Source organism: Lysobacter auxotrophicus (assembly GCF_027924565.1).
Taxonomy (GTDB): Bacteria; Pseudomonadota; Gammaproteobacteria; order Xanthomonadales; family Xanthomonadaceae; genus Lysobacter_J; species Lysobacter_J auxotrophicus.
This window is the reverse complement of the sequence record NZ_AP027041.1, coordinates 1-55,322: the sequence shown is the minus strand read 5'-3', so window position 1 is coordinate 55,322 and position 55,322 is coordinate 1. Positions and strand designations below refer to the sequence as shown.

At 68.3% G+C, this 55,322-nt stretch carries 54 protein-coding genes (1 of these 54 running past the window's edge); 27 read left to right on the top strand and 27 right to left on the bottom strand.

Features of this window, described 5'->3' with window-relative positions:
- Window positions 1–17, bottom strand: partial view of an exodeoxyribonuclease V subunit gamma gene (gene recC / locus LA521A_RS00270; RefSeq protein ID WP_281780420.1) — the beginning only. The gene continues 3,301 nt to the left of window position 1, outside the view; only the first 17 of its 3,318 coding nucleotides appear in the window; the start codon lies at window positions 15–17; its stop codon lies beyond the left edge, outside the window.
- Window positions 18–252: 235 nt separating this feature from the next.
- Here recC and LA521A_RS00265 point away from each other — a divergent pair, with 235 nt between their 5' ends.
- The 6 genes from LA521A_RS00265 to LA521A_RS00240 all read left to right on the top strand — a co-directional run bounded on the left by LA521A_RS00265 (window position 253) and on the right by LA521A_RS00240 (window position 4,741).
- Entirely contained in the window at window positions 253–1,041 is a 789-nt protein-coding gene (locus LA521A_RS00265; protein WP_281780419.1) for an ABC transporter ATP-binding protein, read from the top strand.
- Entirely contained in the window at window positions 1,041–1,790 is a 750-nt protein-coding gene (locus LA521A_RS00260) for an MlaE family lipid ABC transporter permease subunit (protein ID WP_281780418.1), read from the top strand. The genes LA521A_RS00265 and LA521A_RS00260 overlap by 1 nt, the downstream gene beginning before the upstream one ends.
- An 86-nt stretch (window positions 1,791–1,876) precedes the next feature.
- Window positions 1,877–2,434 carry an outer membrane lipid asymmetry maintenance protein MlaD gene (mlaD, locus tag LA521A_RS00255; protein WP_281780417.1) on the top strand — a complete coding sequence of 186 codons (558 nt, stop codon included), beginning with the start codon at window positions 1,877–1,879 and terminating at the stop codon, window positions 2,432–2,434.
- A gap of 5 nt (window positions 2,435–2,439) precedes the next feature.
- The gene (locus LA521A_RS00250) at window positions 2,440–3,099 is read left to right on the top strand and encodes an MlaC/ttg2D family ABC transporter substrate-binding protein (protein WP_425494614.1); all 660 of its coding nucleotides are present in this window, start codon (window positions 2,440–2,442) and stop codon (window positions 3,097–3,099) included.
- Window position 3,100: 1 nt separating this feature from the next.
- Window positions 3,101–3,376 carry an STAS domain-containing protein gene (locus LA521A_RS00245; RefSeq protein WP_281780415.1) on the top strand — a complete coding sequence of 92 codons (276 nt, stop codon included), beginning with the start codon at window positions 3,101–3,103 and terminating at the stop codon, window positions 3,374–3,376.
- Between the two features lie 153 nt (window positions 3,377–3,529).
- The gene (locus LA521A_RS00240) at window positions 3,530–4,741 is read left to right on the top strand and encodes an MlaA family lipoprotein (protein ID WP_281780414.1); all 1,212 of its coding nucleotides are present in this window, start codon (window positions 3,530–3,532) and stop codon (window positions 4,739–4,741) included.
- A 110-nt stretch (window positions 4,742–4,851) separates the two neighbouring features.
- On the opposite strand, the gene LA521A_RS00235 is transcribed toward LA521A_RS00240, so the two are convergent.
- Together LA521A_RS00235 and LA521A_RS00230 are read right to left on the bottom strand one after the other, a co-directional pair.
- Complete coding sequence (locus LA521A_RS00235) at window positions 4,852–6,408, bottom strand: DNA recombination protein RmuC (RefSeq protein WP_281780413.1); 1,557 nt, start codon at window positions 6,406–6,408, stop codon at window positions 4,852–4,854.
- A 152-nt stretch (window positions 6,409–6,560) separates the two neighbouring features.
- The gene (locus tag LA521A_RS00230; RefSeq protein ID WP_281780412.1) at window positions 6,561–7,730 is read right to left on the bottom strand and encodes a class I SAM-dependent rRNA methyltransferase; all 1,170 of its coding nucleotides are present in this window, start codon (window positions 7,728–7,730) and stop codon (window positions 6,561–6,563) included.
- A gap of 153 nt (window positions 7,731–7,883) precedes the next feature.
- Between LA521A_RS00230 and LA521A_RS00225 the strand changes: the two genes are divergently transcribed.
- From LA521A_RS00225 to LA521A_RS00200, 6 genes are all read left to right on the top strand, one after another.
- Window positions 7,884–8,651 carry a rhomboid family intramembrane serine protease gene (locus LA521A_RS00225; RefSeq protein WP_281780411.1) on the top strand — a complete coding sequence of 256 codons (768 nt, stop codon included), beginning with the start codon at window positions 7,884–7,886 and terminating at the stop codon, window positions 8,649–8,651.
- A 49-nt stretch (window positions 8,652–8,700) separates the two neighbouring features.
- Entirely contained in the window at window positions 8,701–9,276 is a 576-nt protein-coding gene (locus tag LA521A_RS00220; protein ID WP_281780410.1) for a hypothetical protein, read from the top strand.
- Window positions 9,277–9,348: 72 nt separating this feature from the next.
- Window positions 9,349–11,010, top strand: a complete 1,662-nt coding sequence (locus LA521A_RS00215; protein ID WP_281780409.1) for a M20/M25/M40 family metallo-hydrolase — start codon at window positions 9,349–9,351, stop codon at window positions 11,008–11,010.
- Window positions 11,011–11,081: 71 nt separating this feature from the next.
- A complete protein-coding gene (locus tag LA521A_RS00210) occupies window positions 11,082–11,783 on the top strand; it encodes an aspartate/glutamate racemase family protein (RefSeq protein WP_281780408.1) in 702 nt (233 codons plus the stop codon).
- A gap of 281 nt (window positions 11,784–12,064) precedes the next feature.
- A complete protein-coding gene (locus tag LA521A_RS00205; protein WP_281780407.1) occupies window positions 12,065–13,090 on the top strand; it encodes a TIGR00266 family protein in 1,026 nt (341 codons plus the stop codon).
- Window positions 13,091–13,222: 132 nt separating this feature from the next.
- Complete coding sequence (locus LA521A_RS00200) at window positions 13,223–14,290, top strand: patatin-like phospholipase family protein (RefSeq protein ID WP_281780406.1); 1,068 nt, start codon at window positions 13,223–13,225, stop codon at window positions 14,288–14,290.
- Window positions 14,291–14,471: 181 nt separating this feature from the next.
- On the opposite strand, the gene LA521A_RS00195 is transcribed toward LA521A_RS00200, so the two are convergent.
- Entirely contained in the window at window positions 14,472–15,602 is a 1,131-nt protein-coding gene (locus LA521A_RS00195; RefSeq protein ID WP_281782144.1) for a fatty acid desaturase family protein, read from the bottom strand.
- 16 nt (window positions 15,603–15,618) lie between these two features.
- Window positions 15,619–16,719, bottom strand: a complete 1,101-nt coding sequence (locus tag LA521A_RS00190) for a ferredoxin reductase (RefSeq protein WP_281780405.1) — start codon at window positions 16,717–16,719, stop codon at window positions 15,619–15,621.
- Window positions 16,720–16,833: 114 nt separating this feature from the next.
- Between LA521A_RS00190 and fabR the strand changes: the two genes are divergently transcribed.
- Window positions 16,834–17,484, top strand: a complete 651-nt coding sequence (fabR, locus tag LA521A_RS00185; protein ID WP_281782143.1) for an HTH-type transcriptional repressor FabR — start codon at window positions 16,834–16,836, stop codon at window positions 17,482–17,484.
- A gap of 1 nt (window position 17,485) precedes the next feature.
- Here fabR and LA521A_RS00180 read toward each other — a convergent pair whose 3' ends face one another.
- Complete coding sequence (locus LA521A_RS00180) at window positions 17,486–17,962, bottom strand: Lrp/AsnC family transcriptional regulator (protein WP_281780404.1); 477 nt, start codon at window positions 17,960–17,962, stop codon at window positions 17,486–17,488.
- A 120-nt stretch (window positions 17,963–18,082) separates the two neighbouring features.
- On the opposite strand from LA521A_RS00180, the gene phhA reads away from it, so the two are divergent.
- Window positions 18,083–18,976: a phenylalanine 4-monooxygenase gene (gene phhA / locus LA521A_RS00175; RefSeq protein WP_281780403.1), complete on the top strand. Its 894-nt coding sequence runs from the start codon at window positions 18,083–18,085 to the stop codon at window positions 18,974–18,976.
- Window positions 18,977–19,274: 298 nt separating this feature from the next.
- Here the strand turns inward: phhA and LA521A_RS00170 are convergent, their stop codons facing one another.
- On the bottom strand, window positions 19,275–20,690 hold the full coding sequence (locus LA521A_RS00170) for an FAD/NAD(P)-binding protein (RefSeq protein ID WP_281780402.1): 1,416 nt from the start codon (window positions 20,688–20,690) through the stop codon (window positions 19,275–19,277).
- Between the two features lie 133 nt (window positions 20,691–20,823).
- The gene (locus LA521A_RS00165; RefSeq protein ID WP_281780401.1) at window positions 20,824–21,531 is read right to left on the bottom strand and encodes a DUF2306 domain-containing protein; all 708 of its coding nucleotides are present in this window, start codon (window positions 21,529–21,531) and stop codon (window positions 20,824–20,826) included.
- A 156-nt stretch (window positions 21,532–21,687) separates the two neighbouring features.
- On the opposite strand from LA521A_RS00165, the gene LA521A_RS00160 reads away from it, so the two are divergent.
- Together LA521A_RS00160 and LA521A_RS00155 are read left to right on the top strand one after the other, a co-directional pair.
- On the top strand, window positions 21,688–22,791 hold the full coding sequence (locus tag LA521A_RS00160) for a sensor histidine kinase (RefSeq protein WP_281780400.1): 1,104 nt from the start codon (window positions 21,688–21,690) through the stop codon (window positions 22,789–22,791).
- The gene (locus LA521A_RS00155; RefSeq protein ID WP_281780399.1) at window positions 22,788–23,420 is read left to right on the top strand and encodes a response regulator transcription factor; all 633 of its coding nucleotides are present in this window, start codon (window positions 22,788–22,790) and stop codon (window positions 23,418–23,420) included. Before LA521A_RS00160 ends, LA521A_RS00155 begins: the two co-directional genes overlap by 4 nt.
- Window positions 23,421–23,514: 94 nt before the next feature.
- Here the strand turns inward: LA521A_RS00155 and crcB are convergent, their stop codons facing one another.
- Window positions 23,515–23,895, bottom strand: a complete 381-nt coding sequence (gene crcB / locus LA521A_RS00150) for a fluoride efflux transporter CrcB (protein WP_281780398.1) — start codon at window positions 23,893–23,895, stop codon at window positions 23,515–23,517.
- 145 nt (window positions 23,896–24,040) lie between these two features.
- On the opposite strand from crcB, the gene scpC reads away from it, so the two are divergent.
- Window positions 24,041–25,552 (top strand): succinyl-CoA:acetate CoA-transferase ScpC, encoded by a 1,512-nt coding sequence (scpC, locus tag LA521A_RS00145; RefSeq protein ID WP_281780397.1) that lies wholly within the window; start codon window positions 24,041–24,043, stop codon window positions 25,550–25,552.
- 94 nt (window positions 25,553–25,646) lie between these two features.
- Here the strand turns inward: scpC and LA521A_RS00140 are convergent, their stop codons facing one another.
- The 4 genes from LA521A_RS00140 to LA521A_RS00125 form a co-directional block, all read right to left on the bottom strand.
- Entirely contained in the window at window positions 25,647–26,327 is a 681-nt protein-coding gene (locus LA521A_RS00140) for a helix-turn-helix transcriptional regulator (protein ID WP_281780396.1), read from the bottom strand.
- 73 nt (window positions 26,328–26,400) lie between these two features.
- On the bottom strand, window positions 26,401–27,801 hold the full coding sequence (locus tag LA521A_RS00135; protein WP_281780395.1) for an NIPSNAP family protein: 1,401 nt from the start codon (window positions 27,799–27,801) through the stop codon (window positions 26,401–26,403).
- Window positions 27,802–27,883: 82 nt separating this feature from the next.
- A complete protein-coding gene (locus LA521A_RS00130) occupies window positions 27,884–29,254 on the bottom strand; it encodes a sensor histidine kinase (RefSeq protein ID WP_281780394.1) in 1,371 nt (456 codons plus the stop codon).
- The gene (locus tag LA521A_RS00125; RefSeq protein WP_281780393.1) at window positions 29,251–29,934 is read right to left on the bottom strand and encodes a response regulator transcription factor; all 684 of its coding nucleotides are present in this window, start codon (window positions 29,932–29,934) and stop codon (window positions 29,251–29,253) included. Before LA521A_RS00125 ends, LA521A_RS00130 begins: the two co-directional genes overlap by 4 nt.
- A gap of 150 nt (window positions 29,935–30,084) precedes the next feature.
- Here LA521A_RS00125 and LA521A_RS00120 point away from each other — a divergent pair, with 150 nt between their 5' ends.
- The 5 genes from LA521A_RS00120 (at window position 30,085) to LA521A_RS00100 (ending at window position 35,174) form a co-directional block, all read left to right on the top strand.
- On the top strand, window positions 30,085–30,552 hold the full coding sequence (locus LA521A_RS00120) for a hypothetical protein (protein ID WP_281780392.1): 468 nt from the start codon (window positions 30,085–30,087) through the stop codon (window positions 30,550–30,552).
- 71 nt (window positions 30,553–30,623) lie between these two features.
- Entirely contained in the window at window positions 30,624–31,658 is a 1,035-nt protein-coding gene (locus LA521A_RS00115) for an MBL fold metallo-hydrolase (protein WP_281782142.1), read from the top strand.
- Window positions 31,659–31,702: 44 nt separating this feature from the next.
- A complete protein-coding gene (locus LA521A_RS00110) occupies window positions 31,703–32,743 on the top strand; it encodes a class 1 fructose-bisphosphatase (RefSeq protein WP_281780391.1) in 1,041 nt (346 codons plus the stop codon).
- A gap of 225 nt (window positions 32,744–32,968) precedes the next feature.
- Window positions 32,969–34,378 carry a sigma-54 dependent transcriptional regulator gene (locus tag LA521A_RS00105; protein ID WP_281780390.1) on the top strand — a complete coding sequence of 470 codons (1,410 nt, stop codon included), beginning with the start codon at window positions 32,969–32,971 and terminating at the stop codon, window positions 34,376–34,378.
- A 70-nt stretch (window positions 34,379–34,448) separates the two neighbouring features.
- Window positions 34,449–35,174, top strand: coding sequence for a 2OG-Fe(II) oxygenase (locus LA521A_RS00100; protein WP_281780389.1), 726 nt, complete (start codon window positions 34,449–34,451; stop codon window positions 35,172–35,174).
- Between the two features lie 84 nt (window positions 35,175–35,258).
- On the opposite strand, the gene LA521A_RS00095 is transcribed toward LA521A_RS00100, so the two are convergent.
- The gene (locus LA521A_RS00095) at window positions 35,259–35,693 is read right to left on the bottom strand and encodes a response regulator (protein WP_281780388.1); all 435 of its coding nucleotides are present in this window, start codon (window positions 35,691–35,693) and stop codon (window positions 35,259–35,261) included.
- Window positions 35,693–36,829 (bottom strand): sensor histidine kinase, encoded by a 1,137-nt coding sequence (locus LA521A_RS00090; RefSeq protein WP_281780387.1) that lies wholly within the window; start codon window positions 36,827–36,829, stop codon window positions 35,693–35,695. Before LA521A_RS00090 ends, LA521A_RS00095 begins: the two co-directional genes overlap by 1 nt.
- A 113-nt stretch (window positions 36,830–36,942) precedes the next feature.
- On the opposite strand from LA521A_RS00090, the gene LA521A_RS00085 reads away from it, so the two are divergent.
- Complete coding sequence (locus tag LA521A_RS00085) at window positions 36,943–38,736, top strand: SLC13 family permease (RefSeq protein WP_281780386.1); 1,794 nt, start codon at window positions 36,943–36,945, stop codon at window positions 38,734–38,736.
- A 13-nt stretch (window positions 38,737–38,749) separates the two neighbouring features.
- On the opposite strand, the gene LA521A_RS00080 is transcribed toward LA521A_RS00085, so the two are convergent.
- Window positions 38,750–39,841 (bottom strand): PA0069 family radical SAM protein, encoded by a 1,092-nt coding sequence (locus LA521A_RS00080; protein ID WP_281780385.1) that lies wholly within the window; start codon window positions 39,839–39,841, stop codon window positions 38,750–38,752.
- 107 nt (window positions 39,842–39,948) lie between these two features.
- Here LA521A_RS00080 and cls point away from each other — a divergent pair, with 107 nt between their 5' ends.
- From cls to LA521A_RS00060, 4 genes are all read left to right on the top strand, one after another.
- Window positions 39,949–41,385 carry a cardiolipin synthase gene (gene cls, locus LA521A_RS00075; RefSeq protein WP_281780384.1) on the top strand — a complete coding sequence of 479 codons (1,437 nt, stop codon included), beginning with the start codon at window positions 39,949–39,951 and terminating at the stop codon, window positions 41,383–41,385.
- A 111-nt stretch (window positions 41,386–41,496) separates the two neighbouring features.
- Complete coding sequence (locus LA521A_RS00070; RefSeq protein ID WP_281780383.1) at window positions 41,497–41,760, top strand: hypothetical protein; 264 nt, start codon at window positions 41,497–41,499, stop codon at window positions 41,758–41,760.
- Window positions 41,761–41,862: 102 nt separating this feature from the next.
- A complete protein-coding gene (locus LA521A_RS00065; protein WP_281780382.1) occupies window positions 41,863–42,336 on the top strand; it encodes a hypothetical protein in 474 nt (157 codons plus the stop codon).
- Window positions 42,337–42,379: 43 nt separating this feature from the next.
- Window positions 42,380–43,144, top strand: a complete 765-nt coding sequence (locus tag LA521A_RS00060) for a pyridoxine 5'-phosphate synthase (protein ID WP_281780381.1) — start codon at window positions 42,380–42,382, stop codon at window positions 43,142–43,144.
- Between the two features lie 179 nt (window positions 43,145–43,323).
- Here LA521A_RS00060 and LA521A_RS00055 read toward each other — a convergent pair whose 3' ends face one another.
- From LA521A_RS00055 to dnaA, 11 genes are all read right to left on the bottom strand, one after another.
- Window positions 43,324–43,737: an ExbD/TolR family protein gene (locus LA521A_RS00055; RefSeq protein WP_281780380.1), complete on the bottom strand. Its 414-nt coding sequence runs from the start codon at window positions 43,735–43,737 to the stop codon at window positions 43,324–43,326.
- Between the two features lie 250 nt (window positions 43,738–43,987).
- The gene (locus tag LA521A_RS00050) at window positions 43,988–44,404 is read right to left on the bottom strand and encodes an ExbD/TolR family protein (protein ID WP_281780379.1); all 417 of its coding nucleotides are present in this window, start codon (window positions 44,402–44,404) and stop codon (window positions 43,988–43,990) included.
- A gap of 15 nt (window positions 44,405–44,419) precedes the next feature.
- Window positions 44,420–44,839 (bottom strand): ExbD/TolR family protein, encoded by a 420-nt coding sequence (locus LA521A_RS00045; RefSeq protein WP_281780378.1) that lies wholly within the window; start codon window positions 44,837–44,839, stop codon window positions 44,420–44,422.
- A gap of 49 nt (window positions 44,840–44,888) precedes the next feature.
- Window positions 44,889–45,641 carry a MotA/TolQ/ExbB proton channel family protein gene (locus LA521A_RS00040; RefSeq protein WP_115843164.1) on the bottom strand — a complete coding sequence of 251 codons (753 nt, stop codon included), beginning with the start codon at window positions 45,639–45,641 and terminating at the stop codon, window positions 44,889–44,891.
- 73 nt (window positions 45,642–45,714) lie between these two features.
- Window positions 45,715–46,389, bottom strand: coding sequence for an energy transducer TonB (locus tag LA521A_RS00035; protein ID WP_281780377.1), 675 nt, complete (start codon window positions 46,387–46,389; stop codon window positions 45,715–45,717).
- Window positions 46,390–46,540: 151 nt separating this feature from the next.
- The gene (locus tag LA521A_RS00030; protein ID WP_281780376.1) at window positions 46,541–47,755 is read right to left on the bottom strand and encodes a tetratricopeptide repeat protein; all 1,215 of its coding nucleotides are present in this window, start codon (window positions 47,753–47,755) and stop codon (window positions 46,541–46,543) included.
- Between the two features lie 126 nt (window positions 47,756–47,881).
- Window positions 47,882–48,688: a M48 family metallopeptidase gene (locus LA521A_RS00025; protein WP_281780375.1), complete on the bottom strand. Its 807-nt coding sequence runs from the start codon at window positions 48,686–48,688 to the stop codon at window positions 47,882–47,884.
- A 123-nt stretch (window positions 48,689–48,811) separates the two neighbouring features.
- Complete coding sequence (gyrB, locus tag LA521A_RS00020) at window positions 48,812–51,277, bottom strand: DNA topoisomerase (ATP-hydrolyzing) subunit B (protein ID WP_281780374.1); 2,466 nt, start codon at window positions 51,275–51,277, stop codon at window positions 48,812–48,814.
- 130 nt (window positions 51,278–51,407) lie between these two features.
- Window positions 51,408–52,508 carry a DNA replication/repair protein RecF gene (gene recF, locus LA521A_RS00015; protein ID WP_281780373.1) on the bottom strand — a complete coding sequence of 367 codons (1,101 nt, stop codon included), beginning with the start codon at window positions 52,506–52,508 and terminating at the stop codon, window positions 51,408–51,410.
- A 79-nt stretch (window positions 52,509–52,587) separates the two neighbouring features.
- Window positions 52,588–53,688: a DNA polymerase III subunit beta gene (dnaN, locus tag LA521A_RS00010; RefSeq protein ID WP_281780372.1), complete on the bottom strand. Its 1,101-nt coding sequence runs from the start codon at window positions 53,686–53,688 to the stop codon at window positions 52,588–52,590.
- A 299-nt stretch (window positions 53,689–53,987) separates the two neighbouring features.
- Window positions 53,988–55,322 (bottom strand): chromosomal replication initiator protein DnaA, encoded by a 1,335-nt coding sequence (dnaA, locus tag LA521A_RS00005; RefSeq protein ID WP_281780371.1) that lies wholly within the window; start codon window positions 55,320–55,322, stop codon window positions 53,988–53,990.

Here is a 55,322-nt window from a genome sequence, read left to right as displayed (position 1 = left end):
TCGGAGCGGCCGGGCATCGCGGCTATCTTGCCGGAGCGGCGTCGCGCACGACGAGACGCGCCGCGCCGACGCGCGTATTAAGACCGCCCCAAAAACCCGTCGCGATCATGGCCGTGCCGCGCGATGCACCGTGCCGCAAGGCATGGCGGGCAAAGTGCGACGAACCTGCGACAATGCCCGCCTTCCCGGTTCCGTTCAGCCCTTACCGGCCATCCTGCCCGCTTTCCGGCAGCCGGCCGAACACGCACGCGCATGACGAACGAAGCGCCCATCGTCCGCTTGAACCACCTCCGCCTCGATCGCGGCGGACGCGCCGTGCTGCGCGACATCAGCCTGGACGTCCCGCGCGGCAGCATCGTCGCGGTGCTCGGGCCGTCGGGCAGCGGCAAGTCGACGCTGCTCGCGGCGCTGACCGGCGAGCTCGCACCGGCCGCAGGCTCGGTGGAGGTGTTCGGCCAGCCGGTGCCGCAGGGACGTCGCGCGCTGCTCGAACTTCGCAAGGGCATCGGCGTGCTTCTGCAGGGCAACGGCCTGCTGACCGACCTGACCGCGGCCGAGAACGTCGCCCTGCCCTTGCGCGCGCACACCAACCTGCCCGACGCGGTGATTCGCCAGCTGGTGCTGATGAAGCTGCACGCGGTGGGCCTGCGCGCGGTGGCCGTTTCGTACCCGCGCGAACTGTCCGGCGGCATGGCGCGCCGCGTCGCGCTGGCCCGCGCGCTGGCGCTGGATCCGCCGCTGATGATCTACGACGAGCCGCTGACCGGCCTGGACCCGATCGCCTCGGGCGTCGTGATGGAGCTGGTGAAGCGCCTCAACGACACGCTGGGGCTGACCAGCATCGTCGTCACCCACCACGTGCACGAAACGCTGCCGGTGGCCGACCACGCCATCGTCATCGCGAACGGCGGGATCGTCTTCTCCGGCACGCCGGCCCAGCTGGAAGCCAGCGAGGACCCGTTCGTGCGCCAGTTCCTCAACGGGGAACCGGACGGCCCGATCGCCTTCGACGCCGCGCCGCGCACCTCGGAGGCCGCCTGATGCCGTTCGTTGCCGCCACGCGCTCGCTCGGTCGGGCCGGGTTGTTCTCGTTGTCCGTCCTGCGGGCCTCCAGGCCGACCGCCGACTTCTGGCGCGAGCTGGTTCGTGAGATTTACAAGATCGGCGCACGGTCGCTGCCGATCATCGCCGTTGGTGGCGCGTTCGTCGGCCTTTCGGTGACGCTGCTCGGCTACCGCGCGCTGGAAACCTACGGCGCGACGGCCCAGGTCAGCGCGATGCTGGGCCTCGGCCTGTACCGGGAACTCGGCCCGGTGCTGACCGCCCTGCTCTTCATCGGCCGCGCGGGCAGCTCCATCGCCGCCGAACTCGGCCTGATGCGCGCCACCGACCAGATCACCGCGCTTGGACTCATGGCGATCGATCCGGTCGGCAAGGCCGTCGCGCCGCGCTTCTGGGCGGCGGTGCTCTGCGTGCCGCTGCTGACGGGCTTCTTCTGCAGCCTGGCGATCAGCGCGAGCTACTTCGAGTCGGTCCACGTCATCGGCCTGGACGCGGGCACCTTCTGGCAGGTGTTGAAGGACAGTGTCGATTTCGTCGACGACTTCCTGATGGCCTTCGTGAAGTCGGCGGTGTTCGGCGGCACGGCGGCACTGGTGGCGGCTTACGTGGGCTTCCACGCCGAGCCGACGATCGAGGGCACCTCGGTGGCGACCACCCGCGCCGTGGTCAACGCCTCGTTGCTGGTGCTGATGTTCAATTTCGTGATGTCGGCTTTCCTGTTCCGGTGAGTCGGGATCCGGGACGGGAGCCGGGATTCGTGATCCGGCCCCACCCCGCTCCCCTCCCATCCCAATCCCCTATTCCGGTCTTTCCTATGCGTGCCCCCCGAATCGAATTCGCCGTCGGCGCCTTCCTCCTGCTGGCGCTCGCCTCGCTGCTGGTCCTGGCGCTCGCCTCGACCAACGGTCGCTGGGGCCTAGGCGGCGACACCTACCCGCTGACCGCCCGTTTCTCGACGATCGGGGCGCTGCGACCCAACGCGCCGATCAAGATCGGTGGCGTCTCCATCGGACATGTCGACAAGATCGACGTGGATCCCGTCAAGTTCGACACCGTTGTGACCCTGGCGATCAACAAGCGCTACGACAAGCTGCCGGCCGACACGGCAGCGAGCATCCTCACCAGCGGCCTGCTGGGCGAGAGCTACGTGAACCTCGCGCCGGGTGGCGACCCCGAAAACCTGAAGCCCGGCGACGAGCTTTACCTGACCCAATCGGCGGTCGATCTGATCCAGCTGGTGGGCAAGTACATGTTCAGCGGCGGTGGCGCAAAGCCCGCCGACAATGCCGGACAAACCGACGGCCAAGACGCCGCACTTCCCGATTATCTGCAAGGCGAATCCGCCCCCACGGACGAGACCAAGAAGCCATGACGCGCATTTCCAACCGTTCCCTTTCGCTCCTCATCGCCGCCGCGCTGGCCGTGGCCGCCCCGGCCGCCGTGCTCGCGCAGACCGCGCCGGCGCCGGCCGCCACGCCGGCCGCCGACTCGCCCAGCCAGCTGGTGCTGAGCAATTCCACCCGCATCCTGGCGACGCTGGAATCGCGCCGCGCCGAGTTCCAGAAGAACCGCGGCGCGCTGCGCGACTTCATCGGCAGCGAGTTCAACAACATGTTCGACCGCGACTACTCCGCCCGCCTCGTGCTGGGCGTGCACGGTCGCGGCGCGTCCGACGCGGACGTGAAGGTCTTCGCCGACGCGCTGGCCGACAGCCTGATGCAGCGCTACGGTTCCTCGCTGCTGGACCTCAACACCAAGCTGAAGGTCCGCGTGAAGTCCGAAACCCCGCTGCGCGGCGGCGCCATCGTGAAGGTGTCGAGCGAGTACCTGCGCCAGGGCAACGAGCCGGTGCCGGTCGATTACCTGATGCGCAAGGTCGGTTCGCAGTGGAAGGTGTTCGACGTGATGGTGGAAGGCGTCAGCTTCGTGCAGACCTTCCGCAACCAGTTCGACGCGCCGCTGAAGCAGAAGTCGATCCCGCAGGTCGCCGCAGATATCAAGGCTGGCAAGCTGCAGGCGCAGGCCGCCACGAACTGACATGGCCGCCGCGACGGTCCGCCAGGACGGTGACACCCTCGCCTTCGGCGGCGTGCTTGAGCGCGCCGCCGTCGCCTCGTTGTGGTCGCAGCTGCGCGCGGCAAAGGCGCGCCGCCTCGACCTGAGCGCCGTGGAATCGGTCGACAGCGCGGGCCTCGCGCTGCTGGCCGAGCTCAGCGGGCGCCTGGGGATCTCCGAAGTGATCGGCTCGCCGCCCGGCCTGGCGGACCTGCGACGCGCCTATCGGCTGGACGCGGCGCTGGCCTTCGCCGGCTGAGACGCGTCCCGATCTTCGCCGGTACGCGGGCCCGGGCCACGACGTCATCGCCCGGTCACGTATCGACTTACACTCCCTCACTCTCCTTGCCCCGCAGGTTCGCCGTCCCGGCGCGGGCGACATGGAGACACTGAACAGGCTCCCTCTGCGACCATGCGCCCCCACGCACCCCTCATCGCACTCGTGCTCGCCGCCGCGCCGCTGATCGGCCAGGCGCAGATCCTCACGCGGCCGCTTTCGGGCGCGCAGGCAGCGGAATTCGACCGCTGCATGAAGGCCGCCGGCGACGACAAGGCCGCGGCACGCAAGTGCGTGCAGGCGACCATCGACGGCGAGACCGGCCGGCCGGTCGAATCCCAGCCGCCTGCCGTCCCGGCGACCCCGCCGCCGACCGAAACGCAGCCGACGCCCACGCCCCCGCCGAGCGAGCCGGTTCCGCCGCCGCTGCCGCCCAGCGAGCCGGCGACGACGCCGTCGACGGAGCCGGTGACGCCCGACGCCCCGCCGCCGACGGAGATTCCGCCGACCGACGTCCCGCCCACGTCCACCGAACCGGGTACGACAGCACAGGGCGAGCCGACCCAGGCCGAGCGCGATTTCGACGCCATCTATGGGCCGGAATTCGCCGATCCCACGCTGCCCGCCCCCGCGCCGACGCCCCAGGTCTACGACCCCTGGGAGCGCTACAACCGTGGCATGCACCGCTTCAACAACGCCGTCGACCGCACGGTCGCGCGGCCGCTCGCGCGCGGGTACGTGAAGGTCGTGCCGCGCCCTTTCCGCCTGGGCGTCAGCAACTTCTTCAACAATCTCGGCCAGCCTGTGTCGGCGATCAACGCGCTGCTCCAGGGCAAGCCGAAGCAGGCGGGGCAGTCGCTGGGCCGCTTCCTGCTCAATTCGACCCTGGGCATCGCGGGCATCTTCGATCCGGCTTCCGACGCCAAGCTGCCGAACAAGAGCGAGGATTTCGGCCAGACGCTGGGCGTGTGGGGCTGGAAGCGTTCGCGCTTCGTCGAGTTGCCGCTGTTCGGGCCGCGCACGCTGCGCGACAGCTTTGGCATGGTCGGCGACGCGCCGCTGAGTCCGCTTCGCCAGGTGGAAGCCGATCGCGTGCGCATTCCGCTGCAGGGCCTGCAACTGGTGGACGTGCGTGCGCAGCTGCTGGCGACGGACAGCTTCCGCGAAGGCGCCGAGGACGATTACGCCCTCGTGCGCGATGCGTGGATGCAGCGCCGCGACTACCAGATCTTCGGCGACCGCATGAACGCCGACGACGCCGACAACCTGCCCGATTACCTGCAGGACGACACGAACCCGCAGGTGCCGGTCGATGCGATGCCGGTGATGCCGACCGACGGCGGCTGATCGGCCTCGATCAGGGCTCGCGCAAACAAAAAGCCCCGATGGCGACATCGGGGCTTTTTCGTTGGACGCCGTTTGCGGTTTCGGCAAGTGCGCAACGTCCGTCGCGGCGTTTATTCCTCCGAACCGGTGCGCTCCAGCGTGAGCGGGAGGATCGCCTCCTCCGGTTCCAGTTCGGCGGCCAGCGCCTTCTTGCCTTTGACGCCCAGCTCCACGAGCCGTCGCGCGCGCGGAATCACCGCGTTGCGGGATTCGGACAACTTGCTGCGCGCATCGGTGAAGGCGGTATGCGCGTCGGTGAGCTTCCTTCCGACCAGGTCGAACTCGGCGAGGAAGTTCTGCAGCGCGTCGAGCAGGAGCCCGCCCGACTTGCTGATCTCGATGGCTTCGCGCTGCACCTTGTCGCGCGTCCACAGCCGCTCGATCACGCGCAACACGGCCATCAGGGTGTTGGGCGACGCGAACACGATGCCCTTGGCGAAGGCGTCGGTCTGCAGCGAGGCGTCCGTCCCGAGCGCCGCCGACAGCGCGCCTTCGATCGGCACGAACGCTACCGTCACTTCCAGCGCGGAGTCGCCCACGGCCTTGGGATAGTTCTTTTCGGCGAGGTCCTTCATGTGCTGGCGCAGCGCGACCGAGTGCCGGCGCAGTGCGTCTTCGTGCGCTTCCGGCGTTTCGGCGTTCATCGCCTGCTGCCAGTCGATGAGGTTCACCTTGCTGTCGACGACGATGCGGCGATCGCCGGGCAGGCGCACGACGACGTCCGGACGCAGGCGGCGGCCTTCGTCGTCCTCGCTGGAGGTCTGGCGGTCGTAGTGCGTGCCTTCTTCCAGGCCGGAACCGCGCAGCACGCTTTCCAGCATCAGCTCGCCCCAGTCGCCGCGCACCTTCGCGCTGCCCTTCAGCGCGCGCGTGAGCGCGGAGGCCTGTTCGGCCATGTCCTGGTTCAGCGTCTTGAGTTCATTGACGGCGCCGGCGAGCGCGGCGCGTTCCTTGGCTTCCTCGCCGTAGACCGTGTCCACGCGGTTTCGGAAGACGTTGAGCTGCTCGGCGAAGGGCTTGAGCAGCGTCTCGATGTCCGACTTCGACTGCTGCGTCGCGGTGCGCACGTTGCTTTCGAACTGCGCGCCGCGCTCTTCGAACGTCTTGCCGGCGAGTTCGGCGAAGGTCGCCGACAGCCTGGACTGCGCGGTCTCGAGGAAGCCCTTGATCTCGGCCTTGGCCTGCTCGGCGTGGGCGAGGTTGGCTTCGGCCTGCGCGGTGCGCTCGCGAAGCTGCACGAGTTCGGCGCGCAGGCGCGTCAGCTCGGCGAGTTCGGCGTCCAGCCGCGTGCGCACATCGCCCAGTTCGGCTTCGCGCGCGCGAAGGTTGGCGGCGAGTTCCAGCGCCGACGTGCCCATGCGTTCGGCGCGTTCCATCGCCTCCTCGCGTTCCTGCGCGAGGCGCGCCGTGGTCTCGGCCGCGGCGGCGATGTCGGCATCGCGTTCGGCCAGGCGCACGTGGAGTGCGGACAGCTCGATCGCCTTCGCGCGCTCGGCCTCGCGCAGCGTGGAGAGTTCGGCAGCCGCCGCGCCTTCGCCCTGGCCGCGCGCGAGCCGCGTGAGCAGCCATGCGACGTAGACCAGCATGAGCACGATGACGGCGCCTGCCGCGATGATCAGCGTGTCCATGGTGTGCGCCTCTTGCGGGTTGGTACGACTTGCAGTGTATCGGCCGCGGTCTCAGGTCGTGAGACACGGGGCGGCGGTCGACGTTCGGGATTCGCCGCGACGTGGCGTCGGAAACATCCGTCCGCCACGTCGGCGCGCGAGGGCAGGGCGCGTCAGTCCACCACGCGGCAGAACACGGCCTTCAGGTAGCGCGATTCCTGCACCTGCGCCAGCCACGGATGGTCCGCGCCGGCGCCGGCGACCTTGAGCACCTGCACGGTGCGGCCGGAGTAGTACGCGGCGCGCCGCAGCATGTCGAGGAACTGGTCCTCGCTGACCAGGCCGGTGCACGAGAACGTCGCGAACAGGCCGCCGGGCTTCACCACGCCCAGCGCCAGCTTGTTCATGTCGAGGTACTTCTTGAGCGCCGGGATGACCTGCTCGCGATCGCGCGTCATCTTCGCCGGATCGAGGATCACCACGTCGTACCGGTCGCCGCGCAGGCCGGCGTCGCGCAGCCACGGGAAGATGTCGGCCTGCACGAAGCGCGGGCGCACGTTGTTGAGCTTCGCGTTGCCCTTGGCGATCTCGATCACGTCGGCGTCGATGTCCACGCCGAGCACTTCGCTGGCGCCGCGCACGGCCGAATACACGGCGAAACCGCCGGTGTTGCAGCACAGGTCGAGCACCGTCTTGCCTTCGACCTGCTGCGACAGCCACTGCCGGTTCTCGCGCTGGTCGGCGAAGAAGCCGGTCTTGTGCGCGCCGGCGGGGTCGGCGCGGAACTTGATGCCGTATTCGGTGATGACGGCCGGCGGCACGGGCTCGGTACCGCGGAAATCGAACGACTCCTGCTTCTGCACGTGTTCGTCGGCGAAGCTGTAGAAGCGGCAGCCGGGGAACTGCGCCTTGAGCGCGTCGTAGACCCATTCGCGGTGGCGGAACATGCCGGCGCTGAAGAACTCCACCACCAGCAGGTCGCCGTAGCGGTCGACGACCAGGCCCGACAGGCCGTCGCCCTCGCTGTGCACCACGCGCCAGGCGTCGCTCACCTCATCCAGCCTGAGCACGTCGCGGCGCAGCGAGACGGCGTCGGCGATCTTGCGGGCGAACCAGCCGGCGTCGACGTCGATGTCCGGGTTGGTTTCGAGGATGCGCACGGCGATGCGCGAGTGGCCGTTGTAGAAACCGCGGCCGATCCAGTCGCCGTCCACGCCCAGCACGTCGACGATGGCGCCGGGTTTGGGCCGCTGGGCGGGCTTGTCGACGAGGCGCTGGAAGATCCAGGGGTGGGTGGATTTCCAGGCGTTCTTGAGGCGTACGGAGGGCAGGGGAGCGTTCATCGCGGCATTTTACGGGGTCGGGCTGCGCGCCCGCGTTTTCCGGGCCGATATTCCCGGCGCCTTCGTCGCGAGCCCCGGCAGGCGGGATCGCGGGATGCATTGGCCCACCGCGCCGGCCTTGTATTCGCGATCCGGCGGTTCAATGTCCATCGCATGCACCTGCCCACGCCCGAAGCGGTCCCCGACACCCCCGAGCAGCGCAGCGCGGACAAGCGCCGCTGGCTGCGGGCCTTCAACGCGAGCCTGGCGTTCGTGCTGGTGCTGCTGGCGATCTTCAGCGCGCAGCGGCATTTCGACGTGTCGGCCTGGACGGTGCAGCCGTGGTCGGTCGAGGGCCTGCGCGGCCTGCTCATGGCGCCGCTGCTGCACGGCTCGTTCGAACACGTCGCCGCCAACTCGATCGCGCTGCTGATGCTGGGCACGCTCGCCGGCGGGCTGTATCCGAAGGCGACGATCCGCGCGCTGCCGCTGCTGTGGCTGGGCTCGGGGCTGGGCGCGTGGTTGCTGGGCGATGAAGGCACGCGGCACCTCGGCGCGAGCGGCATCACGCATGGCCTGATGTTCCTGGTGTTCGTGCTGGGCCTGCTGCGCCGGGATCGTGCGTCGATCGCCGCCGCGATGCTCGCCTTCATGTTCTACGGCGGCATGCTGCTGACGATCCTTCCGCGCGAGCCGGGCGTGTCGTGGCAGGCGCACCTGGGCGGCGCGATCGCCAGCGTGATCGCGGCCTACCTGCTGCGCCGCACCGACCCGCTGCCGCCGCGCAAGCGTTACAGCTGGGAAGACGAGGAAGACGCCACCATCGCGCCGCTGTCGGACGAACTCGAACCACCGCCGCCGCGCGAGGTGCCGGTGCTGTGGAACCGGCCGGAACGCGACAACGGCGTCGTGCTGCGTTTCCCGCCACGTCGCGAGCCCTAGCCGCGACTCCCCGGGCGCCGTTAGAGTCGGCGCACCAGGGGAGATCACCATGAGCGAAAACCTTTACGCGCCGCCGGCCACGCCGGTGGTCGATACGCAGCGCGTCGCTGCGGCCGGCACCGAGTTCTTCGTCACCGGCACGACCAAGCTCGTGCTGCTGTACTTCGCGACGTTCGGCCTGTATCCGCTGTTCTGGTTCTACATGCACTGGGCCCGTTACAAGCGGTTCCGCCGGCAGCCGATGTGGCCGGTGGCGCGCGCGCTGTTCCCGATCTTCTTCGTGCGGCTGCTCGCCGACGAGATCGACGACCGGCTGCGCCGCGAGAACCAGCGCCACGCGTGGTCCCCCGGCGCCAATGCCGTCTGGTTCATCGTCTTGAGCATCGTGAGCACGATCGCGAGCCGCATCCCCGAAAGCGTGTCGCCCATGGCCAGCTGGTTGCCGGTGTTCCTGCTGCCGCCGACCGCCTGGTCGATGGTGAACATCCAGCGCGCGGCGAACCTGGCGTGCGGGGACAAGCTCGGCGCATTGAACGCACGCCTGGGCTGGGCGAACTGGTTGTGGCTTCTCGTCGGCGGCGTGCTGTGGCTGCTGGTGCTGGTGGGCGTTCTGCTGCCGGAATAACGGGCCGAACGGCATTTGGCGGGCCCGGGGTCGGGTGCTAGCGTCGCGGCTTCGCCTTCCATGGAACCGCCCATGCGCCGCATCGCGCTGCTCAGCCTTGCCCTGGCCCTCGCGGCCTGCCAGAACGCGACGCCGCCCGCGCCCGCATCGGCGCCGGTGAAGGACACCTACGACGCGAGCGCCAGCAGCGACGCGCGTCGCATCGAGGCCGACGTGCGCTTCCTCGCCGACGACCTGCTGGAAGGCCGCGAAGCCGGTACCCGCGGCTACGACCTGGCCTCGCTGTATGTCGCGCAGCGTTTCCGCGCGATCGGCCTGGCGCCAGCGGGCGATGACGGCAGCTACTTCCAGCGCGTGCCGATGCTGCGCGGCGTGCTGCAGGCCGACGGCAATGCCTTCGCGATCGCGCGCGGCGGCGGCGAGCAGGCGCTGAAGTTCCCCGACGATTTCCTTCCCGGCATCAATTTCAACGAAGCCCAGGCCAGCGTGGACGCGCCGGCGGTGTTCGTTGGGCAGGGCGTGCATGCGCCCGAGCTGGGGCACGACGACTTCGCCGGCGTGGACGTGAAGGGCAAGATCGCCGTGATGTTCAACGGCGCGCCGGCGAAGTTCGACAACGATCGCCGCGCGTTCTATTCCTCGCGCCGCACGAAGGCCGAGGAACTCGTGCGCCGAGGCGCCGTCGGCGTGGTCGTGGTGATGACCGACGATGAAGCCAGGCAGTGGCCGCGCCTGTCCGCGAACTGGAACCGCCCGGGCATGCGCCTGCGCGGCGAAGACGGCAAGGGCATCGATACGTGGCCGGAACTGCGCGGCAGCGCGATCGTGTCCGCCGACAAGGCCGATGCCGTGCTGGCCACCGGCACGCACACCGCGAAGCAGCTGTTCCAGGAGCTCCGCGACGGCAAGCTGCGCGCGTTCGACCTCCCCGGCACGCTGCGCCTGGCCTCGCACACGCAGATCACGCCGGTGGATTCGCGCAACGTCGTCGCCCGCCTCGCGGGCGGCGATCCGAAGCGGTCGGGCGAACACGTCGTCTTCAGCGCGCACCTGGACCACGTCGGCATCGGTGCGCCGGTGAAGGGCGATGCGATCTACAACGGCGCGCTCGACAACGCGATGGGCATCGCGGTGATGCTCGAGGCGGCGAACCGGCTGGCGCACGAGAACGGCCCGACCAAGCGTTCGCTGCTGTTCGTGGCGGTGACGGCCGAGGAGAAGGGCCTGCTCGGCGCCGAGTGGTTCGCGCGCCATCCGACGGTGCCGGCCGCCTCGATGGTCGCCAACGTCAACATGGACATGCCGATGCTGCTGGCGCCGACGTCCGACGTGGTGCCGATCGGGCTGGAGCATTCGACGCTGCAGCCCCTCGTGCAACAGGCGGCGAAGGAGATCGGCGTGTCGCTGTCGAAGGATCCGTCGCCGGAGGAAGTGGTCTTCGTGCGCAGCGACCAGTACGCGTTCATCCGCGCCGGCGTGCCGGCGGTATATCTGGATGGCGGCTACACCGGCGTGAACGGCGATGCGAAGGCGGTGCAGGAGGCGTTCCTCGCCGAGCGCTACCACCAGCCGGGCGACGACCTCTCGCAACCGATCCACTGGCCCGACGCGGCGCGGCTGGCGAAACTCAACGCGCGCATCGGGCGGCTGATCGCGGATTCGCCGCAGCGGCCGCAGTGGAACGCGGGCGATTTCTTCGGCGAGAAGTTCGGCCGGAAGGAAGCCGCGCGCTGAGGTTCTTTCCGCTTGGCTTGCCCGGCGGGATCGCGAAGATCGCGCCCCAGGACAACGCAACGGGGTAAACGATGAAAACGCTGGGCCTGATCGGCGGGATGAGCTGGGAATCGACCGTCCCGTATTACCGGATCGTCAACCAGACGGTGAAGGAGCGCCTCGGCGGGCTGCATTCGGCGCGCCTGCTTCTGTACAGCGTGGATTTCGCGCAGATCGAGAAGCTCCAGCATGCCGGCGACTGGGACGGCGCGGGCGAGGTGCTGGCCGATGCGGCGCGGTCGCTGAAGGCTGGCGGCGCGGAACTGCTGGTGATCTGCACCAACACGATGCACAAGGTCGCCGGCGCGGTCGAGGCGGCGAGCGGCCTGCCGCTGCTGCACATCGCCGATGCGACGGGCGCGGCGATCCGCGCGCACGGCATCGGGCGCATCGGCCTGCTCGGCACGCGATTCACGATGGAGCAGGACTTCTATCGGCAGCGGCTCGTCGAGCGCCACGGGCTTGAAGTGCTGGTTCCGGAGCCCGACGAGCGCGACATCGTGCATCGGGTGATCTACGACGAGCTGTGCCAGGGCGTGATCCGCGAGGCCTCGCGCGCGCAGTACCGCCGCGTGATGGACGCGCTGGTGGCGCGCGGTGCGCAGGGAATCATCCTGGGCTGCACGGAGATCGGCCTGCTGGTGGGCGAGGGCGACGCGAACGTGCCGCTGTTCGACACGACGGCGCTGCATGCGCGCGCGGCGGCGCTGGCGGCGCTGGGTGACGGCGCTTGAGGTGATTGGCTTTCGGCCGCCGGAGCGCGCACCACGCGCGGCACGTTAGCCCCTCTCCCCTCGGGAGAGGGGTTGGGGTGAGGGGTAACGGAGCGAAGGCTTCGAACTTCCGATGCATGACCGCGCTGCGCTGTTGCTTCCGCGCGTCACCTCGTCAAAGGCCGATGCAGACCGCGAGCTAAACGCACGCATCGACTGCTCGCCCGCAATGACCTCCCGCCCATGTCACGCCACATCGCACGGCTACACTCGGCGCTTTCCGACGCGAATCCAGGATCCCCATGACGCAGTGGTATTTCGTTTCCGCCGGTAGTTCGCAACGCATCGGCCCGCTCGACCCCACCGCGGCGCGCAACCATGCCCGCCAGCATCCGGACGACCTGTGCTGGCGCGAAGGCCTGTCCGGCTGGCAGGCGGTTCGTTCCGTGCCGGAATTCGCCGAAGCCACCGGCGTGCAGCCCGTGCACCTGCCGCCGCCGACGCCGTCGGCCGCATCGCGCAGCAGCGACGACATCGATTTCCGCATCGTCGGCAACGACATGCAGTTCGTCGAGGTCGAACTCGATCCGGGCGAAAGCGCGATCTCCGAAGCCGGCGCGCTTATGTACAAGGACGCCGTCGTGCAGATGGACACGGTCTTCGGCGACGGCCGGCAGTCGGGGCAGGGCGGCGGCGGCCTGATGGACAAGATCTTCTCCGCCGGCAAGCGCGTGCTCACGGGCGAAAGCCTGTTCACCACGGTGTTCACGCACACGGGCACGGGCAAGGCGCGCGTGGCGTTCGCCGCGCCGTATCCGGGCACGGTGCTGGCGATGAAGCTCGACGAGCACGGCGGCCGCCTGATCTGCCAGAAGGACAGCTTCCTGGCCGGCGCGCGCGGCGTGTCGGTCGGCGTCGCGTTCCAGAAGCGCATCCTCACCGGCCTGTTCGGCGGCGAGGGTTTCATCATGCAGAAGCTGGAAGGCGACGGCTGGGTGTTCGTGCACGCGGGCGGCACGGTGATCGAGCGCGAATTGCGCGCCGGCGAGCGCCTGGACGTCGATACCGGCTGCGTGATGGCCTACCACGACACCGTGCAGATGGACGTGCGGGCAGTCGGCGGCATCAAGAGCATGATGTTCGGCGGCGAGGGCATGTTCCTCGCGACGCTGACCGGCCCGGGCAAGGTGTGGCTGCAGTCGCTGCCGTTCTCGCGCATGGCCGGTCGCATGCTGGCCGCGGCGCCTCAGGGCGGCGGGCAGGCGCGCGGCGAAGGCTCGGTGCTTGGTGGGCTCGGCCGCATCCTCGACGGCGACAACGCGTTCTGACGTCCTGACGAAGAAGCCCGGCGTGTCCAGGCGGCGTTATCCCGCCTGGATGTCTCCCGCGTGCGCGCCGTGCCGCCTCTGTCCGCCCATGTATCCTGCGCCGCTGATCGCTTCCACTTCCGCCTCGTGTCCATGAAACCGTTCCGTTCGCTGCGCCCTTTCCTGCTCGCTTCCTTCGCTGTGCTGCTGGGCGCCTGCGGCGGCGGCGAGGCCGTGAAGCCGACTCCGCCGCCGGCCGTCGTCGCGCCCACCGCACCTGCGCCGAAGATCCGCATCGGCATCGCGCTCGGCGGCGGCGCGGCGAAGGGTTTCGCGCACATCGGCGTGATCAAGATGCTCGAAGCCAACGGCTTCCAGCCCGTGGTCGTCTCCGGCACCAGCGCGGGCAGCGTGGTTGGCGCGCTCTACGCCAGCGGCATGGACGCCTTCGCGATGCAGAAGACGGCGTTCTCGCTGGACGAGGCGGAGATCCGCGACGTCAGCCTGTTCTCCGGCGGCGTGGTGAAAGGCCAGAAGCTGCAGGATTACGTGAACCAGCTGGTCGGCGGAAAGACGATCGAGCGCATGCGCATGCCGTTCGCGGCGGTGGCGACCAACCTGGAAACCGGCGACCGCACCGTGTTCGTGCGCGGCAACACCGGCCAGGCGGTGCGCGCGTCCAGCAGCATCCCCGGCGTGTTCGAGCCGGTGGCGATCGGCAAGTTCCACTACGTCGACGGCGGCGTCGTAAGTCCGGTGCCGGTCGACGCGGCGCGCCAGCTCGGCGCGGATTTCGTCATCGCGGTCGACATCTCCAGCAAGGCCAGCGGCAAGAACCCGGGCAGCATGCTGGGCAACGTCAACCAGTCGATCACGATCATGGGCCAGAAGCTTGGCGCACAGGAACTGGCGCGCGCCGACGTGGTGATCCGCCCGAGCGTGAACGAGATCGGCCCGGCGGACTTCGAGCAGCGCAACAACGCGATCATGGAAGGCGAACGCGCCGCGCTGGCGGCCATGCCGCAGATCCGCGCGAAGGTCGCGCAATGGCAGAAGGCGCGCCAGGACGAGGCGATCGCCGCACGTCGCGCGGCGGATGCGAAGGCCGAGCAGGCGAAGCTGCGCGCATTCTGTGAGGAGGAAGACCGCAAGTGGATGTCGAAGCTGCGCCGCGCTCCGCAGTGCAAGGCGCTGGCGGAGCAGGGGGTTTTGTCGCGGTAACCCTCAACCTGCTCGCTCTAGCTCCTCTCCCGCCAGCGGGAGAGGAGTTGGGGTGAGGGCAAGTGCAGCGCACAAACAAAAGCCCAGTGCAGCGATGCACTGGGCTTTTTTCGTATTCAAGCTCCGTTGCCCTCACCCCGACCCTCTCCCGTGGACGGGAGAGGGGATAAAGCACAGGGACTTACGTCGCCTCAGTCGCCGCCACTAGCGGCGCCGTACGCCGCGGCCGGCTCGGGAACGCGTGCCGCACGATGCGCCACACCACCTGGCCGAACTGCTTCGGCAGCGAGCCGGTGTTGTAGTGCTGGCCGTAGCGCTTGCAGATCTCGCGCACTTCCACCGCCATCGCGGCGTAGCGGTTGGCCGGCACGTCCGGATAGAAGTGGTGCTCGATCTGGTGGCTCAGGTTGCCCGACAGCACGTCGATCAGCCAACCGCCGCTGATGTTCGACGAGCCGCGCAGCTGGCGCAGGTACCAGTGGCCGCGCGATTCGTTGCGCACGCATTCCTTGGGGAACGTCTCGGCTTCGGCGGTGAAATGGCCGCAGAAGATGATCGTGTACGTCCACAGGTTGCGGATGATGTTCGCCACGACGTTGCCCAGCAGCACCGGCAGGAAGAACGGGCCGGCCAGCGCGGGGAACACGATGTAATCCTTCACGATCTGCCGCGCCATCTTGCGGCCGACCGGCTTGAACATGCGCCACATCTGGCGGTTCGACACCTTGCCGTGGATCCAGCGGCCGAGCTTGAGGTTCTGGATCGCCACGCCCCACTCGAACAGCAGCGCGAACACGACCGCGATCACCGGCTGCATCAGGTAGTACGCGCGCCAGCGCTGCTCCGGGAAGATGCGCAGCAGGCCGTAGCCGATGTCGTCATCGAGCCCGCGCACGTTGGTGTAGGTGTGGTGGCGGAAGTTGTGCGTGTGGCGCCAGTTGTCGGCGGTGCCGACGATGTCCCACTCGTACGTCTTGCCGTCCAGGTGCGGGTCGCGCATCCAGTCGTACTGGCCATGGATGACGTTGTGGCCCAGCTCCATGTTCTCGAGGATCTTCGACAGGCCCAGCAGCAGCGCGCCGAGCACGCACGCCGGCCACAGCAGCACCGGCGCGAACAGCAGCGAGAACGCGCCCAGGTACAGCAGGCCGCGACCGGCGACCTCGGTCCAGCGGACCCACGCGACGATCGAGCGGATGTAGTCGGCGTCGCGCTGGCCGAGCGTGGCGACGGTGCGCTTGCGTAGCGCGTCGAGTTCCTCGCCGAAGCGGTCGAGTTCTGCAGGGGAAAGTGCGCGGTTGCGGAACGTCATGTCGGTGCGGCTCAACTCACAGATCCAGTTCGATGTCGCCCGCGGCGGCGCTGATGCACAGGCGCAGCGCGGAGGACGGTTCGGTGCGGACCTCGCCATTGGTGAGGTCGCGCGTGGCGCCGGCGGACTTGCCGCATGCGCAGGTATTGCAGATGCCCATGCGGCAGCCGGACGCGGGCTTGATGCCCTGCGCTTCCAGCGCCGTGAGCAGCGACTGCCCGCGCGGCACGGTCAGCGTGCGGCCGCTGCGTTGCAGGGTGACGACGGCCTCGCCCGTGTCTTCGAACGAGCGCGCCGGCGGCGTGAACGCTTCGGCGTGGAAGCTGCGCGCGTTGCCGTCCAGCAGCGCGCGCGCCGTATCGACGAAGCCCGACGGGCCGCAGGCGTAGACGCGTCGCTGCGAGGCGTCGGGGACGAGCGCGGCGAGTTGCGCGGCATCGAGGCGACCGGCCGGTGCGGTGTCCGACGCGTCGGTTTCGCGCGTGAGAAGGCAATGCACGGCGAAGTCCGGATGCGCGTCGGCCAGCGCCAGGAGTTCGTCGGCGAAGCACAGCTCCTCGCGCGTGCGTGCCCAGTACAGCAGCGTCACCGGCGCGGGCATGCCGCGCGATGCGTGTTCGCGCACCAGCGCCATCAGCGGCGTGATGCCGCTGCCGGCCGCGAGCAGCAGCCAGCCGGCGTCATGGGTTTGCGGCCAGGTCATCTCGCCGAACGCCGGGCCGATGTGCAGCACATCGCCGACGCAGGCGCTATCGAACAGCCAGGTGCTGAGCTTGCCGCCGTCGACGCGCTTGACGGTGATCGCCAGCAGGCCGTCGGCGCGCGGTGCGGCGCTGAGGCTGTAGCTGCGCGTGACCGACGCGCCGTCGATCTCGGCGCTGACGTTGACGTGCTGGCCGGCGCGGAAGCCGCGCCAGTGGCGGTTCGGACGCAACACCAGCGTGATCGCGTCGCGCGATTCGGCGCGTCGCTCGACGATGCGCGCGAGCGGGCGATCCCAGGTCCAGGTGCGGTCGAGGCGCTGCGCCCAGAAGTCGAACACGCTCGGGGCGACGCAGGCATGGAGCAGGCGCCGCAGACCGCGCGGGCGCTTGTGGGAACGGAGAACGGCACTCATGGCGATGCACTATACAGGCATGCGCACAGATGTGTATACGACTGTATATTAAATCCCCGATATGATGCCGGACCGATCGCCGCCGTGCCCGCCGCCTTGAGCCCAACCACCCACATTCCCGCCGATTCCGAGCACATCGCGGGTCGAAAGTCGGCGATCTCGCGCGAAGACCTGCTGGCGGCGGCGCTCAAGCTCATCGGCCCGCATCGCAGCGTCTCCACGCTGAGCCTGCGCGAGGTGGCGCGCGAGGCGGGCATCGCTCCGAACAGCTTCTACCGCCAGTTCCGCGACATGGACGAATTGGCGGTGGCACTGATCGATCTTGCCGGCCTTTCGTTGCAGAAGATCATCGACGCCGCCCGGGTTCGCGCGGCGATCGACCGCAGCGCCGTGCGCGGCGCGGTCGAGGCCTTCATGGAACAGCTGCGCGCCGACGACCAGCTGCTGCACGTGCTCCTGCGCGAGGGCACCGCCGGGTCTGACGCCTTCAAGCACGCCGTCGACCGCCAGCTGAGCTTCTTCGAGGAAGAGCTGCGCATCAGCCTCATCCAGATCAACGCCGCTCAGGGCGTGACCCTGCGCGAGCCGGCGCTGGTGGCCAAGGCGATCACGCGCCTGGTCTTCGCGATGGGTGCCACCGCCGTGGACCTGCCGCGTGAAAAGGACCCCGAACTGGTCCGTCAGCTTACGCTGATGGTGCGCATGATCATCGCGGGATCCCGGACGTTGGCCGAAGAAGCCCGCAGTTTGCGCGGCCAAGGCTGACTCAGCGCCCGGGCAGCGGCATTCCGCCGAAGGCCTTCACCGTCCTCAGCACGAAACTGGAATTGACGTCGGCGACGCCTGCCTGCGTCAGCAGCCGATCGAGCAGGAAGCGCGAGAAATGCTCCAGGTCCTGCACGACGATCTGCAGCAGGTAATCCATGTCGCCGGTCAGCGCGTGGCAGGCGACGACCTCGCCCCACTGGTTCACAAAGCCGACAAAAGCGGCGATCGCGTCGGCATCGTGCCGGGAAAGTTGCACGCGGACGAAGGCCTGCAGCCCGAGGCCGAGCCGCTCGGGATCCACTTCGGCCCGGTAGCCGGCAATCACGCCTTCCCGCTCCAACCGCTGCACGCGGCGCAGGCACGCGGACGCGGACAGATGGACGCGCTCGGCCAGCTCGGCGTTGGTCAGCCGGCCTTCGCGCTGGAGTTCCGCGAGCACGAGCAGGTCGGTGCGATCGAGTTCGACGGCGGGCATGGATTGCGCTTCGTGGCAGATTGACGCAAGGATCTTGCGTCAAAGGGCGGTTAGCGCGCAACAACGCAAGCCCATTGCGCCGGGGGATCGCTACAGTCGAAGTTCGACCAGGAGCAGCGAATGAATCTCGGCACCCCCAACCGCGTGGAACACCAGCTCACAGACAAGGGCTACGTGCCGGTGTATACGACGGCGGTGGTCGAGCAGCCCTGGGCCAAGTACAGCGCCACCGACCACGAGGTCTGGAGCACGCTGTTCAAGCGCCAGCGAGAAATTCTCGTGGGTCGGGCGAGCGACGAATTCCTGCGCACGCAGGAAGCGATGGGCATGACGCCCGACCGCATCCCGAAGTACGACGACCTCAACCGCATGCTGCGCAAGGCGACGGGCTGGGAGCTCGTCGGCGTCGAGGGCCTGCTGCCGGAGCTGACCTTCTTCGATCACCTCGCCAACCGGCGCTTCCCGGTGACGTGGTGGATCCGCAAGCCCGAGCAGCTGGACTACCTCGCCGAGCCGGACCTGTTCCACGACCTGTTCGGCCACGTGCCGCTGCTGATGAATCCCGTCTTCGCCGACTACATGCAGGCCTACGGCCGCGGTGGCGTGAAGGCGCACGGCATCGGCCCGGACGCGCTGGTGAACCTCACGCGACTGTACTGGTACACGGTGGAATTCGGCCTGATCAAACAGGACGACGGCCTGCGCATCTACGGCAGCGGCATCGTGTCGTCCAAGGGCGAGTCGATCCACTGCCTCGACAGCGCTGCGCCGAACCGCATCGGCTTCGACCTCGAACGCATCATGCGCACGCAGTACCGCATCGACACGTTCCAGAAGACGTACTTCGTCATCGACAGCTACGAGCAGCTGATGGAAGCCACGCGTCCGGACTTCACGCCGATCTATGCGTCGCTGGCGAAGCTCGACTCGATTCCCGCCGGCCACGTGCTGGACACCGACACGGTGTTCAACCGCGGCACGGGCGAGGGGTGGGCTGCGGGTGGGGATGTTTGAGGTAAAGCGCCCGCACGCTTGAGCCATACGCATTCGAAGCCTCCAGCGCCGAAGAACTCTCGCGCTTGAGGCCACTGCCGCTTCCGCATGCCTATGCCGTCATCCCCGCGAAGGCGGGGATCCAACTCCCACAGGCGTCAACCTTCGACAAAACGTGACACGGCGGATTGATGGATTCCCGCCTTCGCGGGAATGACGGTGCTGTAGTTCGCCTTGGCGGGAGTGCCCGAACACCAGGTGCCTGGGTCCCGGCTTTCGCCGGGATGACGGGGCAGGTGGGCGACGAAGGGGCCTGCGACTACGGCCGCGCCAACGCCTCCATCCCGCGCCGGATGCCCACGCTCGCCTGTCGCTCCTGCGCGCTGAGCAGCTGCTTCGCCAGCGATCGCGCGGCGACGCGCAGCTCCGGCACCGCGGTGATTTCCCACAACTGCGCGCGAAGCAACGGCCCCAGCGCGTACAGGCCGCGCACCGGCGCACCGCTGCCGTCCAGCGCTTCGAAACGCGGCGATGCCTCGATGCCGAGCCCCAGCGGGTCGGCGGTGATCAGGCCCGAATCGCGAAGCTGCGCGATCAACGGATGGCTCGTGCGATCGACGTCGGTGTCGAACCCCGTCGCCCGCACCACCACGTCGAACTCCTCGCGACTGGCATGCGCGAATCCGCGCTCGCGGATCAGCACCTCGACGCCTTCGCCGGTACGCCGCGCGCGCAGCAGGCGACCGGCACGTACACGCAGACGGCCGCGCACGCGCATCTCCTCGAGTTCGCGCGACAACGTCGGCGCCAGGCGATGCCGCAACACTTCCCAGTGCGAACGCAGGTGTCGCAGGAACTGCGTGCGCCGCTGCGTCGGCAGGTCGCGCCAGAAACCTTGCAGATAGGGACGCAGCGCATCGATGAGGCTGCGCCAGTCGGGGACGATCGGCGTCAGCGCGCGCAGCGCACGCACCAGTTCGCGCAGGTCGTGCGTGTTGATCGCATGCAGCACCGTCGGCGGGAGGGCGATGGGCGCGGCCGGCTCGTCGGTATGCGATTGCGGCAGCAGCCCGTGTCGCGACAACGCGGTGATCGGCCCGCGATGACCGCGGCGATGCAGCGTCGCGACGACATCGGCCATCGTCAGGCCGGTGCCGATGATGAGCACGCGCTGGTTCGGCGCGATGTGGTCGATGGCGCCGATGCCGTCCAGCCCGTTCTGCCACGGCCACGCGATGTAGCTGGGATGCACCGCCAGCCGCGGCCCGATGCCCGCCAGCGGCTGCGGCGGCAGCGCGCCGACGGTGAGCACGACGCGATCGCTGACGAAATCCGAACCGTCGGCCAGGTGCACGCGGAACGCCGGGCCTTCGCGGTCGATCGCGATGGCCTCCTGCGCGATGCGGTTGAAGCCGGCCAGCGACAGCTGCGCGGCGGCGTTCAGGCGCGAATGCAGGTATTCGCCGTAGACCAGGCGCGGGAGGAAGGTCGTGCGCGCGCGCTCGGTGAGGTTGAGCCAGTCGGCGAACTCGCCGGGGTGGTCGGCGGTGGCGCCCAGGTCGCGCGCACGCACGTTGAGCAGGTGCTCCGGGCGCGCTTCGCCGTAGGCGACGCCGCGACCGAAGCTTTCCGGCACGCCGACGAGTTGGATGTCCACGTCCGACGACGCCGCGCGTGCGAGTTCGGTGGCCAGTGCGCAGCCGCTGAAACCGGCGCCGATGATGCTGATCCGCATGTCGTGTACTCCGGGGTCGTCGTGCGCCTATTGGTAGGCGATCGCCGGACGGCGGAAGTAAACGGTGGGTTACGCGCGGGCGCTTTTCACGCAACGGTTCGTCAGTGCGTCATAACGCAACGGAATCTGGCCTTCACGCGCGCTGCGGCTGCGCGGCGGGCCGGGCGACCGGGCGCGGCTTCCAGCGACGATCCAGGATGACCTTGGCGACTAGCGCCACGGCGATCGGCCCGAACCACGACAGGTAATGCAGCACCGTTCCGTTCACCGACGGCAGCAGGCGCGGCAGGCCGATGCCGAGGAACGCGATGTGCGTGGCGATGCCGTTGCCGATCATCGCGGTGTAGTGCTGCGTCATCCACCAGCGCGGGGTCCTGGCGAATGTCGCCCGGCGCAGGCGGCGACGCAGCATGTCCAGACCGGTGAACAGTCCCACCGCGGAAAACCCCATCAGCAGCGGCGCGCCGGCCTTGATGCCCAGCGCGAGCACGCCCGCGCCCGAGGCCAGCGACAGCGCACCGAATGCGACGTACACCGGTCCGACGAAGCGCTCGGGCGCGGCCTTGTCGCGGATCGCGCGCCACGACACCCACACGCCGGTGCTGGTGATCACCACCAGGTACGCGAGGAACGCCGCCGTGACGACGTGGCCGTCTAGCCAGCGCGTGATCGCCATCGGCGCGCCGGTGATGACGATGCCGACCATCGCCAGCAGGTACACGCGACCCGTGTTGCGATGCGCCGGCGTACCCTTGCGCAGCAGGCCGGCGGTCCAGAAGGCGACGAGGGCGACGGCGCCCACGAGGACGTGCACGGCGACAAGCATCTGGTAGGCGGTCATGGCGGCGGCTCTTTCGCGTAGGTGTCGATGGGGACACACGATGCGCCCGGCTCGCCCGCGGCCTCAGTGCCTGCCGTCATCGCAACGACCTGCCGGAAGTCACTTTCGACGCCCGATGCATTGCGCGCCTCGCCGCGGCGGCCGCAGCATGTGCCCATGGACGAACGAATGCGCTCGCTGCTCCAGCCCCTCAACCTCGCCGGCCTCTTCACGCTGGTGGCCGTCGGCATGGCCTTCCGCTGGATGCCCGCCTACCTGCTGCCGTGGGCCATCGCGCTGCTGGCGCTGTACGCCGTCCTGATGCTGGCGGTGGACTTCCTGCCGCGCGTGGGCTGGTTTCGACCGGTCCAGCTGACGCTGATGCCGCTCATCGCGCTGACGCTGGTCTGGATCGACCCGAAGCCGTCGGTCGCGCCGGTGCTGCTGGTCGTGTGGACGGCGGTGATGGCGGCGGCGATGCCGCTGCGCATCACGGCGATGGCGGTGATCGCGGCCGACATCGCGTTCTGGTTCGTGCTGCGGGACGACGGCCACAGCGCGCCGCTCACGGTGGTGTTCATCCACGCCGGCTTCCAGCTCTTCGCCGCGTTGTGCGCGTGGTACGCGGTGAGCGCCGAGCGCGCCCGCGACCAGCTCGCGCGCGTCAACGCCGACCTGCTCGCCACGCGCGCGCTGCTGGCCGACAGCGCGCGCGACAACGAACGCCTGCGCGTGGCCCGCGAGCTGCACGATGTCGCCGGCCACAAGCTCACCGCGATGACCTTGAACCTGCGCGCGCTCGCGGCGGATCCGGCGTTCGCGGCGCGTCCGGAAATCGCCATCGCGCAGCAGCTTTCGACCGAACTGCTCAGCGACATCCGCGGCATCGTGCAGGCGATGCGCGACGATCGCGGGCTCGACCTCGGCACGGCGCTGCGCGCGCTCGCCGCGCCGATGCCGCGACCGTCGCTGCGGCTGCGCATCGCCGAGTCGGTGCGCGTCACCGACCCGGCCACCGCCGAAGCGGTGCTGCGCCTGGTGCAGGAAGCGTTGACCAACAGCGCGCGCCATGCCGATGCGGACATCGTGCAGGTGTCGCTGGACTGCGAGGGCGATCGCCTGCGCATTCGCGTGGAAGACGACGGCCAGCTGCGCGGCGCGATCCGCGAAGGCAACGGCTTGTCGGGCATGCGCGAACGCGTCGCCGCCGCGGGCGGAAACCTGGCATTCGGCCGCTCCGAACGCGGTTCGCTGCGCATCGACGCGAGCCTGCCCGCATGACGGCGCTTCGCATCGCGCTGGCCGACGACCAGGCCATCGTCCGCGCGGGATTGCGCGCGCTGCTCGAACGGCACGGCATCGTCACCGTGTTCGAGGCCAACGACGGCAACGAGTTGCTCGAGCGGCTGGCCGACACGCCGGTGGACGTGGTGCTCAGCGACATCCGCATGGCCGGCATGGACGGCATCGAAGCGCTGCGCCGCCTGCGCGAGCGCGGCGACGCGACGCCGGTGCTGCTGCTCACCACGTTCGACGAGAGCGAACTGCTGTTGCAGGCGACCGAGGCCGGCGCGCAGGGCTTCCTGCTGAAGGACGCGGCGCCGGAGGATCTTCGCGAGGCGATCGAACGCGTGGCGACGGGCGAAACGCTGCTGCAGCCGGTCAGTACCGACCCTGTGCGCGCGCGCTACCAGTACCACCAGCAGGAGGCGCCGCGCGAGCACTTCACCGAGCGCGAAGTCGCGATCCTGCGCCTGCTCGCCGGCGGCTATTCGAACAAGGAAATCGCGCGGGCGATGTTCCTGGCCGAAGGCACGGTGAAAAACTACGTGTCGGTGATCCTGGAGAAACTCGGCACGCGCGACCGCACGCGCGCGGTGCTGAAGGCGATCACGCTGCGGGTGATCTGAGGCCTGCGTTTGTAGCCCGGGTAAGGCCGCAGGCCGCACCCGGGAACGCGCGTCTTGCCCCGGGTGCGCTTCGCTTTCCCGGGGTGCAAAGGCGCTAGCGCGCCACCATCTTCACCGTCCAGAGCCCCAGCCCCGTCATCGCCAGCGACCCGAGCAGGTGCGCAGCGATGGTGCCGAAGGCCCACCCGTACGCCTGCTTCTGCAGCAGGTCGACCGTCTCGGCGGAGAAGGTCGAGAACGTGGTGAGCCCGCCCAGCATCCCGGTGATCACGAACAGCCGCCATTCCGGCGCCAGTTGCGGCGCCTGCGCGAAGCCGGCGACGGCCAGGCCGATCAGGTAGCCGCCGACGAGGTTCGCCGCCAACGTACCCATCGGCACCGCGTGGTGCGCGGGATTCAGCCACAGGCTCAGGCCCCAGCGTGCCCACGCGCCCAGCGCGGCGCCGGCGGCGATGGCGAGCAGGGCGAGGGGCATGCGCGATCTCCGGCGAAGTCCAGACGGGCAGGGTAAGCGGCCGCGCATCGCCGGGCCAGTCGCGGCAAAGAACCCGCATCGATCGGGAAAGCCGGCCTCGACCGGCGGGTCTAGACTGCGGCTTCCCCCGCCCGCCACGCTCCCGATGAACGACCGCATCCGCCACCCCGGCCTGCGCGACAAGCGCCTGTCCGCCGAGCACGCCGCCGCCCTGATCCAGCCCGGAATGACCGTCGCGATGAGCGGCTTCACCGGCGCGGGCTACCCGAAGGCGGTGCCGCAGGCGCTCGCGGCGCATATCGAACAGGCGCATGCACGCGGCGAGGACTTCCGCGTGAAGGTGATGACCGGCGCGTCCACGGCGCCGGAACTGGACGGCGTGCTCGCCCGCGCGCAGGGCATCGAGCTGCGCCTGCCGTACCAGTCCGACCCGCACCTGCGCGAGCGCATCAATGCGGGCGAGCTGCACTACATCGACATGCACCTGAGCCACGTCGCGCAGCACACGTGGTTCGGTTTCTTCGGCGCGGTCGATGTCGCGGTGATCGAAGTGACGGCCATCACCGAGGACGGCCACCTCGTGCCGTCCTCGTCGGTCGGCAACAACAAGACGTGGCTGGACCAGGCCGACCGCGTGATCCTGGAAGTGAACCGCTGGCAGCCCTCCGCGCTGGAAGGCATGCACGACGTCTACTACGGCACCGCGCTGCCGCCGAACCGCAAGCCGATTCCGCTGCTGCATCCGGACGACCGCATCGGCGAGCCGTGGCTGCGCTGCGACCCGTCCAAGGTGATCGCGGTGGTCGAGACCGACGCGCCGGATCGCAATTCTCCGTTCACGCCGCCGGACACGACCTCGCGCGAGATCGCCGCGCACCTGCTCGACTTCCTCGCGCACGAAGTCCGCCGCGGCCGCCTGCAGCCGCAGCTGCTGCCGCTGCAGTCGGGCGTGGGCAACATCACCAATGCGGTGCTCATGGGGCTGGGCGAAGCGGGTTATCGCGACCTCACCGCGTTCACCGAGGTCATCCAGGACGGGATGCTCGAACTGCTCAAGCGCGGCGTCGTGCGTGTGGCGTCGGCGACGTCGTTCTCGCTCAGCCCGGCGGCGATCGACGAATTCCTGGCGCACGTGGATTACTACCGCGAACGCATCGTGCTGCGCACGCAGGAGATCTCGAACCATCCCGAACTCGTGCGCCGACTTGGCTGCATCGCGATGAACGGCATGATCGAGGTCGACCTGTACGGCAACGTCAATTCGACGCACGTGGCCGGCACCAAGATCATGAATGGCATCGGCGGCAGCGGCGACTTCGCGCGCAATGCCTACCTGTCGGTCTTCATGTCGCCGAGCACGGCGAAGAACGGCGCGATCTCCTCCATCGTCCCGATGGCGAGCCACGTCGACCACACCGAGCACGACGTGATGGTGATCGTGACCGAACGCGGCATCGCCGACCTGCGCGGCCTGTCGCCGAAGCAGCGCGCGCAGCGGCTGATCGACCAGTGTGCCCATCCGGATTACGCACCGCTGCTGCAGGACTACTTCGACCGCGCATGCCGCGAGAGTTTCGGCAAGCACACGCCGCATCTGCTGGGCGAGGCGCTGTCGTGGCACGAGCGGTTCGTGGAAACGGGGTCGATGCGGCCCTAGGTTTTTTCGTCGTATCGAGCCGCACGACACTACGCCACCGCCGCTTTGGAGACCACCGTCATCCCGGCGAAAGCCGGGATGACAGCGGCGTTCGTCAGCTTCCCTGCACCGCCTTCATATACGCCGCCAAGCCCCGCTCGCGCGTCTCCACGAACGTCTCGCCCGTCGGCGCGTAATCGACGATGCGGTCCGGCCGGAAGTTGCGGAAGTCGCCGCGCAAACGGCACCACGCACCCAGCGTCCAGCTGCCGCCCCAGAAGGCCAGGCACAGCGGTTCGATCACGCGCTCGGTCGGTCGCGCGTCGTTGTCCCGGTAGTTCATGCGCAACACCAGCGCGCCGGTCACCGCCGCATGGAGATCGTCGATCAGGCCGCTGTTTTCCAGTCGCTCGACTTCCGGCGCGAAGATGCGCGTGCGATCGCTGCGGTCGCGCAGTTCCGGCGGAAGCACCGCCTCGATCTTCAACAACGCCGCCGCCGCTTCACGCCCCAGCCGGTTGCCGCCGAACGCGCGCACGAAGCGCGTGCCGACCACCAGGGCTTCGAGCTCGTCGGGCGTGAACATCAGCGGGGGGATGTCCGAACCCTTGCGCAGCAGGTAACCGACGCCGGCCTCGCCTTCGATCGGCACGCCGGAGCGCTGCAGGTCGGCGACGTCGCGATACACCGTTCGCAACGAAACGCCGAGCTCCTGCGCCAGGCGTTGCGCGGTGATGGCGGAACGGCGGCCACGCAGGGCATGGATCAGGAGGAAGAGGCGGTCGGCGCGGCGCATGCGCCATGATCGCGCGACGCCGTGCCGACCTCAACGGACCGCATCTGCACGCCGGCGTATGGCGCGACGGCGGTCACGCGCGCAACTCCGAGCGTGCCGTCGGCGACAGGCGCAGCCGTTGCGGCGGTTGCCTCAGTCCGTGCAGCAGCGATTGCGCGACCGCGTCGCGCCATGCCGCATCGGCCAGCAGCGCGGTCTCGTAGCGATGGTGCGCGTCGACGTCATCGAAACGCGCGAACCACACCAGCACCTGCTCGCCTTCGCGCACCGACAGGCGCGGATACGTGTTCGCGCTGCTTTCGGTGACGTACAGGCCGATCACCTCCGCGCCGGCTGCTTTCAGGCGCGGCGCGAGGTCGCGTTCGAAGCGTTCGAGGAAGCCCGCATCGGCCGGCGCGTCGAGCGCGCAGAGGCCCGCTTCGATCAGCCCGCCCGACGCGGGTGCATCCTGCGAGGACGGGCGCGGCGTCGCGGGCGTCGGAAGGCCGGAGCCCGCGCGCGCCGGACGCAGCAACAGCACGTCGTCGCTGTCGGCGATCGTTGCGTTGGCCGCTTCGCGATGACGCTTCCAGGTCGGCCCGCCGTAGAAGCCGTCCAGCGCTTCGGCGCGTACCGGCATGTCGGCGAATCCGCGCAGCCACACGAAGCGGTCCGGCGCGTCGAGGTCGCGGAACTGACCGATGACGTGCATGCCGACCGCTTCCTGCGATTCGATGAATTCGCGCTCGAACAGCGCGATGAGCTCGTCGCGTCGCGCGGGCTGCATCGCGTACTGGCGCAGTTCGATGACATGGTCGTCGTGCAGCGCGCGCCCGGCGTCGTCGATGCGGCGGAACCACATGTGCCAGTTCGTTTCCCATGTCGCGCCATCGTCGACGGAAAACGCCTGCTGCCAGTGCGCGGTGTTCGCGCTCGCCTGGCTCCAGCGGAAGCGCACGCGCACCGGCTGGCCTTCGTGTTCGTCCACGCCGAGGAACGTGCCCACGCGCTGGCCCTGCGCTTCGTCGGCGAAGGCGCCGGTCATCGGCGAATCGAGCACGCCGTCGTGGTTGCCGGCCCAGTAGATCGACCACTGCTTCGACTCCACGCCGAACAGGCGCAGCGTCATGCCGACGAATCGCTCGTCCGTGCCGGGACGCGTCCAGTCACTGATGAAATCGTCCACGTTGCCCAGGCCGCCGAGCAGCGGCAGGCAGCGCTGCGTGGCGTGGAAGATCTCCCAGTCGTTCGATCCGGCCAGGCGCTGCTTCAGGCGCTCGTTGCGGATGCTCCACTGGCCGTGGAGGAAGTCGAAATCGTGTCGGCCGTCGTGACCGGTCGGGGTCTGCATCGTGGGCGTCGCCTGCGTTCTTGAAAGTGCGCGCGCGCCGGCGCGCATCGGTGCGAGCCACGCGGTCTGCGCGATCGCCGCCAGTTGCAGGAACAGGCGCCGCTGCCGGCGCCAGGCCGGCTGGAGAACGAGGTCGAGGTCCATCGCGGTGATCCGGTCCAGCGTGCCGATCGCACGGTGTCAGGATCGGCCGGCGCTGCTGACAGGGTCCTGTCAGCAGCCGCGCTCAGGCGGCCGGGAAGAACACCGTGATCGCCAGGCCACGGCCGTCCAGCCCGTCCTCGACGTGGATGCGCGCGTGGTGCGTGCGCGCGATGCGCGCGACCAGCGACAGGCCGATGCCGCTGCCGCTGCTGCGCGGCGAACCGTCGCCGTGGGTGCCGCCGTTGGCACGATAGAAGCGGTGGAAGATCCGCTCGCGTTCGTCCTTCACCACGCCGGGGCCGTCGTCGGCGACGCACAGCGCGATGCCGCCGACGCCGTCGCGCACGTCGCGCCGGCAGATCACCTCGATGCGTCCGCCTTCGCCCGCGTAACGCACGGCGTTGTCGACGAGGTTGCGGATCAGGATGCCGAGCAGGTCGACGTCGCCGAGGATGCGGCCGTCTTCCGTGCGCAGGCCGATGCGCTGATGGCGTTCGCGCGCGAGCGTCTCGAAATCGCGCACGACCAGTACCAGCAGCGGCGCGATGTCGAGCGGCAGGAGGGTCGGTGCGACGGTCTGCGCGTCCAGGCGCGCGAGGTCCAGCAGCTGTTCCGACAGGCGCGCGGCGCGGGCGACGCCGGCACTCAGGCGTCGCAATGCGGTGTCGCGCTCCTCTTCGGTGGCGGCGCGGCGCGCAAGGTCCGCATGGGCGCTCAACACCGCCAGCGGCGTGCGCAGTTCGTGCGCGGCGTCGGCGATGAAGCGGCGTTCGTTCTGCACCGCCTGGTCCACGCGCGTGAGCTGGTCGTTGAAGGCATCGACCAGCGGGCTGAATTCGGTGGGCAGCCCCGGCGCCTGCAACGGCGTGAGATCCAGCGGCGGCCGCGCGCGCAACGCATCGCGCAGCGCGGCGACGGGTCGCAGCGATCGGCCGATCACGATCCACACCGTCAGCACGAACAGCACGAAGATCAATCCCGCGGCCAGCAGGCTCAGGCCGACCCAGCGCGCGATCTCGTTGGCGATCATTTCCTTGGACCGGCCGACCTGCACGATCAGGCCGCGCTTCGGATCGGACAGGCTGTACACGTGCCAGACCTGGCCGGCGATCTTGCGGCGCGCGAAGCCGTCGCGGAAATCGGGCTTGAGCGGTTCGTCCGGGGCGGCCACCGAGTACACGACATTGCGGCCGCCCGCCCACACCTGCCAGCTCATCTTGTGGTCGCGATGGCCCGCCGGCACGTCGGGACGTTCGCGCGGCGGCAGGCTTTGCAGGCCATCAGGCATGGACTCGAGGATCTGCGCGGCGACCTCACGCTGCGATTCGTCCCAGAAACCGTAGTGCGCGCGCGAGAGCTGCCACGCCTGGCAGCCGAGCCACACCAGCCACGCGACCAGCACGCATTTCACCGACACCCACGTCAGGCGCCAGCGCAGCGAACGCGCCTTCATGCCGACGCTCCGCCGCTCGCGACGCCATTGCTGATGCGGTATCCCTGCCCGTGCACGGTGACGATCAGCTGCTCGCCGAGCTTGCGTCGCAGCTGGTGCACGTACACCGCGATGGTGTTGCTTTCGATCGTGCCGGAGCTGCCGTACACCGCTTCCTCCAACTGCTCGCGCGTGACCACGCGGCCCTGGCGTTCCATCAACAGAAGCAGCGTTCGGAACTCGTGCGCGCTGAGCGACACGGCGGCCCCGTCGCGCGTGACCTCGCGCCGCGCGGGATCGAGCACGATGTTGTGCCAGCTCAGCACCGGCGACACGCGCCCCTGCGTGCGACGCATCACCGCGCGAAGGCGCGCGAAGAGTTCGTCGGGCTGGAAGGGCTTGACGATGTAGTCGTCGGCGCCGGCGTCCAGGCCGGCGATGCGGTCGCTGAGCTTGTCGCGCGCGGTGAGGATGATGACCGGCGTGGCGTCGTAGCGGCCGCGCAGGTACGACAGCACGGAAAGACCGGAACTGCCGGGAAGGCCGAGATCGAGCAGCACCGCGTCGAAGTCGTGTTCGACCAGCGCGGTGCGCGCCAGCGCGGCATCGCCGGCGGTGTCGACGCGGAAGCCGTGCGCGCGCAGCCCGGCGCACAGCGCCTCGGCGAGCATCGTGTCGTCTTCCACCAGCAGCAGGTTCATCGGGATACCGTGTTCTTCGCGGGGCGTTGCGGCCGGCAGTGTCGCCATCCGGGTTTAAAAACTTCTTAAAGGACCGCGCGCAGCCTGTGCTTCCCATGCGCCGTGCCGGCATCGTAGCGCGGCGCGGTCGGCCCCTTCCCCGGTGATCCCATGACAGCGACGTCCCTGCTTTTCCGCATGCCCGTGCCGGCGGTGTCGCCGGTGACGGTGCGGCCGGTCCGCCCGGAGGATGCCTCCACGCTGCTGCGGCTGGCACGCGAGGCCGACGGCCACGATGCGCCCGCCACGGGCCTGCTCGAATTCCATGAAGCGCTGTTCGAAGCGCCGGTTCGCGCGTGGGCATGGCTGGCCTTCGTCGGTGGCGAGGCCGTCGGCCACGCGGTAGCGACGGTGGGCTTCTCCATGCGTGCCCGCGGCTACTGCTTCCAGCTCGACACCCTGCACGCGCGCGATGCGTGGGCGGCGGCGGCCGAAGCCGCCCTGTTCGACGAAGTCCGCGCGATGGCCCGCCGGCTCGGCTGCGTCCAGCTGCACTGGCACGACGCGTCCGACGAGGCCCGCCTCGGCGCCCTCGATGCGCGACGCGACGGCGTTCGCCACGTCGTGCCGCTCGCCTGAACTCCGGCCGCCACGCCGTGTCTGACCTTTTCCGCGCCCTGCCGCGCCCCCTGCTGCTGAGCCTGCTGCTGATGACCACCGGATCCCTCGCCGCCTGTTCCACCACCGCCTCGCCTTACGCGAACTCGCCGCAGTTCCGCGACGGCGGATTCCGCACTCCGGTGAAGCCCAGACAGGCGGGATGGCCGCAGATGCTGCGCATGGCGTGGCGCTTCATGTTCGACAAGTCCGACGACGCACGCCCCGACGTCGCGCTGCCGGTGACGCCGATCACGCGCGCGCAACTGCTCGCCGCGCCGGATGGCTCGCTGTTCCGGCTGGGGCATTCGACGATGCTGCTCAAGCTCGACGGCGGCTTCTGGCTGACCGATCCGGTGTTTTCCGAGCGCGCCTCGCCCGTGCAATGGGCCGGGCCGAAGCGCTTCCACGCGCCGCCGATCGCGCTGGACCAGTTGCCGCCGATCGAAGGCGTGATCCTTTCGCACGACCACTACGACCATCTCGATCGCGCCGCGGTGCTCGCGCTCGCGGCGAAGACGCGCCATTTCATCGCGCCGCTGGGCGTGGGCGACCTGCTGGTCGAGTGGGGCGTGGATGCAGCGAAAGTGCGCCAGCTGGACTGGTGGCAGGAGACCCGCATCGGCGGCGTGCGCCTGGTCGCGACGCCGGCGCAGCACTTCTCCGGCCGCGGGATGTTCTCGAAGAACCCGACGCTGTGGTCGTCGTGGGTGATCGAGGCCGATGGCCTGCGCGTGTTCTTCAGCGGCGACAGCGGCTACTTCGACGGCTTCAAGGCCATCGGCGAGCGCCTGGGCCCGTTCGACGTGACGATGGTGGAATGCGGTGCGTACGACGCGATGTGGAGCGGCGTGCACATGCAGCCGGAAGAAACGGTGCAGGCGCACGTGGACCTGCGCGGCCGCGTGCTCATGCCGGTGCACAACGGCACGTTCGATCTGGCGCTGCACGGCTGGCAGGAACCGTTTACACGCGTGTCGCAGATCGCGCGTGAACGTGGTGTAGCGCTAACAACGCCGGGCTTCGGCGAAGCGATGGACCTGCGCGAGCCGCCCGCCGAGCGCGCGTGGTGGCTGCCCTCGCCGTAGTCATCGGCGACAATGGCGGTCCGTTTCCGAATACGGCGCCGCCCATGACGAACCACTCGCAGTCGATTTCCCTCACCCGCTACCTCATCGAGGAGCAACGCGCCGGGCGCATCAACGCCGACCTGCGCCTGCTGATCGAAGTGGTGGCGCGCGCATGCAAGACGATCTCGATCGCCGTGGGCAAGGGTGCGCTCGGTGGCGTGCTCGGCGATGCGGGCACCGCCGGCGAGGCGTCGATCAACGTGCAGGGCGAAGCGCAGAAGAAGCTCGACGTGCTGTCCAACGAGATCCTGATGGAAGCCAACGCGTGGGGCGGCCATCTCGCCGGCCTCGCGTCGGAAGAGATGGACACCTCGCAGCCGATTCCCGACGTGTATCCGCGCGGCAACTACCTGCTGCTGTTCGATCCCCTCGACGGCAGTTCGAACATCGACGTGAACATCTCCGTCGGCACGATCTTCTCCGTGCTGCGCGCACCGGACGGCGTGACGCACGCGAAGGACGAAGACTTCCTGCAGCCGGGCACCGCGCAGGTCGCCGCCGGTTACTGCACGTACGGGCCGAGCACGATGCTCGTGCTCACCGTCGGCAACGGCACGCATTCGTTCACGCTCGATCGCGAGATCGGCAGCTTCGTGATGACCACGCGCGGCATGCGCATTCCCGAGGAAACGAAGGAGTTCGCGGTGAACATGTCGAACCAGCGTTTCTGGGAAGCGCCGATGCAGCGCTACGTCGGCGACCTGCTCGCCGGCAAGGAAGGCCCGCGCGGCAAGGACTTCAACATGCGCTGGGTGGCGTCGATGGTCGCCGACGTGCACCGCATCCTGACGCGCGGCGGCATCTTCAGCTATCCGCTCGACAGCAAGTGCGCGGCGAAGGGCGGCAAGCTGCGCCTGATGTACGAAGCCAACCCGATGTCGCTTCTGGTCGAGCAGGCCGGCGGCGCGGCGAGCACCGGTCGCCAGCGCATGCTCGAAGTGCAGCCCACGGGCCTGCATCAGCGTGTGCCGGTGTTCCTGGGTTCCAGGCGCGAAGTCGAAGCGGCCGTGCGCTATCACGCCGAACACGACGGGGCCGCGTAAGCACGCGCGAAACGTTGTCTACATCAGGTGGCGCACGCATTAGGCGTGCGCCACTCACGAACGTGAATCGTGTTGGCGCGTTTCATGTCGCGTGCCGCGCGGCGCATTCAGCATGGAACGCGTCGTTTCTGACCGCTCATCGTCGAACGGTCCGTTGAATACACTGCGTAACTTCCCGCAGTGGCAGCATCGACTGCCTCGGACTACGTCAGGAATGACATGCCGATGGACGGACTCCAGGACGCCGAAGCGTCACAGATCGACGGCCGCGAACTGATCTACGTCACCCGCGGCGGCGCCGGTCGGGTGCTCGCGCTGGGCGGGTTGCAGCAGCTGGGCTGGAACCTGCGGCGCGCGCCGGACGCACGCAGCGTGCTGCGCATCCTCAACGGCGATTCGCGCAAGCCGCACGCGGCGCTGCTCGATCTGCGCGAAGGCTTCACCCAGCAGGATCTGGCCGAGTTCGGTACCGCATTATCCGCAGGAAATGTCGGTTGGGTCGCGGGCATCGACGCGCGACAGCTCGACGAATCGCCGGTGCGCGATCTCATCCGCGACTACTGCTACGACTACCTCACGCTGCCGTGCCCGGAGTCGGTGCTCAACACGGTGATCGGCCATGCGCACGGCATGGCGAGCCTGGCATGCGAACGCGGCGATGCGACGAGCGAGGCCGGCTTCGACGGCATGATCGGCGAGTCGCCCGCGATGCGCACGCTGTGCCGCACGCTGCGCAAGGCCGCGCTGACCGAAGCGCCGGTGTTCATCGCTGGCGAAACCGGCACGGGCAAGGAACTCGCCGCGATGGCGGTGCACCGGCATTCGCGCCGGCACGCGCATCCGTTCGTGGCGATCAACTGCGGCGCGATCCCGCACAGCTTGATCCAGTCGGAACTGTTCGGTTACGAACGCGGTGCGTTCACCGGCGCGCAGCAGCGCAAGCTCGGCCGCATCGAAATGGCGAACAGCGGCACGCTGTTCCTCGACGAGATCGGCGACCTGCCGCTGGAGAGCCAGGCGTCGCTGTTGCGCTTCCTGCAGCAGGGCAGCATCGAGCGCCTCGGCGGTCACGAGCAGATTCCCGTCGACGTGCGCATCATTTCGGCGACGCATCACGACCTGGACCGCGCGGTGGCCGAAGGCCGCTTCCGCGCGGACCTGTACCACCGGCTGTGCGTGCTGCGGCTGCAGCAGCCGCCGTTGCGCGAGCGCGGGAGCGACATCGACAAGCTCGCCGAGTACGCGCTGCATCGCTATTCGCAGGAAGGCCATCGCACCCTCAAGGGTTTCGCGCCGTGCGCGCGGCAGGCGCTGCACACGCACGCGTGGCCGGGCAACGTGCGCGAATTGATCAATCGCGTGCGGCAGGCCGTCGTCATGGCGGAAGGCCGGCTGATCACCGCCGCCGACCTTCACATCGAAAGTTCGCTCACCACGCCGCCGCCGACGCTCGACGAAGTGCGCGATGCGGCGACGCGCGCGGCGATCGAGCGTTCGCTGCATCGCAACCGCGGGCGGCTGGTGGACGTCGCCCGCGAGCTCGGCGTGTCGCGCGTGACGCTGTACCGGCTGATGCAACGTCACGGCCTGCGCGCGCACGAGCCCGAGACGCCGAACACGCTCCATATCGCGTAAGCCGTCGCGGCGCGTTTGCATCGCGCGCGTGGCGTGCGAGGATGCGGCGTCCGGGTCTTCCTTCCGCGCCATGCACACTCCTCAAGACGATGCGGTCGCTGCGGCCGACTTCATCGAGGTCTACGACGACGCGCTCGATGCGCAGCAGTGCGCGTGGCTCGTCGAGCGCTTCTCGGCGAGCAGCGACACCGTGCCGGGCCGCATCGGCGGCGGCGTGCTGCCCGACCTCAAGGACAGCCGCGACCTCACCATCACCGGCCGCGACGCGTGGCGCGATGCGGAGGCGATGCTCAACGCGGCGGTGTTCAAGGGCCTGATCGCCTACCTGCGCCGTTATCCGCACACGCTCATCGCCCCGTTGATGCTGGAAGTGCCGGGCGACGATGGCGCGCGCCATCGCCTGACGGCCGAGCGCCTCGCGGCGATGGACGACGCGGCGCTGGCGCCCATCGTGCAGACGGTACTGCGGCCGGGCGCGATCAACCTGCAGCGATACACGGCCGATCGCGGCGGCTATCCCTACTGGCACTGCGAGCTGTATCCGCGCGATGCGCACGGCGAGACGCTGCACCGCCATCTGCTGTGGACGATGTACCTCAACGACGGCTTCGAAGTGGGCGAGACGGAGTTCCTCTATCAGCGCCGCCGGATCGCGCCGCGCACCGGCAGCCTGCTGATCGCGCCGGCGGCGTTCACCCATACGCACCGTGGTAACCGGCCGAAAGGCGGCGACAAGTTCATCGCGACGAGCTGGATCCTTTTCCAGCGGGCGGAGACGTTGTTCGGGGCTTCGTAGGCTCGCAGGTCGGTTCGGCGCGGGTGCCGATCCCCGGGTGCGGCCTTCGGCCTTACCCGGGCTACACGAGCAGCGGCGATCCGCTCAGGCGGTGCGCGGGTGGTTGAGCACCAGCCAGTACAGGCCGACCTGCTTCACCGCCCACACGAACTGCTCGAAATCCACCGGCTTCTGGATGTAGCTGTTGACGCCGAGTGCGTAGCTGGCTTCGACGTCGAACGGCTCCGCGCTGGTGGTCAACACCACGACGGGCAGCGTGCGCGTGGCTTCGTTCGCGCGCACGGCCTGCAGGACTTCCCGCCCGTCGACCTTGGGCAGGTTGAGGTCCAGCAGCATGATCGAGGGAAGATCGTCCGGATCGCGATCGGCGTACTTGCCGCGCGCGAAGAGGTAGTCGAGCGCCTCGGCGCCATCGCTCACCACGACCAGGCGGTTGGCGATCTTCGCCTCGTCGAAGGCGATGCGCGTGAGCTCGACATCGTCCGGGTTGTCCTCGACCAGCAGGATTTCCTTGTGCATCAGGCGCTCTCCTCCACCAGCTTTTCGGCCGGTAATTCGAGGGTGAACGTGGCGCCGGACTCGGGACGCGAGTCGGCGCGGACGCTGCCGTGGTGTCGTTCGGCGATACGCCGCACGATCGCCAGGCCCAGACCGTGACCTCCCCCCTGGTCCGGTCCGTGCAAACGCTGGAATGGCTCGAACAGCTTGTGCGCATAGCGCATGTCGAATCCGATGCCCTCGTCACGGATTTCGAGCTGCACGCGCTTGCCTTCACGCCGGCCGCTGACCTGGATGCGGATGGGCTCGCGTTCGCGCGAGAACTTCCACGCATTGCCCATCAGCTGGCTGAGCATGAGCTTGAGCAGCCGTTCGTCGCCCCAGACATGCAGGCTGGGCTGCACGCGGATGTCGGCGCGACGCTGCGGTTCGGCGTCCTGCAGCTCCGCGCCCACCCAGTCGGCGAGCAGGCTGAGGTCGACGTCGACCGGCTTGAGCTCGGTGCGCGTGACGTACGCGAGATCGTTCAGCGCGCTCAGCAATCCGCTCATGCGCGAGGCGGCGGCGCGGATGCGGGTGAGGTAATCGCGATCGGTGTCGTCCAGGCGATCGGACGCGCGATCGGCCAGCAGCGCCGAGAAGCTTTCGATCGACCGCAGCGGCGCGCGCAGGTCGTGCGCGACCGCATCGGCGAACAGCTGCAACTGGTGGTTGGCCGCGAAACGCGCGGCGTGTTCGGCTTCGGCGCGGGCCTTGAGCGCGAGTTCGGCGGCGTGCTGCGCGCTGATGTCGCGCAGCTGCACCAGCAGGTACGACGCGTGTCCGTTCTCGTCACGCACCACCGAGACGTTGACGTGCGCCCAGACGGTCTCGCCGCTGCGGTGGAGATAACGCTTCTGCGCGTCGAGCGCGGGAATCTGGCCGTCGACGAGGCCGCGCAGGAACGACTGGCTCATCGCGACGTCGTCCGGATGCGTCAACGCGGACGCCAGCGTGCCGACGATTTCATGCGCGCTGTAGCCGAAGATGCGTTCGAACGCGGGGTTCACTTCGAGCCAGCGGCCCTGCAGATCGACCACCGCCATGCCGACGCCGGAGGCGTCCATCGCGAGACGGAAACGGTCGATTCCCGCGTCCTGACCGGGGATTTCGCTCATCGATGGCGTGGCTCAAGCTTGTCCTGTCGCAGGCGTAGTGTAGCGGGGCCGATCGTGACGGTGTGGTGCAGGCTGCTTGCACGGCCGCTGCACCGTCTGCCGCACAATGGGGCATGGAGATGCAACAGATCCTGTTCCTGATCATCCTCGCCGGTTCGCTGTACCTCTTCATCAGCGAGCGCCTGCGCGTGGACGTGACGGCGATGCTCACCTTGCTGGCCATGGTCCTGGCCGGCGTGCTCGACGCGCGCGAGGCGTTGTCGGGCTTCGCGAGCGAGCCGGCGATCATCGTCGCGGCGGTGTTCATCATTTCCGGCGGACTGGCCGCGACCGGCATCACCGAACGCATCGGCCAGGCCGTGGAACGTGCGGCGGGGCGCACGGAAAGCCGGGCGATCGCGGTGGTCATGCTCGCGGTCGCGGCGCTGTCGTCGTTCACGCACCACGTGATGGTGACCGCGATGATGCTGCCGATCGTGACGCGCTTCGCACGTGCGCGCGGGATGTCGGCATCGCGACTGCTGATGCCAATGTCGTTCGCCGCATCGCTCGGCACGACGCTGACGCTGGTCAGCGCGCCGGCGTTCCTGCTGGCCGACAACCTCATCGAACGCACCGGCAGCGAGGGGTTGGGGATCTTCTCGATCACGCCGATCGGGCTGGCGCTGGTCGTGCTCGGCGTGGCGTACATGCTGCTCGCGCGATGGCTGCTGCCCAAGCGGTTCGGCGCGCTGGGCGATGCCGGCTACCTGCGCCTGGACCGATATCGCACCGAGCTGGTGGTGGGCGAGGGCGCGCGGTGGAACACGCGGCCGCTGTCGGACCTGCAGAAGGCGCTCGGCGACCGGTTCCGGCTGATCAGCTGGACGCGCGAGGGCGAAGTGCGCGACGACCTCACGCCCGCCAGTCCGCTCATCAAGGGCGACATCCTGCGCGTGGAAGCGTCGGCCGACGCGTTGGCCTCGCTGCACGATGACGCCGGCCTGGAACTGCAGGCCATCCGTCGCTACGGCGCGCTGGCGACCGGCGAGGGCCAGGCGCAGCTGGTGCAGGCGGTGATCGCGCCGGGCTCGGAGTTCATCGGCCGGACCCTGCGCGAGCTGGATTTCGCCAAGCGCTTCCACACCGTGATCATCGGCTTGTGGCGGCGCGGCGAGGACGAATCCCCGCGCCTGACCGAAACCCGGCTGCGCGAGGGCGACCTGCTGGTGCTCTGGGGCCGGCCGTCGCGTTTCGCCGAACTGGCCACGCACCACGGCTTCCTGATGCTGGTGCCGTTCGCCGGCGAGGCGCGCCGGCGGCGGCGGGCGCCGGTGGCGCTGGCGATCCTCGCGGCGACGGTGCTCGCGGCCGCGACCGAATGGCTGCCGGCGCCGCTCGCGTTTTTGCTCGGCGCGGTCGCGATGGTCGCCTCGCGCTGCGTGGATGTCGACCAGGCGTATCGCGAAGTCGACGTGCGCATCTTCGTGATGATCGCCGGCGTGATTCCGCTTGGCATCGCGATGGAGCAGACCGGCACGGCGCAGTGGCTCGCATCGGGGCTGCTGCACGTGGTGTCGGGATGGCCGCCGCTGGGGGTGCTGCTGGTGATGTTCGGCGTGGCGGCGCTGTTGACGCAGATCCTGTCGGATGCGGCGACGACGGTGCTGCTCGGTCCGATCGCGGTGGAACTGGCGCAGTCGCTCGGCCTGCCGCCGACGCCGTTCGTGGTGTGCACGGCACTCGGTGCGGTGGCCTCGTTCCTCACGCCGATCGGCCACCACGGCAACCTGCTGATCCTCGGCCCCGGGCAGTACCGCTTCAACGATTTCCTGCGCATCGGACTGCCGCTGACGGCGATGATCGCGCTGGTCAGCGCGTGGATGTCGCGCTGGCTGTGGCTCGGGGGTCCGCTGATCCCGGGCTGAGCGTGGTGCGGCGTCAGCCGAACAGTTCGCCCTGCGGCGATGGCTTGCGCGGCGGCACGAACTGGCTCGTATCCAGGCTCGGCATCGAACCGAATCCCAGGCGCGCGTGCGCCTTGCGGAACCGTTGCGCGATGAGCTGCGCGAACGGGCCTTCGCCGCGCATGCGGGTGCCAAACGCGCTGTCGTAATCCTTGCCGCCGCGCATCTGCTGGATCAGGCTCATCACGTGCTCGGCACGATCCGGGTAATGCAGCTGCAGCCATTCGCGCCACACCTGCTTGAGCTCGTGCGGCAGGCGCAGCAGCACGTAGCCGGCCGATGTCGCGCCGTGGTCGCGGCAGGCTTCGAGGATGTGCTCGATCTCGCGGTCGTTGATCATCGGAATCACCGGCGCGACCATGATCCCGACCGGGACGCCGGCATCGACCAGGGTGCGGATCGCCTTCAGTCGCGCGTGCGGCGCCGAGGCGCGCGGCTCCATGCGTGCGGACAGGCGGTTGTCCAGCGAGGTGACCGAGAAGGCGATGCTCGCCAGGCCGCGTTTGGCCATCGGCGCGATGAGGTCGAGATCGCGCACGACGCCGGCGTTCTTCGTGATGACACTGAAAGGGTGCGAGCACGCGCTCAGCACTTCGATCACCGATCGCGTGACGCGATAGCGGCGTTCGATCGGCTGGTAGGAATCGGTGTTGATGCCCAGCGCCAGCGGCACGCACTGGTAGGACGGCCGGGACAACTCGTTCTGCAGCAGCTCGGCGGCGTTGGTCTTGGCGAACAGGCGCGTTTCGAAGTCCAGGCCGGGCGAGAGATCGAGGTACGCGTGCGAGGGCCGGGCGAAGCAGTAGACGCAGCCGTGCTCGCAGCCGCGGTAGGGATTCACCGACGCGCTGTGGCCGACGTCGGGCGAATCGTTGCGGCTGACGATGCTGCGGGCGCGCTCCTCGGTCACGCGGGTTTGCGGGCTGGGGGCGTCGGAAAGGTCTTCGTAGACCGAACCCCAGCCGTCGTCCTCGCCGTGCGCGACCGTCACCGCGTAGCGGCCATCGACATGGGAGGCGGCACCGCGACCTTTGATCGGGGCTTGGGCTTTGCGGGCGTCATCCATCGGCCTTAGCCTACGCGGCGCCCGTCGCAGCCCGTGAGACGGGGCATGCCACGACGCGGCGACGACGCGCCGGACGGCACGCTGAATGGAGGAGGACACCGCCCGGCATGCTCGACATCCTGCGTAGTGCCTGGGCCGCGCTGGCCTCGGTTCCCAACTTGTGGCTGTATCTCACGCTCGGCTGGCTGACCTACGTGGTCTGGCTCGGCCTGTGGATCGTGCTTCAGAAGCGCGAGCCGGTCGCGACCCTCAGCTGGCTGATCAGCCTGGCGGCGCTGCCGTACATCGGCTTCCTGATCTATTTCTTCTTCGGTCCGCAGCGGATCCGCCGGCATCGCCTGCGCCGCGTGCGCGCCCGCGCAACGCTACCGAAGCCGCCCGAAGGCCTGACGCCGACGCCCGACGCCATCGAGCTCGCGCGCCTGGCCCAGGCGACGACCGGCCTTCCGCCGATCACCGCGACGCGCGTGGACATCCTGGTCGACGGATCGGCGAAGTACACCGCGCTGCTGGAGGCGATCGCCAACGCGCGCGATCACATCCACCTGGAGTACTACATCTACCTCCCCGACCGCACCGGCACCGCGCTGCGCGACGCGCTCGCCGAACGTGCGCGCGCCGGCGTGAAGGTGCGGCTGCTGCTCGATGCGGTCGGCTCGGGCCGGACCAAGCGCAAGTTCCTGAAGCCGCTGGTCGATGCCGGCGCCGAGGTGGCGTGGTTCCACCCGATGAAGCTGCAGTGGTTCTGGAAGCGGCCGTGGCTCAACCTGCGCACGCACCGGAAGATCGTGGTGATCGATGGCGAGATCGGCTTCACCGGCGGCATCAATATCACCGACGACGAGGACGAGCGCCTGCGCGAGGATGCGTACCGCGACCTGCACCTGCGGCTGGAAGGCGACATCGTCCGCGAGCTGCAGCTGGTCTTCATCGAGGACTGGGCGTATGCGACGGGCGAGCCGCCGCTGCGCGTGCATCACCCCGCACCGCAACGCGGCACGGTGTCGGCACAGGTGCTGGTGTCGGGGCCGGACTCTTCGTGGGAAGCGATCCATCGCGTGCACGTGGCGGCCATCCATTCCGCGCAGCGTCGCGTGTGGCTGGTGACGCCGTACTTCGTGCCGGGCGAAGCCGCGCGCATGGCATTGACGTCGGCGGCGCTGGGTGGACTCGACGTGCGCCTGCTCGTGCCGAAGGTCTGCGACAGCCGGCTGGTGACGCTGGCGGCACGCTCGTATTTCGACGAGCTGCTGGAAGCGGGGGTGAAGATCCACGAATACGGTCCGCGCATGCTGCACAGCAAGGCGCTGCTGTGCGATGACGACCTGGCGATCGTCGGCAGCGCGAACTTCGACCATCGAAGCTTCCGGCTCAACTTCGAGGTGTCGGTGCTGTTCCGCGACAAGGGGCTGGTCGCCGAACTGGAAACGTTGATCCAGGGCGAGTGCAACCTGGCGCCACGGGTACGCGCGGATCGCGCGCAGCCGTTGTGGAGCACGCGCCTGCCGGAGGGGCTCGCGCGCCTGGTGTCGCCGCTGTTGTGACCGGTGCCGCGCTTCGCTGACGGGCGGTCTCACGCAACCGGCGATCGGCCTTTTGCGCCCGGGAACGCGCGCTACACTGCCGGCGCATCGCACCCCTTCACGGAGCTTCCCATGCACTGGCTGTACCTCCTGCTCGCACTGGCCGCGCTGGCGGTGGCGTTCAAGACGACGTCGGTGGCGGTGCTCCTGATCGCGCTGGTCGCGGCGCTCGGCTTCTTCCTCGCGTGGGTGCTCAAGCTGCTCGCCAGCCGCGTGGACAGCCAGACGCGCGATTCGTCGCTGATCCTCGATCCGGCCGAGCTGCGCCGACTTCGCGAGCAGGCCGAAGCGCGCCGCGCCGCGGCGGGTAATCCGACGGCGCCGCCGACGCCGTAACCCTGGCGAACGCGCGGCCGCTCACGCCGGCTGCGCTACCATCGGCGGCAGCAGCGCATCGGCCGCGGCCGCCCGGCCGCGATCGCCATCAAGGAGATCGCCATGAACGCCTTCGGCCTTCCGCTCCTGGCCCTGTGCCTGTTCGCCGGCACCTGCGCCGCGACGCAGAATCCCGCCGCATCGGCACCCACGCCCACATCGGCTTCGGATTCGTCGCGATGCGGGCGCATCAGCATCTTCGACGTCGCGCCGCGCAGCCAGGAGTTGTATCGCGCGCGGCTGATGAACATCGACGGACAACTTCCCGGGCCTGCGGGCGCCAAGAGTTTTCGCGTATCGCCGGGGCGCCACGTACTGGAAGTCGCGGAGCTGATCGACCCGGAGCAGTTCGGCGACGTCCAGATGCGCCAGCGCGACATGCGCAAGGATCCGTACAAGGAACTGGTGGTCGACGTGCAGCCCGACACGACCTATCTTCTCGCCGCGCGGCTGATCACGGCGCGCCGCAACAACATCGCCGACGGTTCCTATTGGGAGCCGGTCATCTACCACCAGAATTCCGAGTCGTGCCAGTGATCCCAGCGTGCTGCAGGGCGACGTCCGCACAGGACGCCGCGCGATGACCGTATTGAGCGTCAACGTCAACAAGATCGCCGTGCTGCGCAATTCGCGTGGCGGCGCAGAGCCCGATGTCGTACGCGCCGCGCGCGCCTGCCTGGACGCGGGCGCGCACGGTATCACCGTGCATCCGCGTCCGGATGCGCGCCACATTCGCGCCGAGGACGTGTACGCGCTGGCCGAACTCACGCGCGAACGCGGCGTGGAGTTCAACCTGGAAGGCAATCCGTTCGCTCCGCCACGTGCGGGCTATCCCGGCTTCTTCGCGCTATGCGAAGCGGTGCGTCCGGCGCAGGCGACGCTGGTTCCGGACGGCGACGCGCAACTCACGTCCGACCACGGTTTCGATTTCGTGCGCGATGCGGGTTCGCTGCGTCCGCACGTCGATGCGTTGAAGGGCATCGGATGCCGCGTGAGCCTGTTCGCCGACGCGCACACGCACGCCGGTCGAACCGGGATCGCGCACGCGGCCGAGGTCGGCGCCGACCGCATCGAGCTATACACCGGACCGTGGGCGGAGGCGTTCGCACAGGGCGAGGGCGATGCGATGGCGACGCAGTTCGCCGAAGCCGCCAAACGCGCGCAGGACGCCGGTCTCGGGGTCAATGCGGGTCATGATCTGAGCCAGGAGAATCTCGGTGCATTTCTTGCTGCGGTGCCCGGCGTGCTCGAGGTGTCGATCGGCCACGCGCTAGTCGGCGAGGCCTTGTACGACGGATTTGACGCGACGGTGCGGCGGTATCTCGCGATCCTGCAGGGCAGGTAACCCGCGGCATCGTCACGATTGCGGAACGACGGCACACGCTTCTGTAGCCCGGGTAAGCGAAGCGCACCCGGGAACCGCCTACCGCAACGCGCTCCAAATCGCGAAATCAGGACGACTTCCAGCCTTCTGCTGCATGCGTCGGCGGCGCCCGTCACGAAGGACGGGCGCCGCCAGAGTGCTTATTCCCAGGCGATGTCGCGAACGCCATTGCGCTGCGCTTCGGCCAGCGTCCAGGCGAAATCCTGGTAGTCGGCGTCCGCGTTCGCGGTGATCTGCACGACGGTGCGCGGGTCCGCCTGCATCAGCTCACGCAGCGCCTGCGGCAATGCCACCCGATCCAGTGCGACCCCATCGAGGGTGAACCGGCCGTTGCCATCGACCCGCAACATGACGCGCTCGGGCGGTGGCAAGGTCTTGCCGGGGACGGGTTGCGGTAATCGGAGATCGATCCGTCCGCTCATCACGGGCGTGGCCACCATGAAGATGACCAGAAGGACCAGCATCACGTCGACCAGCGGGGTGATGTTGATCTGGGCGACCTCGGTGTGGCCGCTGCGGGAAGACGGGGAATCGCGGAAAACGGAAGCAGCCATCGCGCAACCTCCATGGGCCCCATGCCCGGTTCCACGCTAAACCCGCCGGCCGCGGCGCCGCAAGTCACACCAAGGTCGTAGGGCGCGGGATGCTCGGGCGCGCCGCCGACACTGGACCACCGTCCGACGGGGGCCGGATCCAGGGCCCGCAATGTTCGGTGCTTATGGCCGGGACGGTTGCAGCGCCCACTGAAACGCACAAAAGAAAACGCCGCCCGGAGGCGGCGTTTTCACGACAGGTAAGCGTCAATCAATTGTTCTGAACAAAGCCAATCTTTTCCATATTGGCGTTCTTCGCATGCGCCAGCACCTTCGCGAGGATGCCGTAATCGGCGTCCGGGCTGGTGTCGATCTCGAGCATCGGCTGATTGCTCGGGTCGCGCTGGACCTCCGCAGTCATCATGCCCTGGATCGCGGTGATCGGCTGCGGTGCGTCATTCCAAAACACCTGACCGGACGCGTCGATCCGCAGCCTGATCGGCGGCGGCGGTTCGCGCGTTTGCGGCGGTGGGTTCAACGACTTCTGCGGCAGGTTGACGTCGATCGGATACGTCAGCGGGGGCGCCGTCACCATGAAGATGATCAGCAGAACCAACATCACGTCCACGAGGGGCGTGACGTTCATGTCCGCCATCGGACCGCCACCGGATTTCGATGCAAATGCCATTACTGGATCTCCGGATCAGCGAGGTTCTTTGAGCGCCATGAAGCCGACCTTGCGCATGCCCTGGGCCTGCGCGATCTGCACCACTTCGTTAACGATGCGGTACTTGGTCGTCTTGTCGCCGCGGACGTTGATGGCCGGCTGCGGCGTTTTCTGGGCTTCGATCGACAGACGGCTCTCGAGCAGGTCCTTGGTCACCGGCTCATCGTTCCAATACAGATTCCCGTTGTCTTCCACCGTGATGCTGATCGGCGGAACGGGCGGAGCCGTCTTGTCACGATTGTCCAGATTCGCTTCGGGAAGATCGACCTGGACCTTATGCGACATCAGGGGCGCGGTGATCATGAAGATGATGAGCAGAACCAGCATCACGTCCACGAGGGGCGTGACGTTGATCTCGGCCATCGGGCCGCCGCTATCGCCAGTACTGAAGGCCATTACGAAACTCCAACCTGCTGCAAGAGGGTGTCGTTGTTACAACGCGTTCTTAGCGCTTCGCGCCCACTTCGCCGACGCGCGAGCCGGTGGCGAAGAAGTCGTGCAGATCGTGCGCGAAGGTGTCGAACTTGTTGTTGGTGACGCGGTTGAGGCGGGTGAAGAAGTTGTACGCCAGCACCGCCGGGATTGCGACGAACAGACCGATGGCGGTCATGATCAGCGCTTCACCCACCGGGCCTGCCACGGCGTCGATCGAAGCCTGGCCGGTCGCCGAGATGCGGATCAGGGCGTGGTAGATGCCCCACACGGTGCCGAGCAGACCGACGAACGGAGCGGTCGAACCGACGGTGGCGAGCACGGTCAGGCCGGCTTCCAGCTTCGAGCTCTCGCGGGTCACACCCTGACGCAGGGCGCGATCGACGAACTCGGAACGGTTCAGCGACTCGACCAGACGCGAACCTTCATGGCGCTGGTGGTGGGCAGCCGCCTGGGCGGCGTCGAGGGCGATCTTCGAGAACGGCTCGAAACGGCCCTGCTCTTCCATGAAACGGATGGCGTCCTGGGCGTTCGGGGTTTCCCAGAACGTCGAGACGACGCGATCCGAACTGGCGCGCAGGCGCAGGTTCTTCACGAAGTTCACGACGATCCAGTAGATCGACAGGATCGACATGATCGCCAGAGTGATGAAGACGACCCAGCCGACGAAGTCGAAGTTCTGCAACAGATGCGCGAAGCTCATCTGCTGAAGTGCCTGGGCGTTGGAGCCTCCAGCAGTCGCAGCGGTGGTGGTTTCCTGCAGCATGACGCTTACCTTTGAAATGTCGTGGAAAAGGAGTGTGTTGCGGGTTTGGTGCTAACGAATCCCGTGACCCCGATCAGGTCGGCGGGACGAAATCGACCGGGACGCGGACTCGGCTCTGTACACCCACGCCGTTCTGCATTTCCGGGTTGAACTTCCACTTCCGGGCGGCGTCCATTGCAGCGCGGTCGAGGTTGCGGTTGCGGCTCGACTTCTCGACAGCGACGTCAAGCACGTTGCCCTGGCCGTCGATGGTGATGACCAGCACGACCGTGCCACCAACACCCTGACGGGCTTCCGTCGGCGGGTACTTGGGCGGGTTGAGCCGCTTCGAGGACGGGTCGACGCTCGAACCGATCGTCGTAGCCGGTGCGGGCGGCGACGGCGGGCTCGGCGGCGGCGCCTGGACGTCCACCGGGCTCGGGTCGTCCACCACGATCGGCGGCTCTTCCGGCGGCGGCGGCAACGGCGTCGGCTGCGGCGGCGTGAGCTTCGGCGGCGGCTTCAGCTCCTTCGGCGGCTCCGGCGGCGGCGGCGGCGGCGGCGGGGGCGGCGGCGGCGGCTTGATGAGGTTGACGAACGTGACCTCCTCTTCCTTCTGCTGCTGGGCCGGAGGGGCCATCGGAGCAAGCAGGAGGAGCAGGGCCGCGACGTGGAAGGCGATCGCGATGGTGATACCGGCAATGCGTGCCCAGTTCAAACCGTCGCGGTCGTCGTCGTTTCTAGCGTGAATTTCTAGGTCTTGCGTCATGCGCCGTAGCTCGGGAGGTAATTCCGGACGCCAGGGCGCCTCGGGCCGTCAGATACGATTCCCGCGGCCCAAGTCGAGTCGCGGGAACCTCCTAGCATATACCAATTCGCGTCCGTGTAATCACGCAAATCGGTGGATTCGCTTTGCCGAATTACTTGCCCGGCAGCGCGAGAATCTTCTTGGCGTCGTCGGGCTTCTTCACGCCCTTGGCGACGGCCTGCTTGGCGGCTTCCTTGGCCTCGGGGATGCGGTCTTCCTGCCACAGGACACGGGCGAGATTCAGATAGGCCTCGCCATCGGGAGCGAGCGGGGCGGCCTTCTTGTAGGCGTCGATCGCCGGGCCGGCCTGGTCGGAGAAATAGTACGCCTGCGCCTGGGCGAGGTAGGTCTGGTAGTCCGGCTTGAGGACGCCCTTCTGGATGCCGTCGTTGATGACCGAGATGGCTTCCTTCTCCTTGCCGTCCATGTTCAGGTACGTGGCGTAGAGCTGGCGGTATTCCTTGTCCTCGGTCAGCTGGCCGGAGGCGCGCAGCTTCTCGAGCACGGCGGCCGACTTGTCGAGCATTTCGCCCTGCTGGTAGACGGCGGCCAGGTTGAGCTGGGCGCGCTTGTCGTTCGGGTTCTTGGCGGCGACGGCTTCGGCCATCTTGGCCGCTTCGCCGGCGTTGCCCGACTCGGCGTAGGTCGCCATCAGCAGCTGCTGCCATTCCGGCTTCGGATTCGGGCTGGAGTCGATGGCCTGCTTCAGGACCGTCGCGGCCTCCGGGTAGCGCTCCATGCGGTACAGGGCGTTGCCCTTGACCACCAGCTGCTCCGGCTTGGCGCTCTTGGTTTCGTTGAAGAAGGTGTCCAGCGTCTTCAGCGACTCGGCGTACTGCTCGTCCTGCAGCTGGAGCTGCGCGAGCATGTACATGGCGCCGTAGTGGCCGTTGTTGTCCAGGCCGTTGAGTTCGATCGCCTTGCGCAAGTAGTCCTTGGCGGCGGCGGTGTCGTCGGCGTCGTAGGCGATCTGCGCGGCCATCTGCGCGGCGAACGCGCGATCGTAGGCGTTGAAGGTTTCCGTCGCGATGATCTCGTCCGCGGCGGCGCGGGCCTGCGGGCCCTTGTCGTCGTCGTACAGGGCCATCATCTTCTGCAGCTTCGCGCCGCCCTTCGAGGAGGCCTTGGCCTCGACCTTGCGGGTCGCCTGCGGGTATTCCTCAGTCGGCTTGGCCGCCGACTGCTTGCCCTGCGACTGGCGCGCGCGGCGCTCTTCGGCACGGTCCTGCGCGGACTGGGCATTCACCTGGCTGACCGCACCGAATACCAGCACCGCGCCAATGGCCGCGGCGAGGATGCTGCGGTTGCGGAGGGAGAACTTGTTCATCGAACACCTCAGAGCTGCTGCCGCACGCGCATAAGCGGGCGGGACGATGGCGCGGGGCCAGGGGGGCGTCACGCTAACAGAAACGCGCGGCGCTGTGATACGGGGTTGTATGCCGGATTTGCAGACTTACGAACCGCACTTGGGCGTATGGCCAGCGGCCCGGGCCTGCTCGAACGTAGGCATGAGACTGCCCGCACGGGCGCCGAGTTCATTGATGCGCGACTGCGGGTTAGGGTGGGTCGAGAGCCATTGCGGCGGACGGCTACCGCCGGCCGCGATCATGTTCTGCCACAGATTCACGGCCTGGCGCGGGTCGAAACCGGCCTTGGCGGCGAGCTGCTGGCCCACGACGTCAGCTTCGGTTTCCTGGGTCCGCGAGTTCGGAAGCAGGTAGAACGTCTGCGCCGCCGCGCCACCGATCTGCCCGGCCGCATTGCCCGCGCCGGAGCCGTAGGCGCTGCCGAGGATCGCGCTGCCGATGCCCAGCAGCGTCGAGGTGCCCTGCTGCTTGGTGATGCGTTCGTCGTGATGGCGCGAGACCACGTGGCCGATCTCGTGCGCGATCACCGCGGCGAGCTGGTCCTGGTTCTTGGCGACAGTGAAGATGCCGGTGTTCACGCCGATCTTGCCGCCCGGAAGGGCGAACGCGTTCGGGGAATCGTCCTGGAAGACCGCGACTTCCCACTGCGTCTGCCAGCCGGCCGGGAGCTGGCGGGTGATGGCGTCCACGACGCAGCGCACGTAGGTGTTCTGGCGCGCGTCGGTGCTCAGCTTTTCCTTCGCCTTGGCTTCGGCGAATGCCTGCGCGCCGAGCTGATTGAGCTGGTCCTGCGAGACCGCGCCGACGTACTGGGTGCGGCCGGTGGGCGAGGTCGTGGTGGCGCAGGCGACCACCAGGGTGGCGATGCCGAGGGCAAGCAGAGCGCGTTTCATCGTGAGAACCCTGAGTGGCTGATGGCGGTTGTATCGCCCGCCGGATTAACACTTCGTCAATGGCTGAATACGCGCGTGGGCCGGTTCCGGGCACTGCGTCCCGGAACGGCCACTTTGGCGGCATCACACGTCGAGGTTGGCGACCTTGAGCGCGTTGTCCTCGATGAACTCGCGGCGCGGTTCCACGACGTCGCCCATCAGCGTGCTGAAGATCTGGTCGGCGGCGACCGCGTCCTCGATGCGCACCTGCAGCAGGCGACGCGTCTCGGGGTTCACCGTGGTGTCCCAGAGCTGCTCGGGGTTCATCTCGCCCAGGCCCTTGAAGCGCTGGATCTGGCGGCCCTTCTTGGCCTCTTCCAGCAGCCAGGTCTGCGCCTGCGCGAAGCTGTCGATCGGCTGCGCGCGGTTGCCGCGCAGGATCTGTGCGCCTTCGCGGATCAGGCCGTGCAGCTGCGCCGCGGCCTCGCGCACGGCGCGCAGCTCGCCCGCCTCGAAGATCGAGAGCGGCAGCACCTGCGTCAGTTCCTCGCCCATGTGCAGGCGCTTGACGAGCAGGGCGGGCTGCCCCGCGCCTTCGTGCAGCTCGAGCTTGTAACGCGGCTTGCCGAGGCCACCGCGGTTCAGGCGGGCTTCGAGCGCATCGAACTCGCGACGCAGCGCGGCGTGGTCGGACAGCGCGGCGGCATCGAGCGGGATGGAGTCGATCAGCGCCTCGATCACGCTCGGGTCGTAGCGGTGCGCGTTGCGGCCGATGGCCTCGCGCGCGCCGGCGTAGGCGAGCAGCAGCTTTTCCAGCGCCGCACCTTCGATCGCCGGCTCGCCGGTCGCCGGCACCAGCGACGCGCCTTCCACGGCGTTGTTCGCCAGGTACGCGTCGAGCGCCGCGTCGTCCTTGAGGTACAGCTCGTTCTTGCCCTGCTTGATCTTGTACAGCGGCGGCAGGCCGATGTAGACGTGGCCGCGCTCGATCAGCTCCGGCATCTGCCGGTAGAAGAACGTCAGCAGCAGCGTGCGGATGTGGCTACCGTCGACGTCCGCGTCGGTCATCAGGATGATGCGGTGGTAGCGCAGCTTGTCCGGGTTGTACTCGTCCTTGCCGATGCCCGTGCCCAGCGCCGTGATCAGCGTGCCGACTTCGGCGCTGCCGAGCATGCGGTCGAAGCGCGCGCGTTCGACGTTGAGGATCTTGCCCTTGAGCGGGAGGATCGCCTGCGTCTTTCGGTTGCGACCCTGCTTGGCCGAGCCGCCTGCGGAGTCACCCTCGACGATGAACAGTTCCGACAGCGCCGGATCCTTCTCCTGGCAGTCGGCCAGCTTGCCCGGCAGGCCCGCGATGTCGAGCGCGCCCTTGCGGCGGGTGAGATCGCGCGCCTTGCGGGCGGCTTCGCGCGCACGCGCGGCGTCGACGACCTTCTCGCAGATCGCGCGGGCTTCCTGCGGGTGTTCCTGCAGGAACTCCTCCAGGCGCGCGCCGAAGGTGCTTTCCACCACCGGCTTCACGTCGGAGCTGACCAGCTTTTCCTTGGTCTGCGAGGAGAAGCTCGGGTCCGGGACCTTCACCGACAGCACGGCGATCATGCCTTCGCGCATGTCGTCGCCCGACAGGCTGATCTTGGCCTGCCTGGCGATGCCGTTCTGCTCGATGTAGTTGGACAGCGTGCGCGTCAGCGCGGCGCGGAAGCCGGCCAGGTGCGTGCCGCCGTCCTTCTGCGGGATGTTGTTGGTGAAGCAGAACATCGTTTCCTGGTAGGCGTCGGTCCACTGCAGGGCGACGTCCACGGTGATGCCGTTCTGCTCGCCGGAGACGGCGATGACGTTCGGGTGCAGCGGGTTCTTCAGCTGCGCCAGGTGCTCGACGAAAGAGCGGATGCCGCCGGCGTACTGGAAGACGTCGCGCTTGCCTTCGCCGCGCTCGTCGACCAGCGTGATCTTGACGCCGGAATTGAGGAACGACAGCTCGCGCAGGCGGCGCGCCAGGATGTCGTAGTGGAACTCGACGTCCGTGAAGATGGCCGCCGACGGCTTGAAACGCAGGCGCGTGCCGCGCTTTTCCGACGCTTCCAGCTGCTTGAGCGGGAACACCGGCTCACCCAGCGCGTATTCCTGGTGGTGGTGGAAGCCGTCGCGCCACACGTCCAGCCACAGGTGCTCGGACAGCGCGTTGACCACCGAGACGCCCACGCCGTGGAGGCCGCCGGACACCTTGTAGCTGTTGTCGTCGAACTTGCCGCCGGCGTGCAGCACGGTGAGGATCACCTCCGCCGCCGAGACGCCTTCTTCCTTGTGGATGTCGACCGGCATGCCGCGGCCGTTGTCCAGCACGGAGACGGAGCCGTCCTCGTGGATCGTTACGAGGATGTCGTCCGCGTGGCCGGCAAGGGCTTCGTCGACCGAGTTGTCGACGACCTCGAAAACCATGTGGTGCAGGCCGGTGCCGTCGTGCACGTCGCCGATGTACATGCCCGGACGCTTGCGCACGGCTTCCAGACCACGCAGCACGGTGATCTTGCTGGAGTCGTAGGTCTGGGGAACGGCAGGGGTCGAAGCGACGGACGGATCTTGCGAGGGATCGTGCTCGATGTGGGTCATTCGGCGACAGGCTCCGTCGACGCGGTCCGCGGCGGGGCCGGGCGCGTCGAGACACATTAGCTATACAAACCGGGAGTATAACAGCCGGAATTCGGACGCTGGAGAACCGCCCCCTCAACGGGCGGGTAGGTCAGCGGGTGCTGATCGCGCCGTGTTCCACGTGGAACAGACTCGCGGGAAACTCTGCGGGTAATCCGGGCGGAGCTTCCGTGCCCGTGATGAACACCTGGGCGCCGCTGGCCTGAAGGCGCGCCAGCACCCTTCCTTGATGGTGGCGATCAAGCTCCGATGCAAGGTCATCCAGGGCCACGACGGGCCATTCGCCCTGTACCTCATCGTGGTGTTCAGCCTGTGCCAGTAGCGCCGCCAGGGCGGTGAGCTTGGATTGCCCGCGGGAGAGCGCTTCGCGCCCCGGCAGGTTACCGAAGGCAACGCGCCAGTCCGCCCGATGCGGCCCCGCCGAGGTGTATCCCGCGCTGAGGTCCCGCTCCCGCGCGAGCAGCAGCGCATCCGCGAGCGACATCTCCTCGCGACGCCAGCCCGGGGCGTACTCCAAGCGACTCGTGCCTAGCGCTGGGGCGAGCTCACTCAACAGGGGAGCGAATCGGGTCTGCAGGAGCTCGAGGTACCGTTCGCGGAACCGGCTGAGGGGTTCACCGGCCTCCGAGAGTTCGTGATCCCAGGCATCGAGTTGCGCGTCCCGGGCGCGCGCCTTAAGGAGGGCATTTCTTTGCTTCAGCGCCCGGTTGTAGCGACGCCACACGGGCAGGAAGTCGTGTTCCACGTGGAACAGACCCCAGTCCAGATAGCGACGTCTGGATTCGCCACCGCCGGTGATCAGCGCATGGCTGCCGGGCTCGAAGGTGACCACAGCCAGCGCCGCACAAAGATCTCCCAGCTGGCCCACGTTGGCGCCGTCGAGCCTTCCGGTCCAATCCTGGCCCGTGTGTCGGAGCCCAGCCTTGCGCGTGCGCTCCTCCTCCTCAAGGCCGCGACCCGCTTTCTCGCGCCATTCGACGAAGACCTCCAGACCTGGATCGCCAGCCCGGATCAGGCCGTCCCGTACCCGCCCGCGGAAGCTGCGCCCGTAGGCCATCAGATGGAGGGCTTCAAGGACGCTGGTCTTGCCCGCGCCGTTATCGCCCGTGATGAGGTTCAGGCCTGGCGCGGGGTCGAGGCGGAGTTCCTGGAAGCGGCGTAGATGGCGCAGCTCAAGTCGGGTGACGTGCATCGGAGCAAGTCTAGCGGACGACCAAAACAAAACGCCCGGCACGAGGCCGGGCGTCGATGTTCCACGTGGAACGGCGGTCTTAGAGGCGCAGCGGCATCACCACATGGCGGCAGCGGTCGTTCGCGGCCTCGCGGACCAGCGCCGACGAGTTCGCGTCGCGCAGCATGATCACCACGTGCTCGTCCTTAAGGGCCGTGAGGGCATCGAGCAGGTAGTTCACGTTGAACCCCACAGCCAGATCGTCGACGCGCGTATCGGCCTCGACTTCTTCCTGGGCTTCTTCCTGCTCCGGGTTATGGGCGCTGATCTTGAGCTGGCCCGGCGAAACCTCCAGGCGAACGCCGCGGTACTTCTCGTTCGACAGGATCGCCGCACGCTGCAGGGAGGCCCGCAGCACTTCGCGGTCGATACGGACCTCACGGTCGGCGCCGATCGGAATCACCGCCTCGTAATCCGGGAAGCGTCCATCGATCAGCTTGCTGGTGAAGGTCACATCGTCGCGCTTCACCCGCAGGTGGCCGCGGCCCATTTCCAGCTCAAGTTCGCGCTCACCGCCTTCCAGCAGGCGCTGCAGCTCCTGCACGCCCTTGCGCGGCACTATCAGCTGCCGTTTGGTCAGCGCACCGTTCTCCAGCGGCGACTCGCACAGCGCAAGGCGATGGCCGTCGGTGGCCACGCAACGCAGGCTGGATTCGCGCAGATCGAACAGCAGGCCGTTGAGGTAGTAGCGGACGTCCTGCTGCGCCATCGCGAACGCCGTGCGCTCGATCAGCTCCTTCAACGCCGCTTCCGGAACGCGTACGCGTTCGTTCGCTTCGACCTCGTCGATCGACGGGAAGTCGTTGGCAGGCAGGCTCGACAGGGTGAAGCGCGAACGTCCGGCCTGCACGGTGATCTTTTCGGCGGTCTGCGAGACGGTGACCTTGCTGCCATCGGGCAGGGCGCGAACGATCTCGAACAGCTTGCGTGCCGGGATCGTGGTCTCGCCGTCCTGAGCGTCATCCACCAGAACGCGGGAAACCATTTCCACTTCCAGGTCGGTACCGGTCAGCGAAAGCTGTCCGTCCTTTACCTGCACCAGAAGATTGGCCAGGACCGGAAGGGTCTGGCGGCGCTCGACGACGTTGACGACCTGAGCGAGCGGCTTGAGAAAGACTTCGCGTTGAAGGGAAAAACGCATGCGGACCCCGTCCCCGTGCCATTACTAAGTATGTGGAATAAATCAAAAGCATGGTGGTGATGGTGTCGCCGAAAATCCGGGAAAACCATCTCAAGCTTCTGATTACCAAGGTTTTTCTTGCTGGTGAAACTTCGGTAGAACTGGCCGGGCAACCGGCGGACAAACTGTGGACAACTCTAGCGCACCGCCACAGGGTCGAAACTGTCCACAACTTGTGCCCGCACCATACACGGCTTGCCCCGTGCGGACGGGGATAAGTATGTATCGACGGCCCGGGCTTTGCGCTGGCCGCCGACGCATCACTCGCTGAGCTTGCGGATCAGCTTGTCCCAGTCTTCGCGCAGCTTGCCGTCGGTCTCCATCAGCGTGCGGATCTGGCGGCACGCGTGCAGCACCGTGGTGTGGTCGCGACCGGCGAACGCATCGCCGATCTCCGGCAGGCTGTGTTCGGTCAGCTCCTTGGCCAGCGCCATTGCCATCTGGCGCGGACGCGCGAGCGAGCGCGTGCGGCGCTTGGACAGCAGATCCTTCATCTGCAGGCCGTAGTAGTCGGCCACGGTCTTCTGGATGTTCGGAATGCCGATGGCCTGCTGCTGCGCGCGCAACAGGTCGCGCAGCGTTTCCTGCGCGAATTCCACCGTGATCGCGCGGCCGGTGAAGTTGGCGCGCGCGGCGAGCGTGTTGAGCGCGCCTTCCAGGTCGCGCACGTTGCTGCGCATCTTCTTGGCGAGCAGGAACGCGACTTCCTCGGGGATGTGCGCGCCGCGCTCGCGCGCCTTGGACAGCACGATCTGCGCGCGCGTCTCGAAGTCCGGCGGCTCGATCGCCACGCTCAGGCCCCAGGCGAGGCGCGACTTGAGGCGTGGCTCCAGGCCTTCGACCTCGCGCGGGTAGCGGTCGCACGTCAGGATGATCTGCTGCTTGCCGTCGAACAGCGCGTTGAAGGTGTGGAAGAACTCCTCCTGCGTGCGGTCCTTGCCGGCGAAGAACTGGATGTCGTCGATCAGCAGCGCGTCGACCTGCTGGAATTGGCGCTTGAACGCGTCCATGGTCTTGTCCTGCAGCGACTTCATCATCGCGCTGAAGAACTGCTCGCTGCGCAGGTAGAGCACGCGCATGTTCGGGTTCGCGGCCCGCATCGCGTTGCCGGCGGCGAACATCAGGTGCGTCTTGCCCAGGCCCGTGCCGCCGTACAGCAGCAGCGGGTTGTGCGCGCGATCGCCCGGCTTGAGCGACGCCTGCCATGCGGCGGCGCGGCCAAGCTGGTTGCTGCGGCCCTCGACGAAGTTCTCGAAGGTGTAGTGGTTGTCCAGATGGCCATTGAACGGCTCGCTCGGCGTGGCGCGCGCGGGCGCGACCAGCGGGGATGCGATCGACTCGGGCATCGGCGGCGCCGCACGCGGGAGCGAGCCGATCTCCAGGCTGACCTCGCCGCTGCCGGCGAAATACGCCAGCAATTCGCGGATGCGCGGCAGGTAGCGCTCGCGCACGTGTTCGACCACGAACGCATTGGGCGCGTAGAGCACCGTGATGTCGTCGCGCTGGGTGGCCTGGAGGGGCTTGAGCCAGGTGTGGATATCCTCGGCCGGAAGTTCGGCTTCAAGGCGTTCGAGGCAGCGGGGCCAGGCATCCAT

Excerpts from the sequence above, each read along its gene's own strand:
- dnaA (WP_281780371.1), bottom strand. The coding sequence starts at position 55,322 with ATGGATGCCTGGCCCCGCTGCCTCGAACGCCTTGAAGCCGAACTTCCG.
- LA521A_RS00025 (WP_281780375.1), bottom strand. The coding sequence starts at position 48,688 with ATGAAACGCGCTCTGCTTGCCCTCGGCATCGCCACCCTGGTGGTCGCC.
- LA521A_RS00195 (WP_281782144.1), bottom strand. The coding sequence starts at position 15,602 with ATGACGTTCCGCAACCGCGCACTTTCCCCTGCAGAACTCGACCGCTTC.
- gyrB (WP_281780374.1), bottom strand. The coding sequence starts at position 51,277 with ATGACCCACATCGAGCACGATCCCTCGCAAGATCCGTCCGTCGCTTCG.
- LA521A_RS00060 (WP_281780381.1), top strand. The coding sequence starts at position 42,380 with ATGACCGTATTGAGCGTCAACGTCAACAAGATCGCCGTGCTGCGCAAT.
- LA521A_RS00155 (WP_281780399.1), top strand. The coding sequence starts at position 22,788 with ATGACGGCGCTTCGCATCGCGCTGGCCGACGACCAGGCCATCGTCCGC.
- LA521A_RS00245 (WP_281780415.1), top strand. The coding sequence starts at position 3,101 with ATGGCCGCCGCGACGGTCCGCCAGGACGGTGACACCCTCGCCTTCGGC.
- cls (WP_281780384.1), top strand. The coding sequence starts at position 39,949 with ATGCTCGACATCCTGCGTAGTGCCTGGGCCGCGCTGGCCTCGGTTCCC.
- LA521A_RS00080 (WP_281780385.1), bottom strand. The coding sequence starts at position 39,841 with ATGGATGACGCCCGCAAAGCCCAAGCCCCGATCAAAGGTCGCGGTGCC.
- LA521A_RS00070 (WP_281780383.1), top strand. The coding sequence starts at position 41,497 with ATGCACTGGCTGTACCTCCTGCTCGCACTGGCCGCGCTGGCGGTGGCG.
- recF (WP_281780373.1), bottom strand. The coding sequence starts at position 52,508 with ATGCACGTCACCCGACTTGAGCTGCGCCATCTACGCCGCTTCCAGGAA.
- dnaN (WP_281780372.1), bottom strand. The coding sequence starts at position 53,688 with ATGCGTTTTTCCCTTCAACGCGAAGTCTTTCTCAAGCCGCTCGCTCAG.
- crcB (WP_281780398.1), bottom strand. The coding sequence starts at position 23,895 with ATGCCCCTCGCCCTGCTCGCCATCGCCGCCGGCGCCGCGCTGGGCGCG.
- LA521A_RS00230 (WP_281780412.1), bottom strand. The coding sequence starts at position 7,730 with ATGAACGCTCCCCTGCCCTCCGTACGCCTCAAGAACGCCTGGAAATCC.
- LA521A_RS00130 (WP_281780394.1), bottom strand. The coding sequence starts at position 29,254 with ATGAAGGCGCGTTCGCTGCGCTGGCGCCTGACGTGGGTGTCGGTGAAA.
- LA521A_RS00170 (WP_281780402.1), bottom strand. The coding sequence starts at position 20,690 with ATGCGGATCAGCATCATCGGCGCCGGTTTCAGCGGCTGCGCACTGGCC.
- LA521A_RS00120 (WP_281780392.1), top strand. The coding sequence starts at position 30,085 with ATGACAGCGACGTCCCTGCTTTTCCGCATGCCCGTGCCGGCGGTGTCG.
- LA521A_RS00205 (WP_281780407.1), top strand. The coding sequence starts at position 12,065 with ATGACGCAGTGGTATTTCGTTTCCGCCGGTAGTTCGCAACGCATCGGC.
- LA521A_RS00045 (WP_281780378.1), bottom strand. The coding sequence starts at position 44,839 with ATGGCCTTCAGTACTGGCGATAGCGGCGGCCCGATGGCCGAGATCAAC.
- LA521A_RS00220 (WP_281780410.1), top strand. The coding sequence starts at position 8,701 with ATGAGCGAAAACCTTTACGCGCCGCCGGCCACGCCGGTGGTCGATACG.
- LA521A_RS00050 (WP_281780379.1), bottom strand. The coding sequence starts at position 44,404 with ATGGCATTTGCATCGAAATCCGGTGGCGGTCCGATGGCGGACATGAAC.
- LA521A_RS00140 (WP_281780396.1), bottom strand. The coding sequence starts at position 26,327 with ATGCGCCGCGCCGACCGCCTCTTCCTCCTGATCCATGCCCTGCGTGGC.
- LA521A_RS00040 (WP_115843164.1), bottom strand. The coding sequence starts at position 45,641 with ATGCTGCAGGAAACCACCACCGCTGCGACTGCTGGAGGCTCCAACGCC.
- phhA (WP_281780403.1), top strand. The coding sequence starts at position 18,083 with ATGAATCTCGGCACCCCCAACCGCGTGGAACACCAGCTCACAGACAAG.
- LA521A_RS00055 (WP_281780380.1), bottom strand. The coding sequence starts at position 43,737 with ATGGCTGCTTCCGTTTTCCGCGATTCCCCGTCTTCCCGCAGCGGCCAC.
- LA521A_RS00125 (WP_281780393.1), bottom strand. The coding sequence starts at position 29,934 with ATGAACCTGCTGCTGGTGGAAGACGACACGATGCTCGCCGAGGCGCTG.
- LA521A_RS00225 (WP_281780411.1), top strand. The coding sequence starts at position 7,884 with ATGCACCTGCCCACGCCCGAAGCGGTCCCCGACACCCCCGAGCAGCGC.
- LA521A_RS00090 (WP_281780387.1), bottom strand. The coding sequence starts at position 36,829 with ATGAGCGAAATCCCCGGTCAGGACGCGGGAATCGACCGTTTCCGTCTC.
- LA521A_RS00240 (WP_281780414.1), top strand. The coding sequence starts at position 3,530 with ATGCGCCCCCACGCACCCCTCATCGCACTCGTGCTCGCCGCCGCGCCG.
- LA521A_RS00065 (WP_281780382.1), top strand. The coding sequence starts at position 41,863 with ATGAACGCCTTCGGCCTTCCGCTCCTGGCCCTGTGCCTGTTCGCCGGC.
- scpC (WP_281780397.1), top strand. The coding sequence starts at position 24,041 with ATGAACGACCGCATCCGCCACCCCGGCCTGCGCGACAAGCGCCTGTCC.
- LA521A_RS00115 (WP_281782142.1), top strand. The coding sequence starts at position 30,624 with ATGACCACCGGATCCCTCGCCGCCTGTTCCACCACCGCCTCGCCTTAC.
- LA521A_RS00105 (WP_281780390.1), top strand. The coding sequence starts at position 32,969 with ATGGACGGACTCCAGGACGCCGAAGCGTCACAGATCGACGGCCGCGAA.
- LA521A_RS00100 (WP_281780389.1), top strand. The coding sequence starts at position 34,449 with ATGCACACTCCTCAAGACGATGCGGTCGCTGCGGCCGACTTCATCGAG.
- LA521A_RS00190 (WP_281780405.1), bottom strand. The coding sequence starts at position 16,719 with ATGAGTGCCGTTCTCCGTTCCCACAAGCGCCCGCGCGGTCTGCGGCGC.
- LA521A_RS00085 (WP_281780386.1), top strand. The coding sequence starts at position 36,943 with ATGGAGATGCAACAGATCCTGTTCCTGATCATCCTCGCCGGTTCGCTG.
- LA521A_RS00260 (WP_281780418.1), top strand. The coding sequence starts at position 1,041 with ATGCCGTTCGTTGCCGCCACGCGCTCGCTCGGTCGGGCCGGGTTGTTC.
- LA521A_RS00200 (WP_281780406.1), top strand. The coding sequence starts at position 13,223 with ATGAAACCGTTCCGTTCGCTGCGCCCTTTCCTGCTCGCTTCCTTCGCT.
- LA521A_RS00265 (WP_281780419.1), top strand. The coding sequence starts at position 253 with ATGACGAACGAAGCGCCCATCGTCCGCTTGAACCACCTCCGCCTCGAT.
- LA521A_RS00135 (WP_281780395.1), bottom strand. The coding sequence starts at position 27,801 with ATGGACCTCGACCTCGTTCTCCAGCCGGCCTGGCGCCGGCAGCGGCGC.
- LA521A_RS00160 (WP_281780400.1), top strand. The coding sequence starts at position 21,688 with ATGGACGAACGAATGCGCTCGCTGCTCCAGCCCCTCAACCTCGCCGGC.
- LA521A_RS00180 (WP_281780404.1), bottom strand. The coding sequence starts at position 17,962 with ATGCCCGCCGTCGAACTCGATCGCACCGACCTGCTCGTGCTCGCGGAA.
- mlaD (WP_281780417.1), top strand. The coding sequence starts at position 1,877 with ATGCGTGCCCCCCGAATCGAATTCGCCGTCGGCGCCTTCCTCCTGCTG.
- LA521A_RS00235 (WP_281780413.1), bottom strand. The coding sequence starts at position 6,408 with ATGGACACGCTGATCATCGCGGCAGGCGCCGTCATCGTGCTCATGCTG.
- LA521A_RS00110 (WP_281780391.1), top strand. The coding sequence starts at position 31,703 with ATGACGAACCACTCGCAGTCGATTTCCCTCACCCGCTACCTCATCGAG.
- LA521A_RS00095 (WP_281780388.1), bottom strand. The coding sequence starts at position 35,693 with ATGCACAAGGAAATCCTGCTGGTCGAGGACAACCCGGACGATGTCGAG.
- LA521A_RS00035 (WP_281780377.1), bottom strand. The coding sequence starts at position 46,389 with ATGACGCAAGACCTAGAAATTCACGCTAGAAACGACGACGACCGCGAC.
- LA521A_RS00165 (WP_281780401.1), bottom strand. The coding sequence starts at position 21,531 with ATGACCGCCTACCAGATGCTTGTCGCCGTGCACGTCCTCGTGGGCGCC.
- LA521A_RS00215 (WP_281780409.1), top strand. The coding sequence starts at position 9,349 with ATGCGCCGCATCGCGCTGCTCAGCCTTGCCCTGGCCCTCGCGGCCTGC.
- LA521A_RS00210 (WP_281780408.1), top strand. The coding sequence starts at position 11,082 with ATGAAAACGCTGGGCCTGATCGGCGGGATGAGCTGGGAATCGACCGTC.
- LA521A_RS00030 (WP_281780376.1), bottom strand. The coding sequence starts at position 47,755 with ATGAACAAGTTCTCCCTCCGCAACCGCAGCATCCTCGCCGCGGCCATT.